We start from the raw sequence: 57,671 nt of genomic DNA on the forward strand, positions 1-57,671 counted from the left end.
GCCATCGCCTCGGTCATTCCGCACAACGAGAAGACCGAGCGAAACCTTCTCTTCACGGTCGTCTCGGTCACCACGCTCTCGACGATCGCGATGATCCTCTACCCGATCCTCTTCACGCTTCTCGGTCTGACGGAAAACCAGAGCGGCTTCCTCGTCGGCGCGACGATCCACGACGTCGCCCAGGTGGTCGGCGCGGGCTATTCGATCTCGACCGAAGTCGGCGACGTGGCAACCATCATCAAGCTCTTGAGGGTCACGATGCTGCCGGTGGTCCTCGTCATCATCGTGCTGGCGCTGGCCGGCCAGAGGAGCGGCGATACGAAATCGGTTCGCCTGCCGGCCTTCGTGATCGGCTTCGCGGTACTGACCGGCATCAACAGCCTCGGTCTTCTCCCCACGGTCGTCGCAGGTGTCGCGGTGGATCTGTCCGGCTGGTTCCTCGTGATTGCCATTTCCGCGCTGGGTGTGCGCACGAACATGAAGGATATGCTGCAGCTCGGCTGGCGGCATGTGGCGATGGTGGTGACGGAAACGCTCGTCCTCCTGACGCTCGCGATCGCGGCGGTCGAGATCGGCCTTGCCGGCTGATCACGATCGACAAAGGTCGCTGAGAGCTGGGCGTCTCGCAATGTGTCCATCCGCGCCGGACGAGGCGAAATGCATCTGGCCGGAGATTCTCGTCCGGCGTTGACCTGGCACGGACGTGCCTCGGGAACGTGATCAGCCTATTCGACCTGAATGGCCACCAAAGATGTTCGAATGGAAGGCCTGCGATCGCGACAAAGCCGCATGCCGATCACCAACCGGTTCGTTGCTAGCCTGATGCCAAGCGGAAGTTTTTTTGACCAAGTCGTACTCGCCAACCCGATCGAAAAGTTCATTCCCACTCCAGCTCGGCATAGGCTGCAGTTGCGTTCCGGACATTGAATTCGTCAAAGAGCTGCCATTCATCTTTCTCGGACTGCCCGGCGGCTGTGCTGGCCTCGGCGAGCGGCACGCCATCCTCGATCATCTGACGAATATCGCTGGTCAAGACGTCGAGATAGCGAATTTGCGGCTCAGCGCCCGAAGGCCAGGCGATGTCGCTCGGACCGTGTCCGGGTACGGCGCGATCGGCCCCTGTGGCCGTTAGATTCGTCAAGATATCCCTCCAGCCGAGAATGCTGCCGTCGAGCGATGGGCAATGGTCTTGGAATACCAGATCTCCTGTGAAAAGCGTTCTGGTCTTCTCGTCGAACAGAGTGAGATCGTTGTTGGTGTGCGCAGTCGGCCAGGCGCGCAGCGACAGCTGCCGGTTTCCGAGATCGAGTGTCGCTTCATCGGCTACCGTCATCGTAGGGGCGATGATCGAAACCTCAGCCATGAACTCGGCCCCCATGAGTTCGAGGTTCGCGCGCAGATAGCTTTCTCTTCGAGCCGCAAGTGCATTGGGAAGATTGATGTGACCGACAAACGTAGCGGTGCCATCCACGTAGGCCGCATTGCCGAAGATATGATCGGGGTGCATGTGGGTGTTGACGACGAAACGAATTGGATTGTCGGTTCGCTGACGGATCGCCGCGATCATCTGGCGAGCTTCCGTGACGCTGCCGCCGCTATCGATCACCGCCACGGCATCGTCTCCGACGATGAAGCCGATATTGGCGATCCCGCCCTCGTTGGATGCACGCATCAGATCGACGACACCGTGATGAACGAAGACGCCTTCAGCGATCTCCGAGACATCGAGCGGGATCGCCGAAATTTCAGAAGCGGTCTCGGCTAGAGCCGTCCCCGGAAACCAAGGCAGCGCAACGAAGGGGCCTGCGACGCAGAGAAAGCGGCGCCTTGTCAACGAACGATCCGCCTTCATCAGACCGTTCATCTGGTCTTCCGTCAGGCAACACATCGAACCCTCCCACCACTGTTTCCGTCTGCGCCCTGCTCATGGGGGCCGTCTCCCGACCGTCGTTCAGGGGCACCGAATCGCTATCCTCTGAATGAAACCATCGCGCGGATGAAAACGCCAGGTTTCGGCAGATGCCTGAAGCGTCGGAGCCGAGCGCTTTCTAAGATCTGGACTGACCCCGAGGCGCGGCCTTTTTCGTTCGATCGCTCGGATTCCCCGTCTCACCCATCCGAAGGACCGACCGCACAAGAATGCGCTTCGCGCACGACCGCGAATGCGTAAACAACTTGGCTTGCCAGGAAGGCCTTGCGGCTACAGCGGTGCCCTTAAGCCGGGTCCTGCTATTCGAAACGTCGATCCAGACTGTCGTGATCGACATGCCGGGATGTATGACACCGATGAGGCTTCTTTTGACCGGGAGCGAACCGCCGAGCCAGCAGCCAGGTTCGAGCCGGACCACCGATATATACAACTACGAAGACTAAGTGGCGGTGCTGGCAGTCAGCCGCGAACTGGTCTCTCAGCAGCTTCCCTGTTTGCAAAGGAATAACAGGGAAATGGGTGCGCTTTCATAGATTCGAGCGTAGATTGGGACGAACGCAAGCCCTTCATCGCAGGGCTGGTCACCAAAATTCCCCTATCCGGTAACAGGGAAAATTCATCGCCCGATCAAAGAGCCGCAGTTGCGCTGCAGGGAAACCAAAAATCTCGAACGATGTTGGACGGTTCTCGCGGCCGGACTTCGCAACTTTACCCCAGATTCTTGAAAAACCACGTCGCTCGTGGACGGCAGGCAAAACTGTAGCTACGCAAGCAATGAAGCGCCCCGAGACGGAGAACCTCCGTCTGGCATGGTCGACACAGGCCCGGCGGCGGACGGGGCTCATTATTTAACTGAGGCAGCCTCCCGCTGGATCGGCTTCTCAAGTGTCACGGCCAACATGGCTTCCCGAAGCCGCCCGTTTTCTTACTCAAGCTCTCTTGACCGCTTCACCTGGTCGGTTTTGAGCCTGACATACTCTTTGCGTCAGCCGATCGCATGGACGGCACTCCCTTCTGGGCCACAAACTACGGCTCTGCCAACTGGAAGGAGACATGGCATGCCCCTCGATGTACTCGGCAACCTCGCGGAGACCATTTTTCAAACTTCATGGCGTCAATGCAGTCGGCCGTGTCGTCCTGAAGCGGTGCGTGGTGCGCAATCAGATCATCGAAGTGGTGGTGCAGACCCAAGCCTGCACAATCGTCGCCGAAGCCTGCACCGGCGCTTGCAAGTTCGAAGCAAACGGACATCGGGTGGAGATCATCAGTCCGCAGTGCAGATGCCCTCGGTCCGGCGAAAGCAGAACGACAGCCACGTTGCCGAGGCGACCTGCACCGCCGCCCGGCAACTTCATATCCCGCGGGTGCCAGAGAAAACCGTCGAGCGGCAGACCGTTCAAGCCCTTCACCGCGCCCGCCAGCGAATGGTCAACCATCGCACTGCCCTGGTCAGCCAAACCCGCAACATTCTACTCGATCGCAGTCCAGCCATGCCCAAGAGCATTACCCGCGCCAGACGGCTCAATAACTATCGAGTTTGGTCGTGTGCGGGCCGCACCGTGCGGCGGCTATCGAGGGCGTCACACGGTGCGGGATCTAAATGTCAGTTGAACGTATGTAGTTTGAGCTTCAAGCTTCCATCGTCCTGTCTTTCGAATACGTGGGTCGCGATTCCGCCAATATCTGAACCATCTCCGCCCTTTGCGCTCCATCGGGAAGCTGCCACGATCTCGTCGCCGTCTTCCATGACGTTGATGACTTCCAGTTGGTGGTCCGTCACGCCATTCTGAAACAAGCCGTCGAAGAAGGATTGGACGCCCTCGGGCCCTTCTACGACGTCGTGGGTCGGAGGAAGGAAGATCGCGTCATCCGTATACGAAGCGGCCACCGCGGCTGCATCCCCGCTGTTGAACGCTTCGTTCCACTGCTGATAGGCAGCTTCAACGTCGTCGGCGCCGGCCGCGTGGGCCGTGGCACTCACCCCGATCGCGAGAGTAGCTGCGAGCATCGTTTTCGTGATGTTTTTCATTGATTCCTCCATTCCTCAATTTTTCATTCAACGATGAAGAATTATCTATAGACAGCAGGAAAAGCACCGCTTTTTCGAATAGATACGCCGAATCATACTATCCGTTCATCATTTTTCTAAAAGAGTTACCTATAGTAAGCAAACGAATTTCGAGAAGAAAGCGTCGAATCCAGTCTATGGTAGATGGCCGCTCTTCGCCGGCAATCGACGCGATAGCGTCTGCGAAACGCCACCTATTTGAATTCCCAGTCTGGTCCAAGCCACTGGTCGAGCTCGTCAGACCCGATACAGATCATTCGCCGTAACACGCCGGACGACAGGCGCGATGGCGTGCGGCCTCCTATCGCGCCGAAGTCCGCGAACGCACGGTTCGGATGGTTTTGGATCTTTGCAGAGAGCATGCCTTGGCAGTGGGAGGCGATCTAGTGGATTGCGTCGACGATCGGTTTCTCGGGCGAGACAAATCGCAACTGGGTTCGCCACGCCAAACGCGATGATCGCCTCTGTGGTGGGCCGACGAGTGAAGAGAAGTAGGAACTGGCGAAGACCCGACGGGAGAAACAAAAGCTAAACCAAACCAATGAAATTCGTCGTGAAGCGAGCGCATATTTTGTCCAGGCGCAGCTCTACCGCCGACGAAAGACATCAAGGCCTTGATCGAAAACCATCGAGGCGTCTGAAAGGTCGCGCCGATCTGCCGGGTTCTATCGATCGGCCGGTAGGCCTATCGCGAGCATTCGGTGAGAAAGGCCGACGCAGTGCGCCGATTGGATCGTGAGAAGCAAAACGAGAAACTCGGCACGGAGAGTCTGCGTGTCTTAACCGGGAAACTTGGAGTCTTGTGGCTTTTGGCCAGCTCGTTTCAGTTTCCCTTCAGGGCTTCTACGAAGAGATCCGGGCCACCTAGTTGCCCGCCCTTTAGGACCACTTGGAGCCCGTCAAAAGCCGGATCGTAGCCATGGCAACGGCAGATCGGGGCACCCTTGCCGAGCGGGTGGGCCACCTCAAGGGCCGTCACAGGAATGGTTTCCAGAACCCGGCCCGCGGTGTCTCCACCGGCGACGACGATACGACGCAGCTCCAGTCGGGGAACGAGGTCTGCGGCGAGATGCCCAAGTGCCAATCCGATGTCGTCCTGCGCCTTAGTAAAGGTAGCCCGATCGGCACCGTATTCTTTCTGCAAGTCCGCAAAGGCCGGATCATCGACAGTGCGGGCCGCGTAGACGAGGACACCTTCATGGTCTTCGAACGCGGTTCTCACCGCCGCCGCGACTCGGTCAATCTCGCCGGGAGCGTGAGCCGCATTTGCGACCGCCATGACGTCGAGCCGGATCGAGGCGAACCCTGCCTCTTCCGCTTTTTCGATCTGCTGAGCGGTCACGACCGAGCAGCTTCCCGAAAGAACAAGCAGCTTCTTGACCGACGCAACGGGCGGGAACGCCGGCGCAGACCTTGGAAGAAGACCGTCGGCGCGCCAGTGGGCGACGAGCGCGTATTGCAAGCCGGAAGACGAGGCGCTGAAGATTTTACCGTTCGCGCGCTGCCAGACGAGCCGGCCAGCTTCCTCCTGCGAGGCGTCGTGGAGAACATCAAGGAAGGCGACCGCTCCTGCGGACAAGGCCTTGTCGGCTGCCGCATCCGCGTTTCCGGACGCCATCGTTGCAACGTCGATCGAGACGATGGGCCGTTCGGTCTGTTCGGCGAGGTGCCGCGTGAGGTCGCCCTCCTTCATCGGGGTGACCGGATGACGCGACATCGTCGGATGGCGATCGATCCGGAAATGCTCGCCGCCGGTCGCGGCGAACAGATTGCCGAAGACCTGCCAGCGCCCAAGGTGAGGTGCGCCGACGATCGAGGGAGCCCAGGTCGCATCGCACACCTTGCAGCCAATATCGATCGCCTTGCCGATCGAGCCTGTTTGGGGCGAGGAATCGAAGGTCGAGCAGACCTTGTATTGGATGAGGCGGGGCTGGAGAGCCGTCAGACGCTCGAACACCGCCGGCAGATGTGTCTCCATCCAGTCGGGACTCTTGGAGCGAGCCGTCCCAGCGATGCCGACGACCGGATAGTCCTTGAACCGTTCCAAGGCCGCATCATCCGGCGTCGCGGTGAAGAGGACGGTCTTCAGTCCGGCGAGAGCCGTTACCTCCATTGCGTCTGTCGAACCGGTGAAGTCGTCACCATAGAAGGCGAGAAGAACGCCCTTCGGAAGAGCACGGGTCATGAATTCGGGTCCGATTGCCGTTGTATCTTGAGAGGCTCAGGCGGCCATGGCCGGGCTTGTCTACCGCTGTTTATTGATCCAGTCGGCATAGTCGCGCAGGCCTTCCTCGATTTCCGTGAAGCGCGGCGTGAAATTCAGGAGCTGCTTGGCCTTCGAGATGTCGAGCGGTGCGCCTCGCAAGAAATAGGAGCCGGGGCCAATCGACATGCCGTGATCACCTCCAGCGATCCGCTCCGCGGCCTGCATGATGTTACGGTGGTTGACCGCGACGCCGGAAGAAATGTTGAACGCTTCGCCGGAGACGTTTCGCGCATCGAGGAGGGCGACGATTCCCTTGGCCGTATCCCGCACATGCGTCCAGTCGAGAGCCTGGTCGCCGCCGGACGGAGAGGCGACATCCCTCAGGCCCTCCAGGGCACCGAACATCGCCCTGTAGAGTGGGTGCATGCGCGAGGGCATGCGACCGGGACCGTAGACGAAGTAGAGACGCGCATTACGCACATCGATCCCGTAGGTCTCGCCGTATTGTAGCGCGAGCGCCTCGTTGGCGACCTTGGTCGCGCCGTATAGGTCGGTCGCCTTCGCTGGCAGATCCTCGGTCTGGCCGCCGGGCAGATCGCCGTAGACCGCTCCGGAACTCAGATTCACGAATGTCCCGATTTCAAAGATACGCGCGGCCTCGAGCGCGTTGAGCATGCCGACGGTGTTGATCTGAATGTTGCGGAACGGGCGCTGGGCGAATGTCGGTCCGGCGATCACGGCGACGCCCCAGACGATCGCTTCGATTCGGCCGTGGTGCGCCCTTATCCTCTCGAACAGCGTGTGGACGTCGAGCACGTCGACCGGCTCGAATGCGAGCCTGTCGGAAACCGCCACCAGATGGTCGAGACCGAGGGCGGCGTAGTCGCCAGACCCAGCATCGAATATGACGACATCCTCGCCGCGTGCTGCGAGATCGTGCGCGACCCAGGATCCGACGTGGCCGAGGCCGCCGAAGATTGCGATGGACATTCAATTTCCTTTGATCTTGGCCGTAAGGGGCGCCTAGCGCAGCAGCACACTCGGCACGAAAGTCACCAGCCAGGGGATGAAGGTGATCAGGATCAGCGTGCCGAATAGAGGGATGTAGAAAGGCAAGATTTCCCGGATGAGCATCCCGAACCTTACGTCCGCCACCTTCTGGACGGTGAACAGCACGGTTCCTACTGGCGGGGTGATGAGACCGATCATCAGGTTGAGGATCATCACGACGCCGAAATGGATCGGGTCAATTCCGTAGGTCTGGATGAGCGGCACGACGATCGGCGTCAGCAGAAAGAGCGCAGGAACGGAATCTATGAAGCAACCGATCAGCAGGATGAATAGGTTGAGGACTATCAGAAGAACGACGACGCTCTCGATGTTAGCCGAAAGAAAATCGATAATCTGCGAGGTCACCTGATAGCGGGCAAGCACCCAGGCATAGAGGGCGGAACCGGCGATGATGACCAGGAGCGCCGCGGTGTCGACTGCCGTCTCCCTGCAGATGCGCCAGAAGCTTGAAAGGGTCAGAGTGCGATAGACCAGAGCAGCGATGAACGCGCAGTAGACAACAGCAACGGCGGACGCCTCCGTCGGCGTGAAGATGCCGGAGAGGATACCAAAGATGATGATCATGGGTGTCAGAATGGGCAGGAAGCCGGCCACCATCGCTCGTGCGAAATCGGAGAACGAAGCGCGTGTGGCAACCGGATAGCCGCGGCGGTGCGAGATGAAGGCGACGAGCCCCATCATCATCAAACCCATAAGGATGCCTGGAATAATCGATCCAAGAAACACAGCCGCAATCGAAACATTGGCGAGCGCACCGTAGATGACGGCCGGGATCGAGGGCGGGATGATCGGACCGATCGTCGCCGAACTCGCCGTCACCGCGGCACTGAAGCCCCGGTCGTAACCGTCGCGTTCCATGGCGCGGATCTGGACCGGTCCAAGCCCACCGGCATCGGCAACGGCCGATCCCGACATGCCTGCGAAGATAAAACTGGAGAGGACGTTGACGTGGCCGAGGCCGCCGCGCAGGTGGCCCACCGCCGATCGCGCGATGTTGAAGACCCGATCGGAGATTCCGGACTCGTTCATCAGCCGACCGATCAGCAGGAAGGCGGGGATGGCGAGAAGGGTGAAACTGTTGACGCCGTAGAGCGTGCGCTGGGCGACCATCTCGTAGGGCACTACGTCGAAGCCCCGGTTGAGGGCGAGGACGCATATGGACGCGCCGATCATCGCAAAGCCGACGGGAACGCCGATGAAAAGGAGAAGTAGGAGGGCGCCGAAAAGCACGAGGAAGATCGTCATGACCGGGCCTCCGAGCCGCGCTTGCCAGCGATGCGCGCGCCAATGTCGCGCAGCACGAGGAGAACGAGCAGGACGAGGCCGGTCGCCTGCACGTAATAGAGATAGGAGAACGAGATCGGCAGTGTGCTTGCTGTGACGGAACTCGTGCGCTGCGCCATGCCTACGGCGCCGTATGCGACGAGAAGCGCAATGACCGCCATTAGGATATCGGCCAGAGTTTCCAGGGCTAGGCGCGCACGGTCCGGCAGAACGTCGAGAAGGACGGTAATCCGGATCTGCGCACCGTATCGCTGGGCGATCGCGGCGCCGAAGAAGATCTCGCCGATGAAGAGAAAGCGAGACGTTTCGTCCGTCCATGGCACGCCAATCCCAAGCGCATAGCGCGACGCGACCTGGACGAACATGACGACGAGCATGCCGATGAACATTGCGACGACGAGAACGTCGAGTGTTGACCAGAATACATGGACCGCGCGGAGGAGCCCGGACGGACCGTCATCGCGTCCCTCTTGCTTGCTAACCACGACGCTTCCTCCCTCGCCGCGATGGATTGAAAGGCAGTCGCGCCAGACGTCTTCCGACGGCGCGACTGCCCGGTGTGTTCTCAACCCCCGGTCGCGTTCTAGTCGAACTGAGACATCACGTAGTCGCGGATACTCGGCGCGAAGCCTTCGGCGATCTTCTTGACCGCCGGTTCGGCCTTCGCCCGGAAGGCTTCCACATTCGGCTCGACAATCTCCATACCCTCGGCCTGAAGCTCTCCGTAGAGCTTGGATTCGTTGCCGGTGACGAGTTCGTCACCGTATGCGACCGCTTCGTCGATGGCGGTCTGGACCAACTCGCGATCTTCTTCCGAAAGGCCTTGATAAAAGTCCTCATTCATCAACCAGTGAAAGAACGAGTGCACGTGTTCGGTCTTGTTAACGTAGCTCTGAACTTCGAAAAGCTTCCCCGAATGGATGTAGTCGACTGGGTTTTCCTGCATGTCGATGACGCCGGTCTGGAGCGAGGTATAGACCTCTGGCCAGGCGATCGGGGACGGCAAGGCACCGATCTCGGTCCAGATCTGCACCCATGGTGCAATTTCCGGAACGCGCATGCGAACGCCCTGGATGTCGTCGGGTGACTCGACCCGCTCCTTCGAGGTCAGATTTCTCGGATTGCGCACGGAGAGGCCGACGAGACGGAGATTGCCCGTCGCGATCACCGCCTGGCGCAGTTCCTCGCCCGTGTCGCCTTCGTAGACCTGACGGGCTTCGTCGCTCGAATCAAAGGTGAAGGGCAGGTCGGCAGCGGCATATTGCGGTGCATAGAGGCTCATCGGCATCGAGCCGCCGAGAGCGATCTGGTACTCGCCGAAGCTTGCCCCCTCAAGATGGTCGCGTTCACCGCCAACCTCGGTTCCGAGAAGCGTCACGGTATGCTCGCCGTTGGAGCGCTCTTCGATCAGCTGCTTCAGGCGCTCGCCAACCTGGAACATCTCGTGGGTCGGCTCAACGTGGAGCGCGATCGCGATGTCCTCGGCGGAAGCGGGAAATGCGATCACAGACGCTGTGAAAGCGAGCGCGGCAATTTTGCTGTGGTTCATCGTTTCGGGTCCTCCCATGGAATTACACGCCTCCTCCGGCATGCTATTCGAGCCTGCTTGTCAGATATCTGATAAGATGGCAAGTTGATTCTTGCAGTCTCAGAGCGACCCATGTCAAGACTGGGCGCATCGGTTAGGAACAGTCACTGGAGTGTCGATGTCAGAGATTACCGGTCGTTCGCGACGGCCGATCAAACGGCGGCGCATGCACGAGGAGATGGTCGAGCTAATTTCCAACGACATTCGCGAGGGCGTCTACGCGATCGGCGACGAACTTCCTTCCGAACGCGAACTGATGGAGGAATTCGGGATCTCTCGGTTGACGGTGCGCGAGGGCGTGGCCGCGTTGGAAAGCCGAGGGTTGATCCTCACACGGCAAGGGATGCGCGCACGGGTTGCTGGACCCAAGCCCGGTTTCGTCCTCGACCGCCTCTCCGACATGGCGAAACTGTATTTGGTGGATCCGAAAGGTCTCGACGCCTTCATGGACGTGCGCGAGATCGTCGAGGTGGGGACCGCCCGCAAGGCTGCCCAACTCGCCGACGAAAAGTCGATCCGAGCACTTCAGGATGTTCTAGAGCGCAACAGTGCGGCGCGGGGCGACGTTGCAGAGTTCGGCAGGACCGATATCGAGTTCCATCGCGTGATCGCCGACATCACCGGAAATCCGATCCTCGTGAGCTTCTATCAAGCAGCAGCCGAATGGCTAGAGGAGGTCCGGTCGACCAGTCTCAAGGTTCCCGGGCAGACCCAGCGTGCTTTCGAGGCCCACGAGAAGATCTTTGCCGCGATAAAGGCCCGAGATCCGGCCGCGGCCGGTCAGGAAATGTCCGAACACCTTCTTCAGCTGGCCAGCATATATCCACCGCGCGAGCCGAACGACCTGAACGAGCCGTTGCACTGAGAGCCGCTACGGCTCTTCGACCAAGCGATATCGCAGCGCCGATCCGAGCCAACCGAGCGGATTGTCACCGCCATCCGAGCCAGTTTCCTCGTCGGCTGCGCCGATCGCTGCCACTAAAGGACGATATTAGACAATGAGCACAGACGCTTCGCTGCGTGAATCGATCTGCATCTTTGCACACTCCCTCCATGCTAGGGGACTGACGCATGGATCGACCGGAAACATCTCGGCGCGCACGGGCACTGGCGGCCTGATCGTCACACCGACGGGCTCGTCATTTCGCGACCTCGATCCTGCGAACCTCGCGATCTTCGATGCGAACGGCAACCAGATCTCGGGCGACAAGCCGACCAAGGAACTTCCGCTTCATCGCGCATTCTACGACACCCGGCACGGCTCCGGCGCCGTGGTCCACCTTCATTCGAGCCACTCCGTCGCTCTTTCAATGATGCCGGACGCGGACGAGAACAACTTCCTTCCACCGCTTACGCCCTATCCGATCATGCTTCTCGGCAAGGTTAAGCTTCTGCCCTTCTTCGTTCCGGGCGATCCCTCTATCGGCGATGCGATCCGCGGACTGGCCGGCAAGCGATCGGCCGTGATGCTCGCCAATCACGGTCCGGTGGTCTCGGGCAAGGATCTGCGAGCTGCCGTCAATGCGATCGAGGAGTTGGAAGCCGGCGCAAAGCTCGCATTGCTGACGCGCGGGCTCAACCCACGAAGGCTAACTAGCAGCGACGTCCAAAAGATTGTGAAGACGTTTGACGTGGAATGGCCAGACTGATGACGAGGAAACGGAGAAGCGCCGATCAGCTGTAGGTCTCGATGGCCTTCGAGAGCGCCGCGCTGTTCTTGGCAGCCTCCTCGAGTGGGACCCCGGCGACGGCGGCTTCCCACGCCTCGCGCAGGGAGCGAACCCCGGCCGCGACCCCCTGCGGATGGGCGACGATGCCGCCGCCGGCGGTGAATATGAGGTCGTCCGCGCCCAGGCGCTCGAACGTCGGATGGGCGGTCATCACGGTCTGACCGGAGGAAAAGACCGGCATGACGCGGTCCGGCCGGTCGGCGAACAGCGGATCGAGACAGGCCTTGGCCGATTCGATGACGCTGTCGTCGGGCTCCCAGAACTTGTTGGCGATGCCGTTCACATGCATGTGGTCGGCCCCGGCCAGCCGCCAGATCTTGTGCCAAGCCCTGTAGGACCAGCCGTTGTCGGGCGAGCGGCCGAGATAGCCCCAGCCGTTGCGATGGGCGTGGATCGGCAAAGACGAGTGGCGCCGAAGCGCGGTCAACCCGGTCGGGCCGACCGAATTGAGGCTGACCATGACGCAAGTTCCGCCGGTCTCAGCGACGAGATCGTGCCGGCGCAGCATTTCGTCGATCTCGCCGGTGAGATTGATGGCATACATCACCTTGCGACCAAGCCTGTCGGCATGCCGATCGATCACGGCCATTACGGCGCGCAAACGTTCGTCGAAAGGACAGTGCGGGCCATCCGCCTGCAGTTCGTCGTCCTTGATGAAATCGATCCCACCCTCGCAGAGGGCCTCGACGAGGCTTGCGGTCTCATCGGGATCGAGCCCGACCGACGGCTTGATGATGGTTCCGACGATGGGACCGCGGGAAACGCCCGCCACTCGCCGTGTTCCTTCAATGCCGAAGCCGGGGCCCAGGTAAGCCGTCTTAAAGCTCTCGGGTAGATGAATGTCTTGGATCTTGAGGCCGGCGACCCCTTTCAGCTCGAACAGATTGCCAGCGATAGTCGCAAGGAGGTTGGGGATCGAGGGGCCGAAATTGGTCATCGGCCAGGAGAGCCTAAGGCCGAACGAGCGCGCCCTATCCCCACCAGATGAGCCAGGAAGCACCGGAGACCCTTCGTCCTCAAATTCCTCCAGTATTTCGACAGTCGCAGCAGCACGCTCTTTCAATGCCGCGTCTTCGCCAGGGGTCGCGATAAAAGTCCCGGAAGACTGTTCGCCGGCGATCGTTTCAGCCACCTTGCGCGGATCGTCCTGCGTGCGAAGGCTGTAATCGACAGTCAGCCGCTCAACCATATGAGTTTTCCTTCGCGTGGAGACGGAACTGCATGAGAGCCCTTCAAAGCCCTTGGCGCCTCTTATTTCGGGATGGCGTCAAGTTCAACACAACCGCGGTTAGAGATCGTGGCTCCCATCAGCGGACGCAAGCGAGTAAGCGGGTGCAGTCGGTGCCCGAGGAAACTGACCAAGTATCGACGGCCAGGTAGCAAACATTATTCTCTTCACGCTCCGGTGACCATGTTGACTGATTTTTGCGCTCTAAAAAGTCTATGTTCATCAGACGTCAGTCGATTCCATAATGGCGTATCCCAACCACGCAGAGGTATTAGAGAGACTCGATTGTCCCCAATCGGGTACGATCTCAAGAGGGCTGGAAAGACCAATATGGGCGTATCCCTGCAATCCGCCGCTCGGTAATGTTGGACCGTAAGCGGAGATGCAGCAATCGAGCCTTCACTCTGAGAAACCGAACTGTCCGTTTCGGTCGTCCAGCTTAGTGCAACAGCTGAAGGTTCTTTCGAAATTGCCGCTACTCACCTTCGGAGTTGACCGGACGAGATACCGCCTCGATTGACGTCTGCTCTTAAAATTTAGGCACCAAATCCGCGAGAGAGAGAGTCGCATCGAATCATTTCCAACAAGCTCTGAGAAAGTTGATAGCGAATTACTCAGAGTTTCCGCGCGAAAGAGTGATCGCGGCGAGCGGGCTGCCTCCCATTTGCTCCTGGCGATGAAATCTATTGCATTGCAAAGTCGATACCGCTCCGCACAATAGCGGCAATGGACGCCGAACTCTCCATACTGGTTTTCGACGAGAATACCGTCCGCGCCGCGATTATCGAGGCGGGTCTGCGCGAAGCCGGTCATACTAAGGTTGCGACGGTTACGGAGCTCGTCGGCCTCGTTCGCCGGATCGAGACGCTGCAGCCTGACGTCATCGTGGTCGATCTGGAAAATCCCAATCGCGATCAGCTGGAACACTTCTTCCAGGTCTCTCGCTCGGTGAAGAAACCGATCGCTATGTTTGTCGACCGCTCCGACTCTTCGGCAATCAGGGAAGCGGTCGAGGCCGGCGTTTCTGCCTATGTCGTCGACGGACTTAGAAAGGAGCGGGTGAAACCCATCCTTGATATGGCGGTGTCCCGCTTCAACGCCGTCCATCGGTTGAACTGTGAGTTGGAACAGGCGCGCTCCCAGCTCGCCGAACGCAAGCTCATCGACAAGGCGAAGGGAATCTTGATGCGAAGGCGCGGTCTTTCGGAACCGGAAGCCTACCGCCTTCTTCAGCGCAGTGCGATGAACGAGAACCGGCGGATCGCAGACGTTGCGCGGTCCCTGATCAGCGCCTCTAGCCTATTGGGAGATCTCTGAGGAATGCCGCTTGATGTCGTTCACGCCGGATATCTCCCGCTGCTCGACAGCGCGAGCCTAGTCGTCGCGGTCCGTCTGGGCTTTGCCGAACGCTATGGCCTAGACCTGAAGCTCCATCGGGAACGATCCTGGGCAACGGTCCGAGACCGGATGAGCGTCGGACATTTCGACTGTGCGCAGATGCCGGCCCCATTGCCGATTGCGATGAGCCTGTCGCTCGGGCCGCTCAACACGGAGACCTTCGCACCGATGGTCCTCAACACGGGCGGCAACGCTGTGACGGTTGGCAATGAGGTCGCCGCAGCGTTGAAAGATGAAGCACCCACCGATCAATCCCCCGCCGCGATCGGCGCTGCGCTTCGCTTTGCCGTTGCGCGGCTCAGCGAGAGGAAGGGACGCCAAATCCGCTTCGCAGTTGTGCATCGATTTTCCTGCCACAACTACGACCTGCGCTATTGGTTGGCGGCGTGCGGCATCCGTCCGGACACCGATGTCGAGATTACCGTGGTGCCGCCTTCCCTGATGCCGGAAGCGCTTTCGAGCGGGCAGATCGACGGTTTCTCGGCGGGTGAGCCGTGGAACACCATTGCCGTGCGGAATGGCGCCGGCGCGATAGTCGCGACCAAAGCTGAAATCGCACCGAACAGCCCCGAAAAAGTCCTGGGGACGTCGAGGGCCTTCGTGGACGATCGCCGCGATGTCTGCGAACGGCTGATCAAGTGCCTTCTGGAAGCCGGACAATGGTGCGACGCGCTTGAAAATCGTCCAGCTCTCGCGGAACTGATGGCGGAGGCACGCCATGTCGCGGTCGACGAAACGCATTTGATGCCAGGCCTCACCGGCGAGCTTGAGACTGCCCCGGGCGAGCGCCGGATCGTAGGCAGCTTCTTGAGCTTCTCCTGTCAGGGCAATCGACCGGACGCCGGCTATGCCCGCTGGCTCTATCGACAGATGATGCGATGGGGGCATGGTCGGGCCGATCCCACCGCCGCTTCGATCGTCGAAAAGGTCTATCAGCCGTCGGTCTTCGGAACAGCAACCTCAGCTGATCAAGCTCCGAGCGCTGGTCCCACCGCAACATTCGAACCACTTCGCTTCAGCCTCTTCGACGATGGACGGTCGAACTTGTTGAGCAAGTGAGCAACATTGCTGCACCGCAATAAGCCTCGATGCACAAATAAATTGCACTTGCGACGTTCGAACAGAAAATTCGCAGAAACCTGTTGCGCTGCAAAAACCAAGTGCGTATGAGGAAACTCAAGTGAAGTTGTGACCACACGATTTCATTCACGGGTCGGCCTGGAGGTCGATCGACACAGGCATCCAATGGCGGGTGTCCTTCGGCAAGGCTGCCGACCTTATCGAGTGTTCGCGGAATAACGATCGATATCGTTCGCGACCGGTTTGGTCGGGCAGCCTTTTTTGTTTCACGGATCCAGTCCACCGGGCGCATTTCGAACTGCGTTCCGGCAATAGGGAAGCTTTGTCCGCATGGCATCTTTCTCATCGACCACCCGCCGTACCGTGCTCGGCCTTCTGAGCGCTACAGTTCTCTCTACCGTATCCACCAAGGCGATCGCCGAAATGGTGTTCCCGGAGAAGGCTGAATTGAAATTCGGCTTTATCAAGCTCACCGACATGGCTCCTCTCGCCATTGCCCGCGAAAAGGGCTTCTTCGAGGATGAAGGCCTCTACGTCACGCTCGAGCCCCAGGCGAACTGGAAGGTTCTTCTCGACCGGGTTATCACCGGCGAACTCGACGGTGCGCACATGCTGGCCGGCCAGCCGCTCGCGGCGACCATCGGCTACGGTACGCAAGCGCACATCGTCACCCCTTTCTCCATGGACCTCAACGGCAACGGAATCACGGTGTCGAATGCGGTCTGGGACGAGATGAAGCAGAACGTTCCGACGAACGCGGAGGGCAAGCCGGAGCATCCGATCTCGGCTTCGGCGCTGAAGCCGGTCGTCGACGGCTATAAGTCTGAGGGCAAGCCCTTCAACATGGGCATGGTGTTCCCGGTCTCGACACACAATTACGAGCTGCGCTACTGGCTTGCAGCGGGCGGCCTCAACCCCGGCTTCTATTCACCGTCCGACACATCCGGTCAGATCCAGGCCGATGTCCTCCTCTCGGTCACCCCGCCGCCGCAGATGCCGGCGACCATGGAAGCCGGTACGATCCAGGGCTACTGCGTCGGCGAGCCGTGGAACCAGCAGGCTGTCTTCAAGGGGATCGGCGTCCCGGTCATTACCGACCACGACATCTGGAAGGACAATCCGGAAAAGGTCTTCGGCATGACGGCCGAGTTCGTCGAGGAGAACCCACAGACCGCGATCGCGGTCACGAAGGCGCTGATTCGCGCCGGCAAATGGCTCGACGCCGATGATGGCGCGAACCGTCAGGAAGCCGTCGAGATCCTCTCCCGTCCCGAATATGTCGGCGCCGACGCCGAAGTCATCGCTAATTCGATGACCGGTACGTTCGAATACGAGAAGGGCGACGTCCGCCCGGCGCCGGACTTCAACATCTTCTTCGCCAAGAACGCGACCTACCCGTTCTACTCCGACGCCGTCTGGTACCTCACCCAGATGCGTCGGTGGGGCCAGATCGCGGAAGAAAAGCCGGACAGCTGGTACGACGAGACGGCAAAGAGCGTCTACAAGCCGGACATCTACATGTCGGCGGCCCAGTCGCTGATCGACGACGGCCATCTCGATGCGTCCGAGATTCCGTCGGATACGGACGGGTACAAGCCGGCCACCGCCGAGTTCATCGACGGCGTCGAATATGACGGCAAGAAGCCCAACGAGTACCTCTCGAAATTCGAGATCGGCCTCAAGGGCGAAGAGACCACCGCCAGCCTCTCGAACTGATCCCTGTTCATGATCATCGGATGCGCTGCCCGACGTTGGATGGCGCATCCGCTCTTCTTCCATCAATCGACGTAGACAGGTCCCTAAGCGACATGACTGTTGCATCCGATTTCATGGGCCACGAGCTCAGCACAGAAGAAAAGCGCGTTCTGAAGCGCGAAAAGCGCATGATGCGGATCACCCGCGCGACCGGTCCGCTGACGGCGATCGGCCTTGGCTGGTCCGTTCCGCTGATGAAGATGGCGGCGGGCGACGACCGCCGCTCTAACATGAAGATCCTCTGGAAGGGCTTCGTCGTGCCGATCCTCGGCATTCTCGGCTTTCTCGCCGTCTGGGCCGCCCTCGCCCCGACGGTGCAGACCTCGCTCGGCACTGTGCCGGGTCCCGCCCAGGTCGCAGACCAGGTCGGCTCGCTCTATGCCGATTGGGAACGGACCCAGGAAGCGAAAGCTGCCTTCTATGAGCGCCAGGAAGCGCGCAATCAGCAGATGATCGAGGCCGGCTATGCCGACCGGGTCCAGATCCGGGCTTATACCGGGGCGCCGACCTATCAGCAGCAGATCATGACCTCGCTGCAGACGGTATTTTTGGGCTTCCTGCTTGCAACCATCATAGCCGTTCCGGTCGGGATCGCATGCGGCCTCTCCTCGACCATCAACGGCGCGCTCAACCCGTTGATCCAGATCTTCAAGCCGGTCTCGCCGCTCGCCTGGCTGCCGATCGTCACGATGATCGTCTCGGCGCTCTACGTGAACGCCTCCGACGCCCTGCCGAAATCCATGGTGGTCTCGGCGATCACGGTGACTCTCTGCTCGCTCTGGCCGACCCTGATCAACACCTCGCTCGGTGTCGCCTCGATCGACAAGGATCTCGTGAACGTCGGCAAGGTGCTGCAACTCTCGACCGCCAAGACAATCACCAAGCTCGTGCTGCCCTCGGCGATGCCGCTAATCTTCACCGGGCTGCGCCTCTCGCTGGGCGTCGGCTGGATGGTGCTGATCGCCGCCGAGATGCTCGCCCAGAACCCCGGCCTCGGCAAGTTCGTCTGGGACGAGTTCCAGAACGGATCCTCCGACTCGCTCGCCCGCATCATCGTGGCGGTCATCACCATCGGCATCGTCGGTTTCATCCTCGACCGGATCATGGCCGCCCTCCAGTCCGCCTTCACCTTCTCCGGAACGCGGTAAGGAACGGGTCTCATGAGCGATACGCCCATCATCGAACTCACGAACGTCTCGAAGACCTATGGCGAGAGCGAGACCCGCGCCGACATCCTGAAGGACGTCAATCTCAACGTGGAAGAAGGCGAGTTCGTCGCGATCGTTGGCTTCTCCGGTTCCGGCAAGACGACGCTCATGTCGCTGCTTGCAGGGCTGATCCAGCCGAACACCGGCGAAGTCCTCATGAAAGGCAAGCCGGTGGAAGGCCCGGGTCCCGAACGTGGCCTCGTCTTCCAGTCCTATTCGCTGATGCCGTGGCTCTCGGTGCGCGGGAACGTGGCGCTCGCGGTCGACTCGGTCTTTTCGAAAGAATCGAAGGAAAACCGCAAGGCGCGAACCGACAAGTATATCGAGATGGTCGGCCTCTCCCATGCCGTCGATCGCAAGCCGGCAGAGCTGTCGGGCGGCATGCGCCAGCGCGTCTCGGTGGCGCGGGCGCTTGCCATGCAGCCCGAGGTCCTTCTCCTCGACGAGCCGCTCTCGGCACTCGATGCCCTGACCCGCGCGAAACTCCAGGACGAGTTCGCGGCAATCAGCCAGGTCGAGAAGAAGACGATCATTCTCATCACTAACGATGTGGACGAGGCGATCCTCCTCGCCGACCGGATCATCCCGCTCGATCCCGGCCCGAATGCGACGCTCGGACCCTCTTTCGCCGTTGATCTCGCCCGCCCGCGCGATCGCACGGCCATGAATTCCGATGACACCTTCAAGCGCCTGCGGCGCGAGGTGACGAACTATCTGATGGAAAAGGGCAAGAGCGCTCAGGACGAAGCGGGCGACGCGGTTTCGCTCCCGAACGTCATTCCGGTCGATCTCGCGGGCAAGAAGAAGCGCCAGGCTCCGGACCTACCGGAGGCTTACAAGCGGGCGTCCCATTCGCCGATCGAGAAGCGCTTCGTCGAGTTTTTCGAGGTGCGCAAAGTCTATCCGACGCCGAAGGGTCCGTTGACGGTCGTCGACGGCTTCGATCTCCAGATGGAGAAGGGAGAGTTCATCACGCTCATCGGCCATTCGGGCTGCGGTAAGTCAACGGTCCTCTCCATGGCGGCGGGCCTCACCGACATAACGACGGGCGGCATCGTGCTCAATGGTCGCGAGGTCGACGCGGCGGGGCCGGATCGCGCCGTCGTCTTTCAGGCTCCCTCACTGATGCCTTGGCTGACCGCACGCGAGAACGTCGCCCTCGGTGTCGACCGCGTCTATCCGGGTGCGAGCCCTGCCGAGCGCAAGGATGTTGTCGAGCACTATCTTCACCGGGTGGGCCTCGGCGATGCGATGCACCGCAAGGCCGTCGACCTGTCGAACGGCATGAAGCAGCGGGTCGGTATCGCTCGCGCATTCGCGCTCTCGCCGAAGCTCCTCCTCCTCGACGAGCCCTTCGGCATGCTCGACTCTCTCACGCGCTGGGATCTTCAGGACGTCCTCATGGACGTCTGGAAGCGCACCCAGGTGACGGCGGTCTGCGTAACCCATGACGTCGACGAGGCGATCCTTCTCGGCGACCGGGTGGTGATGATGACCAACGGACCGAACGCCAAGATCGGCAAGATCATGAAGGTCGACCTGCCGCGTCCGCGCACCCGAAAGGACCTGCTCGAGCACCCCGACTACTACCTCTACCGTCAGCAGCTCCTGAGCTTCCTCGAAGAATACGAGGGCGGTGCCCATCCGGAGGAGAAGGCCGAAGCGGAACCGGCCGAGGCCACGGAAAACGAGAAGGAGGCGGCATGAGCCACGCTCTTTTCATTAACGACGTCGCTTCAACCGAGACCGCTGAGCGGACCTTCGTGGAGGTCGCGGAGGTCTGGGTGCCCGAAGGCGACCGGTTGGTCTGGTCGTCCGGTAACTACGGAGCCCTCGAAGCCTTCCAGTCTGCGTCGGAAAAGCAAAGCTTCGCCAAGGGCGAGGGCCTGCCGGGCAAGGCTTGGTCTGAAACCCGTCCTGTAGTTCTCAAGGGCTTCGACGGCTCGTATTTCCTGCGCACTGATGCCGCCAGGGCGGCCGGTCTCACCAGCGCCGTCGCCGTGCCGATCTTCGCCGGCGCCAAGCTGAAGGCCGTTCTCGTCGTCCTCTGTGCCGACGACGAGGTGCGCACCGGCGCGATCGAGGTCTGGAGCGAGGAAAACGGCCTCCTGATGCTCGACGACGGTTATTATGGGGCCGCCAAGCAGTTCGAATGGGTCTCCAAGCATACCCATTTCCCGCGCGGACAAGGTCTACCCGGCGGCGTCTGGGCGGCAAGCGCCCCGATGCTGATGCGCGATCTCGGCGCCGGATACCGCTTCATCCGCGCCGAAAGTGCCGGTCAGGCGGGCCTCACCACCGGCCTAGGCCTGCCGATCGCCGTTCCTGGCGGCAAGACCTTCGTGATGACGCTGCTTTCGGCGCGCGGCACGCCGATCGCACGGCGCTTCGAACTCTGGAAAGCGCGCGGAGCTGGTCCGGACGGCGCGAAGGATGCGCTGCTCACGGATGGAATTTGTCAGCGCGACGGACCGCTCTGGGACGATGAGAAGGAAAAGACGGTCGACGCTTGGCAGGGTCCGATCGGCCAGGTGCTCGGTTCGGGAATTCCGCTTGTCAAACACGACACCGCCGCGCCGAGCGCCGGCTACCCCGCCATGGTGGCGCTGCCGCTCTACCGCGACACGGCGGTCAGCCATGTCGTCGCTTGGTACTATTGAGGAATTTTGATGCAGAAACTGGTCGTCATCGGTGCCGGCATGGCATCGGGCCGGGTCCTCGAAACCCTATTCGAGACCGACCCGAGCGCCTACGAGGTCACGCTGTTCAACGCAGAGCCCCGCGGCAACTATAACCGCATCATGCTCTCGCCGGTGCTCTCTGGCGAAAAGAGTTTTGAGGAAATCGTCACCCATGACGATGCCTGGTACGCGGGCAATCATGTAACTTGCCGGTTCGGTGAGAAGGTCGTTTCGATCGATCGCGAGAGGAAGATCGTGACCGGCAAAAACGGCGAACTAGCCTACGACAAGCTAATCATCGCCACTGGATCTTCGCCCTTCATCGTGCCAGTCGAGGGCCGTGATTTGCCTGGCGTCATCGCCTATCGCGATCTCGACGATACGAACACGATGATCGAGGTGTCCGGCGATCGCGAGGCTCGTGCGATCGTCATCGGCGGCGGGCTGCTCGGGCTGGAGGCGGCAGCTGGTCTCAGGCTGCGTGGGATGGAGGTCACAGTCCTCCATCTCTCCGGGCACCTGATGGAGCGCCAGCTCGACGAGGCGGCGGGCTTCCTCCTGCGCAAGGATCTTGAAAAGCGGGGCATCGAGGTGATGACGAAGGCCTCGACCCAGAAGATCCTCGGTACCGACAAGGTCGAGGGCGTCGAACTCGCCGACGGCACCGTGCTGAAAGCCGATCTCGTCGTCATGGCCGTCGGCATCCGCCCGTCGGTCGAGATCGCGAAGCAAGCCGGTCTCGCGGTGAACCGCGCGATCGCCGTCAACGCACAGATGCAGACGTCGGACCCCGATATCTACGCCGTCGGCGAGTGCGTCGAATACAACGGCACGCTGTTCGGCCTCGTCGCGCCGCTCTACGAGCAGGCGAAGGTGCTGGCGAAGAGCCTGCTCGGCGAGAACGACGCCTTCGTCGTCAAGGAGCTGTCGACCAAGCTCAAGGTCACCGGGTGCGATCTCTTCTCCGCAGGCGATTTCGCGGAAGGCGAGATCCGCGAGGACGTCGTCCTGCGCGATCCGGCGCTCGGCATCTACAAGCGTCTCGTCATCGAGAACGACCGGCTGATCGGCGCGGTCATGTATGGCGACACGTCGGATTCCAACTGGTTCTTCGATCTCATCCGCGACAAGACGCCGATCGCGGAGATGCGTGACACGCTGATTTTCGGGCCCGCCTATCAGGGAGGGTCCCCCCTGGACCCTATGGCGGCCGTTGCAGCCTTGCCGGATGATGCGGAAATCTGCGGCTGCAACGGCGTTTGCAAGGTAAAGATTACGGGCGCGATCACGGCCAAGGGCCTCACCTCGCTCGACGAGGTGCGCGCCCACACCAAGGCGTCGTCCTCCTGCGGCACCTGCACCGGTCTCGTCGAACAGCTGATGAGCCTGACGCTGGGCGATGCGTTCGATCCGAACGCGGTCAAGCCCATGTGCGGCTGCACGGCGCTCAGCCACGACGACGTCCGCCGCCTGATCAAGGCGAAGGAGCTGAAGTCGATCCCGGAGGTCCAGCAGGAGCTTCAGTGGTCGACGCCGAACGGCTGCGCGAAATGCCGCCCGGCGCTGAACTACTATCTCGTCGCCGACTGGCCGGACGAATATGCCGACGACTACCAGTCCCGCTTCATCAACGAGCGTGTCCACGCCAACATCCAGAAGGACGGCACCTATTCGGTGGTCCCGCGCATGTGGGGCGGCGTCACGTCGTCGAAGGAACTGCGCGCGATCGCCGACGTGGTCGACAAGTTCGAGATCCCGACGGTGAAGGTCACGGGTGGCCAGCGGATCGACATGCTCGGCATCAGGAAGGAAGACCTGCCCGCCGTCTGGGCCGATCTCGGCCAGGCGGGCTTCGTCTCCGGCCAGGCCTACGCCAAGGGTCTCAGAACGGTGAAGACCTGCGTTGGCACCGACTGGTGCCGCTTCGGCACGCAGGATTCGACCGGCCTCGGCATCCGCATCGAGAAGTTCATGTGGGGCTCATGGACGCCGGCAAAGCTGAAGATGGCGGTCTCGGGCTGCCCGCGCAATTGCGCCGAGGCGACTTGCAAGGATATCGGAATCATCTGCGTCGATTCCGGCTTCGACATTCATTTCGCCGGTGCCGCCGGTCTCGACATCAAGGGCACCGAGATCCTCGGCCACGTGGATACCGACGACGAGGTTCTCGAGCATGTCGTGGCCTTGGCGCAAATGTATCGCGAGCAGGGTCATTACCTCGAGCGCATCTACAAATGGGCCAAGCGCATCGGCCTCGACGAGATCCGCCGCCAGATCATGAAGGATCACGCGGCGCGGCGAGCCTATTACGAGCGCTTCGTGTTCTCCCAGAAATTCGCCCAGATCGATCCATGGTCGGAGCGCGTCTCCGGCAAGGACAAGCACGAGTTCCAGCCGATGGCGGAACTCGAATTCGCCCAAGCCGCCGAGTAAGGATTCTCCGAGATGACCATGATCGACAGACCCTGGATCGGCATCGGGCGCATCGAGGATATCCCGCAGCTTGGTGCGCGCCGGATTGAGGCCGGGTACATGACGATCGGCCTCTTCCGTACTGCCGGCGACGAGGTCTTCGCAATTGAGGACAAATGCCCGCATAAGGGCGGGCCGCTCAGCCAGGGCATCGTCCACGATGGCTGCGTGACCTGCCCGCTCCACAACATGGTGATCTCGCTGACGACCGGCGAAACCCAAGGGCCCGACGAGGGCACGGTCCGCACGTTCCGAACCCGGATTCAAGACGGCGAGATCCAGCTGAGCGGCGAGGATCTCGCGGCGGCTGCGAACGCAGTGCGGGCAGCGTAAGTCGGTGGCGTCCCGATGAGGCGATAACAGCGTTCCGAAGGACGACCCGATGAAGCACGCCAACGAGATCGGCCGGACGGTCAGAACCACGTGCGCCTATTGCGGCGTTGGCTGCGGCGTGCTTGCGACCCCAGAGGGGAACGGACTGGTCAAGATCTCAGGCGATCCGAACCATCCAGCGAACTATGGTCGGCTCTGCTCCAAGGGGTCGGCGCTCGGTGAGACGCTCGGCCTCGAAGAGCGTGTACTTCATCCGATGATTGGCGGAGCGCGTGCCGATTGGGAGAACGCGCTCGATCTGGTCGCATCCAGGTTCACGGCGGCAATCGAAGAGCACGGCCCAGACTCGGTCGCGTTTTACCTTTCCGGCCAGCTTCTGACGGAAGACTATTACGTCGCGAACAAGCTGATGAAGGGCTTCATCGGCTCGGCCAATATCGACACCAATTCGCGGCTCTGCATGGCCTCGTCGGTCGCCGGCCACAAGCGCGCCTTCGGTTCCGATACGGTGCCGGGTACCTACGAGGATCTCGAAAAAGCCGATCTCGTTGTCCTCACCGGGTCGAACCTCGCCTGGTGCCATCCGGTGATCTTCCAACGCATCGCCGCCGCCAAGGCAGAACGACCCGAGATGTCGATCGTCGTGATCGATCCGAGGCGGACCGCCACCTGCGAGATCGCTGACATGCACCTTGCGATCCGCGCCGATGGGGATGTCGCGCTGTTCTCTGGCCTCCTCAATGCGCTCGCCGAAAATGGTGCAATCGACTGCGATTATATCGGCCAGCACACGGAAGGCTTCGTGGATGCTATGCGCGAGTCGCGCTCGATGCGACTCCGCCATGTGAGCGAGCGCACGGGGCTGGGTCCGGAGGAAATTCGCGCTTTCTACGAACTCTTCAAGCGCAACAAGAAGGTCGTCACGGTCTACAGTCAGGGCGTGAATCAGTCCGCGAGCGGTACCGACAAGGTGAACGCGATCATCAACTGCCATCTGGCAACCGGTCGCATCGGTCGTCCCGGCATGGGGCCGTTCTCGGTGACCGGCCAGCCCAATGCCATGGGCGGGCGGGAGGTCGGCGGGCTCTCCAACATGCTCGCCGCGCATATGGAACTTGGAAACGCCGAGGATCGGGCGCGGGTCAAGTCGTTCTGGAACGCGCCGCGGATTGCCGAAAAGTCCGGCTTCAAGGCTGTCGAGCTCTTCGAGGCGGCGGCGGACGGCAAGATCAAGGCGCTTTGGATTGCCGGCACCAATCCTGTCGTCTCGATGCCGGACGCAGATGCAGTGAAGCGCGCGCTCGAAGCCTGCCCGTTCGTCGTCGTCTCCGACGTCATCGCCGAGACCGACACGACGCCCTTCGCAGACGTGCTGTTGCCTGCCGCCGCCTGGGGCGAGAAGAACGGCACGGTGACGAATTCCGAGCGCCGCATCTCGCGGCAGCGTCCTTTCCTGCCGTTGCCCGGCGAGGCGCGGCCCGATTGGACGATCTTTGCCGACGTCGCGAGGCGCATGGGCTTTGCCGGATTCGACTATCGCTCGGCGTCGGAGGTCTTCGACGAGCACGCCCGGCTCTCAGGTGTCGAGAACGATGGCGCGCGAGACTTCGACATCGGTGGTCTGGCCGGGCTTTCGGAAGCCGAATACGACTTGATGGCGCCGGTGCAGTGGCCACTGCCGGCCGGACGCGTCGCAAGGGAGACCCGCTTCTTCGCCAAAGGCGGCTTCTATCACGGGGATAGACGCGCGCGCTTCGTCGCCGTCAAACCGCCGAAGCCGGAGGAGACCGCTGACTTCACTCTCAACACCGGTAGAGTGCGCGATCACTGGCACACCATGACGCGAACGGGGCTCTCGGCGCGGCTTTCGGCGCACATCGCCGAGCCCTTCGCCGAGATCCATCCCGCGGACGCCGAACGGCTGGGGATTGCCGCGGCGGACCTCGTGGAGGTCGCCTCGCCCCAGGGCAGTGCCGTGGTGCGGGCGCTCATCACCGATCGCCAGCGACCGGGCAACGTCTTCGTGGCGATGCATTGGACATCCCGCTATGCGCCCTCCGCGCGCATTGGAGCGGTGGCCCATAGCGCGACCGATCGGGCGTCGGGCCAGCCCGCACTGAAATCGACTGCCGCCACCGTCAAGCGTTTCGAGGCGGCCTGGCATGGATTTGCAATTTTGACCTCTCGCCCTGATCTCGATGCGATCGGGCGGCACGCGGCTTATACGGCCACTGCTCGGACCGAGGGCGGCTGGCGGCTCGAACTCGCGGGGGCCAATCCGTTGGGCGATGCGAAAGCCTTCGCGCTCGCGCTCTTCGGAGAACCGGAGGCCGATATCGTCGGCTACCGCGATGCACGCGCCGGTACCGAGCGTTTCGCAGTGTTCTTCGCGGAAAAGTTGCTGGGTGCGCTCTATCTCTCGCCACAGCCGGTCGCCGTTTCGCGCAACTGGGCGGTCGCGCAGCTCGGTCTGACTGATGGCGCAGTCGGGAGCCGAGCCGAGCTTCTCGCAGGCCGCGGTCCGGCGGACCGGCCGGACCCCGGACCGATCGTCTGCTCCTGCTTCGCGGTCGGCGTAAACCAGATTTCGGCTCTCGTCGTGTCGGGGGAAGCGGTGAGCGTCGAGGCGGTCGGCAAGGCGCTCAATGCCGGCTCCAATTGCGGCTCGTGCCGAAGCGAGATCAAGGGGATCATCGAGAATGTCCGTGTCAAAGTTCCCGGTTGAAGTTGGTGCCGAGCAGGGCCTCGAAACGCCGAAGCGGTCTCGGCGCATGGGTGCGCTCGCGACGCTCCCGGTGTTCTTCGATCTCAAGGGCAAGCGGGTCGTCATCACCGGCGGCGGAGCGGGGGCAGCCTGGAAGGCCGAATTGCTGGCTGCAGCCTGAGCCTCGGTCGATCTGTACGTTCCAGCGGAAGACCTCGATCCGGAAATGAGCGCGCTTCTGGCAAGTCCGCCAGCGTCCGGTTCGATCACGCGTCACGACCGGCCTTGGTCGATGGACATCTTCGAAGGCATGAAGCCGGCGATCGCGTGGGCGATTTCGAGACCATGGCCGAGCCACGGGCGTTCCAACGGTCGGGGTTGGGACACTAATGCTGACGATGGATAAGACTAAATTTGTCATCATCGATAAGAACGGCGGTAGCGCTGTCGTCACTCAGGCTGACATTATGCAGTCGAACGGCGTAGTGCATATCTTAGGATTAACGCGATCGCGGCGACATCGTCTAAATGTTCCCCCTGCGACGTATGGAGTAGTTTAAAAGAAGCAAGAATTTTGGACTGGTAAACGTCGTCCCATTTGGCGAAATTCGGGGGAGATTATAGCGGTTTCACTGCAAGACTTTGCGTCTCAGGGGACAAGGCCGGCCATCGTCGCCATATCGAGCTCGCTTCCGTACCCGGATCGGAGGCCGCTCGTATTAAGCTTGCGGGCTATCGTCTTGATGGCGGCAACGTCGCTGCGGCTACAAAGCTGTTGGCACCGCTTGCGACCGCGGGAAACACCAGCGCACGTCGGATCGCGGCTGGATCTCGACTCGTTACCTCGCTGTGTCGCCCCTCGCCGGCAATCCGGCGGAGGACCGGGCGCACCACACTGAGCCGCATCTTGCGCTGGCGGACCGACCTTTAACTCGTGCGGACATTGCGCTCGTTCAAGACCGGCTCAACGCGCTGGGGTATGACGTCGGATCATTTGACGGCATCGCTGGGTCCCGAACGCTGGCCGGCGTTTCGCGCTATCAAACCGAGAATGGGCTTGCGAACACGGGCCAACTCGATCGTGTGCTTCTTTCTCACATCACGGAGAAAACCCAAGCAGCCACGTCCGGTGAGAGTGCGGAATCTGCTACGAGCGAAGCCTCGACCGGTGAGTATGATCCTGTACAGCCGTTAGTGCTGTCTGGTCCGTTCTGGAGAGGCCAACAGATAATCTCCGGAGGCGGAAGGTTTCGCGACGATCGCAATCAGCCGGTTCCGACGCAGGATCAAATGCGTCAGCTGACGGAGCATGTGCTTCGCTACGTCGTCGCCAAAAGGCCGGAACTGCTTTCAGACGATGAGTTCGCTCTGGCTGCCCTCGCGCTGGTGCCATCGCGAGCCCGCAGCAGCCTGCTGCGCGAACGGGGGTTCGATGCCGAACCTCTGAAGAGTTGGAAAGACCAGCAAACCTGGCAAGACGTGCGTTGGAGCGAAAGCATTGACGAGTTCGATCGCCGCGACTTGCAGGAGGCCATGAGGGACCGCGGCGTCCAGGAGTTGGCGGCAGCTTCTTTAAAGCTGCCCTTGTCAGCGCTGGTGATTTGCCCGCTGCAGTTGGACAAGTACGACTTCGACCGATCCGGGTTCTCGATAGAGCAGTCGCGACGTGGGTGCGAGAACATCTACCTCAGCGTGGGCGGGTACGGCGCGGTGGAATGGAGCGCCGGCCAAACCCGCATCATCGCCGAAGCAAAGCTACCGATCGACCGGCTTCCCTCTTTCATCAGGGTGCCTGAGTCCGAAGCCCGTTTTTTCCGCAAGGCGCTTACGTCAGGCGGCACAGTAGGAATGTCCGGAGCCGTTTTAGCGGTTGAGGTCGACCTGACGGCTTTGCGCGAGACCGAAGCATCGCGCGGGACGCACAGGCTCTCGTTCGACGTGGATGTTAGGAACGTGCACCTGATGAACGATGGCTCGACCGAGCCGGTGCGAACGCTGGGCGCAAAACCCTTGCCGTCAGCCGCCACGGTCGCAGCTTCGCCCACGCGGCCGCCAATCCTCCACCCCGACACCCTGAATGTCTTGGCTGCGGCGTTCGATCTGATCTCGATCGACGCATCGACGATACCGCAGCTAGCCCGCGCACGTGCTAATGTCGAAGCTTACCCGTTGCGGTTCGGTGATGACTTTGCAGACGCATGGCCCCCCTTCTTCGATCCTGCAGCGGTGGCGGACATAGCCCGCGGTAGCGCTCTTGATGAAAGCCGTCAGGCAGGGTTCGCCTCCTGGATGTGCGCACGCGCCGAGGCCCCGCCCGATACGATCGTTGTTCCAATCCGAACGGCCTCGGTCGAGCACATGCGAGCGACCGCGACCACCGTTGGCGCGAGCATTTTCCAGCAAATGTCATCCAGTAACACCCAGTTGTTCGAGCGCGCGGCGCAGCAGCTCGACGTTCCCCCCGAGCGCCTGTTTCGGTCGAGCCAGTTCTCGCGTGGTCAGATCCCCGGCATAGGGGACTTCGAGATGTTCTTCTTGCTGCCCGAAGTGCGCGACGCTTTTCGGCTCTCATTGCCTGCCGACGCCAACCTCGACGGCCGCGGTGTCACGACCATTCTTGAGGCACGCGCCGTCGACATGTGGAGGGCCGATGATGGGGACGGCACTACAGCTGTTCTTGCGGTCGAGCCCGTCGCGGCTAGCCTAACTCTCGCTGATGGCGACCGCGACATCGTGGCGGAAGCGCCTTACGGTGCTAAGTTCGACGAGGGTATGGCGCCGCGCTTGCAAGCGGCTGCTGCCCTTCGGCGTCAAGAGGACGCCGCACGACAGGTTGAGTTGGAAAAGAAGGTGGAGGCGAGCCGCAAGGTGGCGCGCTTGCTGGCAGACGAGGCTGCGGCGCGCCTCGCAGCGGCGCGCGAGCGCGCCGCCGCCGCAGACGATCTCGACCAGAGGGCCGATCTTGCCGGCATACGGCTGGGCATGCCTTTTGCGGACGCCGACCGCCTCGTGCGCGAGGTCGTAGACGTGGGCTGGGCAAGCGAGATCCATCTAGAGCGCTCCCGCGGATACAACTACGACCCAAGCGCCCCGTTCGCATTCTTTCGAGCATACACGGACCGCGAGGGCGACGATCACCTTCTCCTACACACCTCCGAGCCGGGCGGCGGCCATGTCGTTGCCGTTTCGAGAGCGCTCAAGGTGCAAGGAGCAGTTTCAAAAAAGGAGGTCTTTGCACAGCTGAAGGAGAAATACGGCAATCCGGCCGTTCAAGATGCAAACCTTGAAACTATCTTGTGGACCGCGCACCTCGGTTCTGACCCGGCGGACGCGCAGGGTTCAGCGGTCCAAGCGCCTTGGGAAGCAGGTTCGGCGTTTCGGACCGGCGGGTGCAACGCGAACGTTCGCTGGCACGGCTATGCGCCCCGGGCGATGGAGGTTGTGGAGGGTCAGGGTGAACGGGACGGTCGCTTGCCGGGAGACTTCTGCCTTCCCGAGATCAACATTCTAGGCGGTGCAACTCGCGGCGCCAACGCTGGCGGTAGGGTTTATGATCCTCACGCCTGGGAGAGCTGCGGCCCAACGGTCATCGCTGAGATCGCTGGCAGCTCGCGCGGGCTGGTGCTGGCGTATGCACTCTTCGATCTCGCCGCCTACGCCGAAAACTATGGCCGAAAGCTGTCTATATCGGCGCCCGCAGAGCAGCCAAGGCTTTGAAGACTGAACTTGGTTTCGGTTTTGGGTTCCATTGGCGGTTGATCAAGTCCACTGCATCAGCCAGTTGCGAGGTTCTTGCGAAGTAGTCAGCGGATAGCGGCGAGCCCGACGATGTGCAATCTCTATGCGATCACCAAGGGCCAGGCGGCGATCCGGCAGTTCACCAGGGCGATGACTGATCGCACGGGCAACCTGCCGAGCCTGCCCGGCGTCTTTCCGGACATGGAAGCGCCGGTGATGCGAAACGGCGAGTACGGCGATCGCGAGCTGACGATGATGCGCTGGGGCATGCCGTCGCCGAAGTTCGTCACGAAAGACCGCAAGACGGATCCCGGCGTCACGAACATCCGCAACACCAAGAGTCCGCACTGGCGGCGCTAGCTGTCGCCGGAGCATCGCTGCGTCGTGCCGTTCACCTCGTTCAGCGAGTATGAAAGCGTTGACGGGAAGAAAGTGCCGGTCTGGTTCTCGCTCTCCGAGGAGCGGCCGCTTGCCGTCTTCGCGGGCATCTGGACGAACTGGACGAGCGTACGGAAGGCGAAGGAGGGTGAAGTGAACGCCGACCTCTACGGCTTCCTCACCTGCGATGCGAACGCCGAAGTCGGAGCGATCCACCCGAAGGCGATGCCGGTGATCCTGACCGAGCCGGACGAGATCGACACCTGGCTGCGGGCGGAATGGGATGAGGCGTCCTCACTACAGCGACCCTTGCCGGACGGGACCCTGCGCATAGTGGCGAAAGGCGAGCGCAGCGATAAAGAGATAACACTGTAGTAGCACTTTGATGTTCGGCTGGAGCGAAGACTTTCGTGTTCTATCCACCTCAATCCCCACGTACCGTTTCACTATGTGATGCAAAAGGCCCGGCGTCTTCGACACCGGGCCCATTCATGACTTGAGATTTGGTCGGCCGTCAGAATCGGAAGGTCAGGTCCGCCCGCGCACTGTTTGACGTCGTGTCGCTGCCGTACTGGCCTTCGTAAGCCGCCCCGACCGTCGCCCATTCGTTGAGGCGGTAGTCCGCTCCGACCTCGATGAAGCCTACGTCTTCGTCGATCGCAACGCCCTTCACCAGATAGGCCGGGCTCGTGGCGAAGCGGAAGGCTTCCAGCGTCGTCGTATCCTCGAAGGCATGGCGCCAGCCGGCCTCGCCCCGCAGCGAAAGATCGGTGCCGATCAGCATCGAGCCTCTTACGCCGATCTCCGAGAACCAGGTGTCGAGATCGATGCCGCTGGCAGTCAGAGCCGCAGCCCCGCCGGTCTCCGTGAACCGATCCGTGCGATGATGAACATAGGCCAGCCCGGCGAACGGAGAGATCGTCGCCGTCGAAAGTGCGAAGTCGTAGGAGACCTCGCCGAAGACCTGGCCGGTCCCGGCGTCGTATTCGCTGACCAGCGTGTCGGAGAAGCCAGGGAAAGACACTGAGCGGACCATGTCGATCTCGTGCCAGGCATAGGCCGCCCCGCCCTTCACGATCAGGCCGTAGAGCTCCGTCCCGGCATAGAGGCCGAGATGCCAGGAGTCGGTGCTGCCATTGGCGTTGCGCGCATCGACATCGAGATCGGTCGAGGAATAGCCGCCGAGCACGCCGAGCTTGACCGTGTCGGAGACCATGCCGTCGACGCCGACGAAGAAGCCGGAGGTGTCGGTGTCGGCCGCCGCGGCATTGCCGTCGCCGTCTACGTCGGACCAGGCGCCATAGAACCGCGTCCACGCTTCGACATCGGCCCCGCCACTGCCGGCGATCACCGGAACGCCTGGGCCGAAGCCGAGCGGCTGGACCATGTCGCCGCCCCCATTCATGCCGAAGGCTCCGTTGATCCGATCCTGCGCTGCATCGCGCACGAAGCGCGAGTCCTGGATCAGCGCCGTCTTCATCGACGCATGCGGCTCGCCCGAAAGCTGGTCGAAGGCATCGCGAGCGGTCGGTGCATCGAGCAATAGAAGAGCGTTGTAGAGCCCGTTGCTGGCCGAGCCGGGCGTCTGGTCGAGCTGCATCAGAGCGTTCGCCGTCTGCCGCTGATTGAAGGTTCTCGCCACGTCCGGGAACTGCAGAGCCCGAATGAGTTCGAGGATGACGTCGTTCGACGTGTAGAGCAGGTTGTAGTCGAGGAAGGCCGAGTCGTCCTGAAGGCTGTCGAAAGTCCCGGTCCGTCCGTTGGCGGTCGAAACGATCGTGTATCGCTGACCATCCGTGTAGGCCGTATAGGGATCGAGCGTCACGACATCGACCGTCCCGCCGTTGATCGTGGCAGTATCGGCTCTGACCTGGTCGCCAGTTCCATCAGCCGCGATCTCGACCTCGTAGACCGAGCCGGACTGGAAGGTCGCGTTGCCCGCAACATTCAAGGTGCCGATCGAATTGCCGGGCGCAATCGTGCCGCCCGAATTGGCGACGAACGAACCGACCGTGCCGTCGCCGCCAAGGACACCGCCGTTCACCGCGAAAGCAGTGTTCGGCATCGAGCCATTCACATTCAGTAGGCCACCGTTGACTGCAAAATCGGTGATCTCGGTGTTGGTGCCGGTCAGGTTCGTCGTCGCAGCGCCAACCTTCTCGAAGTTCTCAAATAGCAGATACTGTTCACCGTCATTCGTGTTGTTTCCGTCGACGCTCGAGATATCGAAGTTGAAGACGCCGCTATTGCCGCCGAAGGCCAGGGTATCTTCATCGGTCGAGCGTGCGATGACCTCTCCGTTGATCGCTGAGCCGGGCTGAAGCTCCAAGCGGGAGGGAGTGGGAGTAGGGCCAAACGCATTGTCGAATTCGATTGCGACCGGATCCGGGCTCATTCCGCCCGTGAAATTCCCGGAGATCGTGCCGGCATTGATGACCTCTCCGCCACCTTCGAAGAAATAGATTGCGTGGTTCGACGCCGAAGTAATTTGTCCGCCGGGCGCGACAGTGACCGTCCCGCCACCTCGCGAAAACACTGTGACAGCCTGACCACCGTTGGCGCGAATGATGCCACCAGACTGCACTAGGACGGAGCTCGATACGTCGCCACTACCGTCGAATTCGACCGCATTGCTCCCGGAAGAGGCAGCTGTATCCTCTACGAGCCCGCCGACAGTCACGTTCCCGAAATTGACGTCGATGGCTTCAGCTCCGGTGGTTGAAATGGTGCCGCCCGGCCGTACAAAGATCGTAGCGTTATCTTGCAAGAAGATCGTATCGACGCTTCTGTTGACGACCGCCCCGTCGCGCACAATGACCGTGACATCATTTCCCCCATCGATGCCGGCATTCGTGGGGTTCGGAGGGGCCGTGTCGCAGATGACCGTTTCGCCATCGGCCGGATTGAAATTCGAGCAATTGGCGAGCGCCTGAGGTGTCCAGAGCATCGACAGAACCGTGCCGCCGAGTAGCGTGGCCGTGAGGGTGGAAAGCGTTACACGTGGCGACATTGCGATATCCCGTTATGTCATCGGCCAACTCGTCAAGCGAACTGCCGATAACTGACTCTACTGGTTGAGAAAATGCCTCGAAATTCCGCAAATTGAATAGTCCTCAGCCGTAGGAAAAGGCGCAATGTCACCCTGGGGCAACAATGTTGCTGCCATCGATCGCCTTGCGTAGACGAAGCTGCGTTCCACAGGCATTGAGGGCGGCTTGTGTAAAACTCTGCCTGATGGCTTCTGCCGTTCCGTCGGCCTTGATAAGACAGCAACCATGACGATTATCCGACTGCTCGCTTCAGTATTGATTGGCTTTTGCTGCGTTGCATCATTCGCATCCGCTGAGGAGCTGGATGCACGGCAGTATTACGACAGCCGGACAATTAACCTCGTCGTCGGCTATCGGGCGGGCGGCGGCTACGACCGGTTCGCGCGCCTCGTTTCGGAAGAACTCGAAAAACAGACGGGCGCTCGTGTTCAGGTGCAGAACCGGCCCGGCGCCGGTGGTCTCAGCGTGTTGAATGATATGGCAGCATCCGAAAGCGAGGACGGCCTCGATCTCGTCGTCCTCAACGTGTCTGCAGCGGTCACAGCACAGCTGACGCGGTCGGAAATCGTGCGATACGATCTTGAGAAGATCGCTTGGATCGGCGGGATCGCCTCCGACGAGCGCGCGCTCGTTCTTGCCGAGGGCCTCTCGATGGAAGCGCTGCGCGGGGGCGAGACCACGCCATCCCCTGTCCGCTGGGCGGCGGGTGGCAAGACGGACAATCTGGCCGTTTCGGCAGCGCTCATCTCCGAGGCCTATGGGCTCGATAGCCGGATCATCACCGGCTACAAGGGTACAGGAGAGGCCATGGCAGCGCTGATCCGCGGCGAAGCCGACGCGGCGGTCGTCTCAGTGGAAAGCGCGGTCCGTGTCGCAAACAAGGCCGGCCTGAACATCGCAGCAATTCTCGCCCGGAAGCGCGCAGACGCGGCGCCCGACGTGCCGACGATCGACGAAATCGGATATCCTGAAACCGGGAAGTCATGGATCGACGCCCTGATCGAGCTGACAGGATTAGGGCGGGCTATCGTCGTGCCCACTAACACGCCCGCCGATCATATCGAATTTCTCCGGGAAGCATTGCGCGAGAGCCTGAAGAGCGAAGACCTCTTGAACGCCGCGGAAGCACAGGGCACAGCCATCGATCCACTTGATGCTTCAGCGCTGGCTGCATCGGTCGCTTTCTTCCTTGCCGAGGAGAGCCCAATAGCGAACGCCGACCTGCGCTCGATCTTGCGGGACAAGTATTTTTAGAACGAGGCCGAGATCATCTGGACGCTTCTCGTCGATCCTTGGATGATGGCAGCGCTCCTTGCCGGCACGCTCTGGGGTCTTGCTCTGGGCGCGCTTCCCGGCGTGACCGGTCTAACGGCGCTAATTCTGGCACTTCCCTTCGCCACGATGCTCGACCCCATCCCGGGCCTCATACTGTTGATCGCGATCCACGCCGTCGCCGACACGGGCGGTGCGATCTCCGCCATCACTCTTGCGATCCCTGGAACGCCCTCCAACGCTGCGACGGTGGAGGACGGCAACTGGCTCGCCCGTCACGGCCAGGCAAGGCGCGCGATCGCAGCTTCGGCATTCGCCTCCGCGCTAGGGGGCATTCTCGGTTTTCTTCTCCTCGTTGCGGCCCTGCCGTTCTCCCTGTGGCTGATCCGTCAGGCGGGTGCGCCCGAAATCCTCACAGTATCAATACTTGGCCTATTCTCGGCCGCGCGGTTCGGAGGCGGCAGACTCCACAAAGGGTTTTTCGCCGTAGCGATGGGCATATTTGCCGGACTGATCGGAACCCGCGAAACAACCGGCGAGCCTCGTCTCTGGTTCGGAATCGAAGGGCTGTACGATGGGTTGGCGCTCATGGCCGTCGCCACAGGTCTTTTCGCTGGCCCTGAAATGATCAGGCTCATCGGCGCCCGGACCGGCACGCCGGTTCTCGCAGAGGAAAAGCCTGGCTGGCGGTCTGCGGGCTTCTCGGACGTGCTGTCCCGCCCGGTGCTCCTCCTGAAGGCGTCGGTCGTCGGATGGCTCGTCGGCCTCATGCCCGGCGTGGGTGGTTCGGTCTCCGGCTTCCTGTCCTATGCCTGGGCGGGTGTGCAGACCGCCGAGCCACGTGATGCCGCAAGTCGCCGTAGTGGTGTAATTGCAGCGGAGGCCGGCAACAACGCTAAGGAAGGCGGCGACCTGATCCCGACCCTGACCCTCGGGCTTCCGGGCGGGGCCGGCATGGCGATCCTTCTCGGTGCGTTCGCGAGTTTCGGCCTGTCGCCGAGCCCGACCTTCGCCGTGGACTATCCGGAGGTTATCTCTGCGATCGCGATGACGCTTCTTGTCGCCAATATTCTTGGCGGTCTGCTTGTGGTCTTCGGCTCGGCCGCCTTTCTGGCGCTGCTGCGCATACCGACGAACCTCTTCGCGCCGATCGTTGCGGTGCTTGGGCTTGCCGCGATCGCGACCTTGCGAAACGAGGTCATGGATATCTGGACGACTGCGTTCTTCGCCGCGATCGGCGTCGCGATGATCGCAAAGGGCTATAGCAGACCTGCCTTCCTCATCGGTTTCATCCTTGCACCGGTCATCGAAACCTATGGCGCGATCTCATTCGCTGCCTACGGTTGGTCCTTCCTCCTGAGGCCATTTGTTCTCGGAGCTTTTGTCCTCTGCCTCATTCTGGCATTTGCTGGCTTCCGTCGCCGGGCGAGCGGAACATGAGAATGGGAGAACGTCTTGGGGCCCTGGTTCTCGTCGGTCTGCTGTGCTGCCTCGTCCTGATCGACATCCTTCTGAACGGGCGACCGCTCGAACTGATGGCAGCGCCCGCGGCAGCGCTCCTGCTCGCCAGCGGTGCTGTGGCGTTCTACTCACGCGGCACGAGCGAGGGGCGCGGGGCACCCTATGCGGTGGGGCCAGTGCGCCGACCCGAAAACGGCTGGAACCGCCTTCTGATCGTCTCGGTCGCTATAGCACTAATCTCTCCGCGCATTGGAGTTCCGTTTCTGGCATACGCCATCGCGCGGCAAGGCGGGGCAGGCACAGGAGCCAGTATCTCAGTCGTATTAATAGCTGTTTTGACCACGGAGGGACTTTTCGCCATGGTCGTTGGAGCGCCTCTTCCGCTCTTTCCCTGATGAGCGAGAGGGATGCCGCAAGACCTGTCGCCGCCGATAATACGGAAGCCTGCTCGAACGAGATACCTTCGAAATCATGAGTAGAGATGAGACCGCTCGCGACCTAAAGGTTCTTGAGCGTTACACCGACCAGGCATTCGCGACGCAGGAAGCCAAGCGTATGATCGCGCTGCAGAGGCAGATACTTTCAGAACAGCGGCTACCGAGGGCCGAAATCGCGGCCCGAGTACGGGCGCAGGCTCTTGGGCTGCTGTCTGTGGCTACCCAAACGACGCCCTTTTATCAGGATGAGAAATATTCTGAACTTCCGGCGCGCATTTCCGCGAATTTCGATCATTGGGCCGAACTGCCAATCATCGACAGGAACATGCTACAGGCATCGGCCGACCGGTTTCATGCCCATGCGCTGCCACAAGGCCATGTTGTGACGGCGTCGGCACGAAGTTCAGGTTCTACGGGAACGCCTGTGGAAGTAGCGACGACCAATGTCGTTGGCAGATGGCAGCAGGCGTTCACGCTCCGCTCCGCGGTCTGGACCCGGCGCGATCTCGATGCGACGATCGCCATCATCCGCAAATTCAAGGATCCATCGACACGCCCGCCGGTCGGCGCTTGGAGCGATCACTGGTCGAGCACGACGGCGTTTCCGTTTCGAACGGGTCCCGTCGCACGCCTCGATGCCCCAAGTGCGACAGTGCGCGAGCACCTTGACTGGCTGAAGAGGGTGAAACCAGCTTACCTACTGACCTATCCATCCCTGTTGCGCGAACTTCTGTACCTGTTGGAGGGCGACGCTGACGACTGGCGACCGAGAGGGATATCGACCCTGGGCGAAGCCGTCGATGAAGATTTGCGCAAGTCCGCGAAGCGCCTCTGCGGTTTGCGCGTCGATGATGTGTATTCGGCCGAGGAGTGCGGCGTGATCGCCATGCAGTGCCCAAGCCATGGCCGTTATCACATTCAGTCTGAGAGTTTGATGGTTGAGGTCCTGGACGACGAAGGAACGCCTTGCAAACCCGGCGAGGAGGGGCGCGTCGTGGTGACAACGCTCGCCAATTTCGCCTCTCCTCTCATCCGCTATGCCGTCGGCGATCGGGCGGTCGCGGGTGTTTCATGCGGATGCGGGCGAAATCTTCCTGTCCTGACCTCCGTTCTCGGACGGGAGCGCAATTTGATGGTAACGAGCGGGGGCAAATTCTGGCCGAGCTTCGGGACACGCAGGTTCGCCGAGATCGCGCCGATCGAAACCCAGCAGTTCCGCCAGACCGCGCTGGACGAGATCACATTTCGATATGTATGCGGCGCTGCATTGTCCGGTGAGCAGAAAGAAGCCCTTCGTGCACGCGTTCAAGCTTCACTGCCCCATCCGATGAACATCGTGCTCGAACGGGTTCCGGAGCTTACGAAATCTCCGAGTGGAAAGTTTGAGGTCTTCGCGCGCGAGTTTTGACGTAGAATGCCAACGTTCAACATCGCGCGGTCATTCTCTCCGTGTCGGACGAGACTACATGTTTGGGATGGTATCTAGGTCCTTTCGGCTACCACAGCATGCCTATGTTTTCCGCGCAACAAGCTGGATGTACTCAGCGCTGCTCCCCACGGCCGGACCCACAATCAGAGCCCCCGGTTTCTTTAAGACGCACGCTTCGAGTGACTCGACCACCAAGCCAGCGGTCTTGCAATATTCAGCAACATCATTGGCCGACCGCAACGGGACTGTTTCGCGCTGCAGAGCATATTCAAGGACCGCCTGCCGGCATTCGTTAGGCGATATCGTGTGAAGCTGCGGACAGTTCCGAAGCCGTTCGGTGGCAAGCGCTGCCAAGCGCTCGGCATTTGACGCCGTGAATCTTACGTCTTCAGCTTTTTGTCTCAGCCGATTTACCGTGATCAGGGCGCCGCCCGGCACCAATAGATCGGCCCATTTTTGGAACATTCGCGGTCGTTCAATCTCGGCGATCTGGCCAAGGAAAGAGTGGGTTAAGATCAGATCGAATGTTTTTCTCGTTTCCCAAGTCAGTATGTCAGCCTGATACACCTTCAGCGCTGAGGACACGTTGGAACGTAAGGCGAGATGACCGGGCGTACGACAGATATCAACGAAGGTTATTTCGGTACGTCGATTGCTGGCGTATGCGACATCGTAAATAAGTTCGGCGAGAGCCGTATCGCTCGCTCCGCTGACGAGCACACGCGTTGTTGGACTATAAAGATTTCGTGCTATTGCTTTATGGAAGAACTCGGCCTGATCAGCAGGTTCTGCCCCAAGTCGCAATGCTCGCAGCAATGGGCGAACCTGATGGTACCGGGTGCAATTTTTTTTGCAATTTCGGGGGGCGAGAGCCCAAGCCATTTTAGCTAATTCAAAAGCGTTCAAGTATCTCGATCGGCTTCACTATGCTGCGGAGAGAGACGTCAGGCCATAAGCGTTGGTAATGGCCGTCAACCTGTTTCTGAGTGTAGACAAAGTTCCGACGATTATCCAGTTTCGCTGACACATCGTGGACGAAGGGTAGCCATAGTTTGACTGCGGCGATGGAGACGAAGCCGAGATAGGGTTCTCTGGTTTCGTCGTGTCGTGTGGCGACCCGCCGCCAGTTCTTGAGTTTGTAAAACAGGCGCGCGACGAGATTGCGCCATTTGTACTTCTCAGCGTCATGCGACGACGGATCGATCCGGTTCCGCTTGGCGGGAATAACCGCCTCGATGTTCGCCACTCGCAATTCCTTACGCACCCCGGCTGCGTCCTACGTCGTATCCCTTCCCTTATCGGCTAAAAGCGCTTCGATCCGATCGTCGATCATGCGCATCAACGGGCCGAAGCCGATGACGTCGTGTGTCTGGCCCGGTGGCAGGAGAAAGCCGAGCGGGCGCCCTTTGCCGTCGCACCACGCGTGGAGCTTCGAGGTGAAGTCGACCTGCGATCGGCCGAGCGCTTAGGTTTTCTAAGTCCCTTTCATGGATGGTCCGCCCCTCAGGCTCCCGTGTAGGGTTGCCGATGTCTGGATAGGAAGGAGCGAACTGTGAACATCATGATTCTGGGCATTGATCTCGGCAAGAACAGCTGCAACCTCGTTGGCTTCGACGAAGGTGGAACCATGGTCCTGAGGCGTCGGGTGTGGCGTGAGAACTTGATTGCCTTCACCGCCAAGCTTCCTCCTGCGTAATTGCGATGGAAGCCTGCTATGGCGCTCATCACGCTGGCCGGGCGATGCAGGCGCAAGGCCGTGACATCCGCATGATGTTGCCGGAATACGTTCGGCCTTACGTGGAGGCCTAGAAAATGACGACCGCGATGCCGAGGCGATCGCGGAAGCTGCGACACGACCGACCATGCGGTTCGTCGCTCTCAAGAGCGAAGAGCAACTAGACGTTCAAACCCTGCACCGGGTGCGCGACAGGCTCGTCGGCGACCGCACACCACTGACGAACCAGATCCGAAGCCTGCTTCTGGAGCGCGGTAATGTCGTCGCTCAAAGGCATGTAAAGTTGCGTTTGCGGTTGGAAGTATTGCTCGAGGGCGAGACCGATAGGCTCGGTGTCCGCATGAGCTTCCTGCTGGCGGACATGAGAAAGCGCTGGGACGAATTGGACGGGCGGATCGCCGCCTTCGACGCGGAATTCGTCTCAATGTCCAAAAGCGATGAACGCGCCAAACGGCTGACGACGATTCCGGGCATTGGTCCTCTCAACGCCACGGCGCTTGTGGCCGCCATGGGAGCCGCCGCGACTTTTGTGAAGGGACGCGACCTAGCGGCCTGGCTCGGCCTCGTTCCGCGACAGGTGACGACCGGCGGACGGCCCAAGCTTCTGGGGATCACTAAGCGCGGTTCCAAATACCTGCGCAAGATGCTGATCCAGGGTGCCCAAGCGGCAATGCCGGTCTTGCGGGCGTCGGACACGGCCGTCGGATCGTGGCTGCGCGGACTTCTGGCGAGGACGCATCCCAACACCGCCGTGGTCGCGCTTGCGGCGAGATGGCGCGGACCGTCTGGGCGCTACTTCGTCACGCTTGTTCTTACGAGGAGCGACCGCAAACGATCTGATGAAATTGGCCTCGATTTCCGTGCCGGAGCCAACGAGCTGCGAGCGGTGAAAGGAAGATGGCCTGACAGTCGATCGGCGCTCTCAAAACCTCCGGTGCAAGATGGCTCTCCGAAGCCGGCCCTTTTATGAGGATCAGAACGCGCGGATCTCCATCTTGGCGGCGGCACGACCGACATGCCGGATACGTTTTTGCAGACTGCTCACGCCTTCAATCGGAAACCACTTGCAACAGGGGCGGGCCATACGTTTACGCCCACCGCGCAGTGATGAGCGCGCACGACAGTGGAATCGACCATGTCGGCCGATCGCTCTCGATCCGCCATCTCCGCCAGCGTTTCGAGCATCGCATCGAACAGGCCGGTTTCGAGCCAAAGGCGATAACGCCGGAAGACGCTGTTCCATTTGCCGTATTCATCGGGCAGATGCCGCCATTGCGGCCCGGTCCGGGCAAGCCACCTCATGCCTTCGAAGAAACGGCGGTTATCGTGTGAGGGTCGGCATCCGCGCCCGCGCTCCGCAGGCAGGAGAGGCTCGATGATCGCACAGTCTTATTAGATATTTCGATGCGCTCGCCCAAAACTGCCTCCAAATGGCAGTCTCTATCGACCAAGCGAAAGCGCGTCGACCTTTGTTCACGTAGCCTAAGGACCCTGGGTCCCTGCGGCGGCCAAGGGCAGCTTTCCGCCTCAAGTGTCCGAAAGCTGCAGGTCTGCTTACGGGCCATTTTAAACAACACAGGGTCGACGATCTAGGGTCCTGATGATCCTAAGACACCAACCGAGTTATCGGATCGCGAGCACGTTGCCGTCAAATCGGTGGATCTTGTCCTGCTGGGGCGTCATGTAGACCGTATCCGCAGCATGCACGGGGAATTCGCCACCTGCCCGGACCGTCAGCGGTTCGGAACGATCGGAGGTCTGGACGTGCAGGAAGGTGTCGGAGCCGAGATGCTCGGAGACCTTCACTTCGCCCTTCCACTGGCCTTCCGACTGGGAGAGATCAATATGCTCGGGGCGCACGCCAATCATGTCGGCGTTGTGGCTTTTGGCGTCCGAGCCGCCCATCAGATTCATCTTCGGCGAACCGATGAAGCCTGCGACGAAGGTGTTTCTCGGCTTGGTGTAGAGTTCCAGCGGAGAGCCCACCTGCTCGATATTGCCGGCTCTCAGCACGACGATCTTGTCGGCCATGGTCATTGCTTCGACCTGGTCGTGAGTCACGTAGATCATCGTCGTCTTGAGGCGCTGATGAAGCTCGGAGAAAGCAGGTCGAGGGACCGATTATAGTTGAAGGTTCTGATGTTTAAATCGGAAAGAATATTTGGATCGCAACGAGCGATGTCAGCCCCGCGATGATGTTCATCGGGATACCGATCTTCAGGAAGTCGACGAACGTGTAGTTGCCAGCGCCGTAAACCAGCGTGTTGGTCTGGTAGCCGATTGGTGTCGCGAAGCTAGCACTTGCAGAAAACATGACCGCGACGACGAAGGGGCGGGGGTCGACCCCGAGTTGGGTCGCCAGCGCAATGACAATTGGCGTGAAGATCACGGCAACGGCGTTGTTGGTTACAACCTCGGTCAAAATAGAGCCGAGCAAATAAACGGCTGCCAGCATCAAAATTGGATGCAGTCCTTCCAGCCAAGGAGTTAGCGCGTTGACGACCATCTCGACGGCACCGGTATTTTCCAGCCCGGCCCCGACGATCAACATGGCGAAAATCAGGATCAGAATGGATCCGTCGATCGATTGCCATGCCTCGTCATTGTCAATGCACCGCAGGATCAGGATCGCGGCGACCGCGACAAGAGCAAGAATGCCAATCGGCATGACGTCGAAGGCGGAAAGCGCGACGACTGCGACAAGCGCCATCACAGCGATTGGCGCCTGTCGGCGGCGATAGGCACGCCCGCCAGGGGCAGTGACAGACACGACGTCACCAGACCGGGCCAACTCCTCAAATCCTGCCGCACTACCTTCCAGAAGGAGCTTGTCGGCAGGCCGCAACATGACACTGGAGAGATCGGCGCCAGCGATGTGCCGGGGTCGGAACGCGCCGAGGACGCGCATCCCGGCGCGCCGTCCAAGAGCGAGGTCCGCGATCCGGACGCCGGAACTGCGGCGTGAAGGAGTAACGATGGCTTCGGCGATGCGGATCTGAGCATCAGGGTCGAGTTCGACGGAGCGACGCAAACCGACACGAAGGCCTGGCTTCTCCGTGAAAGTCAGAAGCTCCGATGTCCTAGCGAGAAGGATGATCGCATCGCCCCGCTCAATAATGGTGTCTGACAGACCCGCGCGTAGTATCTCCTTGCCCCGCCTTATGCCGGTCACGCGCACGCCGGACCTCTGGAAGTCAGCGATATCCTTGAGATGTAACCCGATGCGGCGACTGTCAGCGAGTATCGTCACCTCCGAGAGGAAGAGTGTTTCGTCGCCTTCTGCCGTACCTTCCTTATTGCTGCGAGACGGGAGCAGGAACGGCCCGAGCAGAATCATCGTCAGACCGCCGACCAGAGCTACGACGATGCCAACTGGTGCAATTTCGAAGATCGAGAACGGATCAAGGCCGTTTTCTCGTGCTACACCGTCCACGAGGATGTTGGTCGAGGTTCCGATCAGTGTGCATGTGCCACCGAGGATCGCCGCGTAGGACAGCGGAATAAGAAGCCGCGACGGCGCGAGATCGAGGCTGACCGCAAGCCTGATCACGACAGGGATCAGGACAAGGACAACCGGCGTATTGTTCATGAAGGCCGACGCCGCGATCGTTGCGAATATGAACAGGCCGACGGCCAGAACGGGATGACGCTTTGCGCGCTCGATCACGAGGTCTGCAAGGGCATCCAACACTCCGGTCCGCACCAGTGCGCCGGAGACCACAAACATCGCGGCGATCGTGATAGGCGCGGAATTGGAGAAGACGTTCATGACGTCGTGCTGAGGGACAAGCCCGAAGACAACAAAAAGCGCAGCGGCCCCAGCGGCGGTAACCTCAGGCGGATATTTTTCGATCGCGAATGCGATGAAAAGACAAAGCAGGATGATGAGGGCGATGACCGGTTCGCTGATACCGATGAGTTCGCTCAAACGTCGGCCACCTCCGTCCCTCGACCCGGATACAGAGGGTCAGCCGGGGCTGTAAACACCAATGAAAGCGGAGATGTTCCCGGAGTGTCGAGACATTCTCCTGCCTGCCAAGCGCCACCAAGCAATCGTGTCTGAGCGGCAGAAGTGGGAGTTGAGACGCGCGATTTCAGCGTCGCCAGTCACGAACTTTCTCATTCACATCTAGGAAACGCCACGATTATTCGTTCAGTTCGCCGATGTTTCGGTAGCGGGACAGGTCTCTGCATCTCAACTTATATTAGAACTCTGCATTTCCGCCGCACGAACTGACCGTACCTGTTTCCACTTGGCCATAGACAGGCGTAGACTTGCAAAATGGCCAGTAGCTATGCCCCTTTTTTGGTGCTAGATCAGTCTAGCTGGTGTCCCGCCAGTTTCGGCTCAAGGTCGTCCGCCAATGATCAGGCGTTCTATTATATGGGGCGTTGACTCGACGCTTACGCCCCTTGCAAGTTGGATTTTTATTCTTTCGACTTGCCTGGTTGCTTTCGCACTTGGTTCGCTTTGGATGCAGTGGATGACCTGAGCAACGGCTGCTCTAGTGTGCTGAATCAAGCTGATATTTGTAGCAGAATCGATATTCTGTCGTTAAATATTTAGCGATATTCTCAGTTCGCTGCGCTGCAGGCTTCTTAGTTCTTGATAGGCCAGTTCGTTGCTTTCTCAAGGCGAGAGATTTTCCTGAAGAAATTCACGTAAGCTATACGGCGGACGGAACGCTGCATCTTCTGTTAGAAGCCGCTGAAAATTGCGGTTTCTGAACGTCTCTAAAACATCGGACGTTTAGTCGGAAGCTGACCCTGTTGCGCTGACCTAGTTCCAGCATTCACTTAGCGTGAAGATCATAGATAGCCCAAATGCCGGGGCTGCTTCCTCTTCGCAACGGCGAGGGTCTCTAGAATACCGATCGTCACACGTAACGCCACAATATTGGAGATGAGCGATCAGGGTTTCGTTCATGCGGTCGAGAGCTGACCTTTTTGTTTAGCAAGTACTGGCTTTGCAAGGGTGGCGACCGGTCGTTCACAAGACCGCTGGCGGATATCAGCCTTACAGGTTAAAGCTCTTCGAAAGATCGCCAAGTGAAGATTGCTTCAGCTACGGCATGTGCTGACATTTGGCGAGGCGCAGTCCGATACACTCGCAAGTTGCTCAAGAAATACCGATCAAGCCGCGATGCGCAGCACGAAGACGATCCATGTTGTGTCCTGCCACGCTGAGGGCGAGGTGGAAACGCCCTATGGCGGTTATAGTTTTATGTTGGTCGATGCGGCAGCGATGGGCGTTGAGTTCAGGCCTGAGGAGGCGCGCAAGCTTGCCGAACGCGGTGTTAGAATTACCAATGTCCTCAATGCCGGCCACCAATTCTACCACCCTGATAACCCGGAATGGACGCATGTATCCTTCTGCCTCTTCGCCGGGCCGGTAGTAGGCGAAGAAGCGTTGGAGCAGGCAGTAGATTGAACCCAACTCGACGGGCCGGCAAGCGAACCGTTCGGTCCCAAGAGGTTATAAGCGAAGGCCGCCAGCCTGCGAATGGTCGATCGGGACCGACGCCTCGAAATAATCCGGCATCTTCAAGCAGTGAAGAGTGCTTTCTTGTCGGTTTCATTCGGCGCAAGCAATTTGGCAGGGGCCCGGATCTCGCTGCGGATTACGACCTCGAAATCATGCATTTGGTCGAGAAACTCTAAGATCTTCGTCGCCATAGCCGACTTATCTTCCGCGCCGGGCTTCGCCAGCTCGAGATGGGCCATCTGGTAGTCCTCTATGAGGCGTCCGATGTCGTCAGACCAAATGTCGAAGCTCGCGCGAATTCGCATGATCGATCAGAAACGCGCCCGAGACCGCGGGGCTTTCCATCGCGCTTAGGAAAAGCACACCGAAATCGTTGCCGTCGCCGGCTATCGCGCGCTGGCCTCGCTTCTTTGCTCAGTGGGTTGCCAGAGACGCGAGTGGGCTCAGTGTTGCCTAAAGCGGCCGCATTCGCCGCCTCATTGACGGATCGCGGCGACCCTTTTCGCTAATCACTGGAACAGGTCCAGCTTCTGTGCAGAAGCGCAACAGTTCGAGAACTACCCGTATTCCGGGCTTGATAGAATCTGATAATTTTAGTCATGTTTTTTGAGCTGCGATCCAGACCGAAGAGCGATGGCGCGGCCCCTGTTTCGAGTTGAGAGAGAAAACCGATGATCGATCCCAAAGCGACGGCGCGTTTGCGTCGCGCGCTCCTTCTGACCGTCACGCCACTGTTCGGGTTGCTCGCCGGGCCGGCATACGGCCAATCCGCGACCGGCGATCCCGGCGCTATCCTTCTGGATACCGTCGTCGTCGAGGCCGGCGGGGAAGGAACCGACGAGACGGGCGAGATCGCCGACGTCTCCGAGGGCAACACCATCGCGGTGATCGACTATACCGAGATCCAGGAATTGCGTCCGGGTTCGGTCCAGGAACTCTTCCGCCGCGAGTCGGCGGTCGCTGTCGGCGGAACCAGCACGTTCAACCAGAAGGTCTACGTCCACGGCATTGAGGAAACCAATTTGGCTGTGACAATCGACGGGTCGCGGCAGAACAACAAGATCTTCCATCACAACGCAACGAACGTGATCGATCCGCGCCTCCTGAAGGTCGCAAGGGTCGATGCCGGGGTCGCGGCTGCCGATGCCGGACCGGGCGCGATCGCAGGTTCTATCGCCTACGAAACGGTCGATACCGGTGACCTGCTTGAGGAGGGACGCAACATCGGCGGCTACGTCGAAGGCCGCTACGACACCAACAGCGAGACGGTGAACACCTATGGCAGCCTTTACGGGCGTGCGAACGGCTTCGAAGCGCTCGGTTTCCTCAACTGGGCGGAAGGCGACGACTACGAGGACGGCAATGGCGACATCGTCGACTATACCGGCGTCGACCTGATCAGCGGGCTTGGCAAGGTCGCCTATGAGAGCCTGTCTGGCGATCGTGTCGAACTCAGCTACGAGCGCGTCAAGGACGACGGTGTCCGGCCATACCGCGCCAATATCGGCGCAGTCATCGGCGGCCGTCCGGTCCCGGAGTCGCGGACCTACGACATCGACCGGCAGAACGTCGTTCTATCCTACGAGAATACCCTGGCGACCGGCTATTGGGATCCGGAGATCACGCTCGCCTATTCCAAGACCGATCTGGAGACGACCGAGCAAGATCCTTTCACCGGCCGGGATATCGTCTACGAGGCGAGCACCGACAGCCTGAACGGCACGATCGCCAACGAATTTCACGTGTCACTCGGCACGATCAAGGTCGGCGTCGACGCCTATAGCGACACCGCGGACTTCGCGAGCGAGACCGATCGCTACCGGACCGAAGAATCGGCCGACAATTTCGGCGGCTTCGTACAGGCCCGGCTCCGTCCGATCGATCCGCTTCTCGTCTCGTTCGGCGGACGCGTCGATCACCAGATCTTCACCGGCGTCGACGGCATGGATCAGGAAAACACGGGCGCGAGCGGCAATATCTCGCTCGAATACGACCTGACCGAGTTCTTCCGTCTGAAGGGCGGCTATTCGAACACATTCGGCGGGATCGCGCTTGCAGAGAACTTCATCCAGAACCCGGACTGGATCTACACCGACATCGAAACCGTACGCGGAGAGAACGTCTTCGCCGGCTTCGGCGTGAACCATCTCGGCTTCACCTTCGACGCCCAGATTTTCCGCACGGAGATCGACAACGGCCGGACGCCGAGTTTCGCCGATCCGAACGCCACCGCCGACTTCCTCAGCACCGGCTACGATGTCGCGCTCGGCTACGACTGGGTGACGGGCAATGTCCGCGGTACCTTCACCAGCATCGATACGGAAGTCGACGGAGCGCCGGCCGATTCGTTTCTCGGCACCTACTTCACCGTGCCCGTCGGCGAACTCTTCACGGTCGCGGCCGTGCAGCGGTTCGATACTTACGGCCTGACGCTCGGCGCGGATGCGCAGATCGCGCTCAGCGAAGACGCACCGACCAACGACCCGACGAATCCGGATCTGGCGGACAGTTCGCTGGACGGCTACACGGTCGTCAACGCCTTCCTGGAATACACCCCGCCGAGCTTCAAGAATGTCAGCTTCCGGGCCGAAGTCGACAACATCTTCGACGAAGCCTATGCGGAACGCGGCACCTACGGCCAGGAGTTCACGACCGTCGAGCCACTCCTGAGCCCCGGGCGTTCGTTCGGTTTCTCGACCCGGGTCACGTTCTGACGAGAAGGCGACCCGGCTGACACTCCAGTCGGCCCGGCCCGGTCCATCCGACATTCGGATGGGCCGGGCTTGTTGCATCTGGGCGATGCGTGCCGCCGTCGAGAGGAGAAAAAAGGACGTAGAAGTGCGTTTCGCTCACTTCGTCCGGACGGGACATCCCGGCGCCCCTTCCCATTACGTTGGAGGCATTCTAAATTGGACTTCGAAGCTCTTGTTCAGACGGGACGGTCCATGCGCCTCACGCGACAGACGAACTATGCGATCCGGATCCTCATGTATCTGGCGGTCAACAAGGATCGTCTGAGCCGACTAGGCGAGATCGCGAAGGCCTATTCCGCGCCCGAACCTTTCATGTTCAAGATCCTCAATCCTCTCGTCTCCGCCGGCTTGGTGGAAACGGTGAGAGGCCGCAACGGCGGCATCCGGCTGGCGCGGGAGGCCACGCGCATCAACCTGCGCGAAGTGGTGGAGCTGACGGAAGAAAGCTTCCAGATGGCCGAATGCTTTGAAACCGGAGCGGATTGCCCACTGATCTTCAGTTGCGAACTCAACGCCGCCCTCCGCCAGGCGCTGGAAGCGTTCCTCTCGACGCTAGGCCGCTATTCGTTGGAGGACCTGACGAAGAACAAGGGCTATCTCCACCGGACCCTTGGCATCGAGAAGGCCGATGCGGCGGCCTGACGCTTGAGTTGATTGGTGCAGCGTCTTGCAATCGCCGAATGCGATCTCGACTTTCACTTCGGACTGAAACCGACCAGGTCGATGAGAAATCGTGACGTCAACGCCCGTGAATGCCAAATCCACCGAGCTGAGTTCTGAAGAAACCGATCTTTGGGCGCGAGCGCCGAGCCCTTGTATCGACGTTTGCAAATACAAACGTAGGGGCCGTTGCATCGGCTGCTCGATGACCAAGCTCGAAAAGCAGGCGTTTCCTGAAAACGGCGGTCCTCAGCAGAAAAAGGCCTTCATCGAGACGCTGATCGCCAATCTCGAGGAGATCGGACGGAACCCGGCGTTCTGGGCTTACACTTATCGCCATAAATGCGAGCGCGAGGGCGTGCCATGTCCGATCACGATCGAGAAATAACGGGTTCCTGCAGATCGTAGAGGCCGCTGCCCTCTGAGTTTCTTCTACGCCAGAAACAAGAAGTTGCCGGTCGGCAGCCGTCCCGGACACCGCATCAACTGCGCGGTTGATCTCTGACCATCCTGCAGGGCGACAGGAAGACCGGTGATTTCAGCTGGGGTATGAAAGGCGGGCAGGATACCATCCAGCGCGGTACGTACCGTCTTCAAAGCATTGGCCTCTAAACGCTCAAGGCGATATCCCACGAGAATGGAGCTAATTTCGTAGAATGTTCGATACCTCCAGCCCTTGGTTGAGACCGCTCTGGCGGCGGCTCCTGATAACCTGCCTCACCTTGGCGTGGGGCGTTTTCGAGGCGGTAAACGGCAACACATTCTGGGCACTCCTGTTTTTGGGATCTGGCGCCTGGCTCGCCTGGGCTCTGCACATCACGTACGATCCGAACGCCGGTCCGCCAAATCAGAAAACAACGGAAAAAGACGAAATCTGAGCCGTCTTCAGCTGAAGACTGCTATCACTCGTCCGATCGTCCAGACGCCGTGCGCCCAACCGATTCGGGCTCGGCTATCTTACGTTAGGTTCGATGTTTCGGTATGCTCTTCCTTGTTCTTCGATCGGGAGGCGATGGCGATGCGCTCGGGTAGCTTTCTCTTCGCTTTGGTCATGCTGGCGGCGATCCTTACCAGCGGCCCACCCGCTTCCGCTCAGGAGACGCCGGATCGCCGGGTGATCGTGACGGAGGGGGCCGATTATTTCGGCGCCGACTACGATATCCTCCAGGATGTCGATCTCGACCTCTGCACCGCCGCCTGCGTGGGCGATCAGCAGTGCAAGGCCTTTACCCTCAACACGCGCTCGAACTGGTGCTTCCTGAAATCCGAAGCCGGCGAATTGCGTACGGTCGAAGGCGCCGTCTCGGGCAAGCTGGTCGAGGCCGCCGCCGTCAGCGAAGCGGACGTTTCGGCGCGCGAGGCCGATCTCGCCTTCGTCGAGCGCTCCGAGATCGACGCGGCCCGGCGTCTGCGTCTCTCGCTGGCCGGCTCCGATCCGCATATGGATGCCGTCGGCCTTTCGGCGGCCGAGCTGATCGACCGGGCGCGCAATGCGGTCGACCGCCCGAAGGCGATCGCCGACTATCGCGAGGCCCTGAAGCGTGCGCCTCTCGACGCGAGCGCCTGGGCTTCGCTGGCAGGCGAAGCCATCCGTCACGAGCCGCAGGACTGGCAGGAGCGTCAGGAAAACCAAGAGCTGAGGCGCGATGCGGCGATCAACGCCTATCTGACGGCGCCAGACCCCGAAAGAAGCGCGAAGGCCCTCGATCTTCTGGCGCAGGCCTATGAGGGCGCGCAGAACTGGCGCGCGGCGATCAGGACTTATCGCGAGAGTCTCGCGCTGGCATCGAGCGCATCGACCCGCAACCGCCTCGACGCCGTTCTCGCCGAGCACGGTTTCCGCATCACCGGCAACAGCGTCGACAACAATGCCGCAAGCCCGCGCATCTGCCTCGAATTTTCCGATCCGCTCTCGGCGAAGCTGACGCGATCGGAAAATGTCGGCGACTATCTGATGATCGAGGGTGGAGACACGCTGCCCGTCACCGCCAGCGGCGCGCAGATCTGCGTCGACGGCGTAAAGCACGGCGAGCGCTACCGGATCGTCGCGCGTCCGGCGATCGAATCCGAGGACGGCGAAACCCTCCGCAAGTCGGTCGAGACAAGCGTCTACGTGCGCGACCGCGATCCTTTCGCCCGGTTCGAGACGCGGGCCTATGTGCTGCCGCGCGGCGGGGAGGCGCAGATTCCGGTGGTCACCGTCAACACCGACGAGATCGAAGCGCGGCTCCAGCGGATCGGCGAGCGGGCGCTGACCCGGGTGACCGCCGACGCGCAGTTCCTGCGCCAACTCGCCAACTACCAGATCGACACCATCGCCGACGAAACCGGCGAGGACGTCTGGTCGGGCACGGTGGCAGTCCAGTCGCAGACCAACGAGGAGGTGACGACCGCCATCCCGGTTTCGGCCATGGTCGATGACCTCAAGCCTGGCGTCTATGTGCTGTCGGCATTGCCGAAGAACGTGAAAAGCGAGCCGGATGCCCGTGCGACGCAGTGGTTCGTGGTGAGCGATCTCGGCCTCACGACCATTGCCGCCGAAACGGGCTTCCACGTCGTCGCACGGTCCCTCGGAACGGCCGAACCGGCAGCAGGGATCGCTCTTAAGCTCGTCGCGCAGAACAATCAGATCCTCGGTGAGGCCGTGACGGACGGGGCCGGCCATGCGCGCTTCGCCAAGGGTCTGATCGCCGGAACCGGAGGTGATCGCCCGGCGCTTCTGACGGCGGCAAGGCCTGCTTCCGGCGATGAAAGGGAGGATTTCGTCTTCCTCGACATGACGCAGTCGGCCTTCGATCTCACGGACCGCGGCGTCGACGGGCGCGCGCCGGCCGGACCGGTGGACGTCTTCGTCACGCCCGATCGCGGCATCTACCGGACAGGGGAGATCGCCCATTTCACCGGCTTGATGCGCGACTCGAAGGGCGCCGCGCTGGAACGACTATCCTTGACCGCCATCGCCACTCGCCCCGACGGTGTCGAGCACGAGCGTATGCAGGTGCGCGATCAGGGCGCGGGCGGCTTCGTCTACGATCTCGCCGTACCGGACGGCGCCATGCGCGGGCTTTGGAAGGTCGGGCTCTACACCGATCCCAAGACGACCGCGCTTGCCGAGACCAGCGTTCTCGTCGAGGATTTCCTGCCCGAGAAGATCGACTTCGAACTGGCAAGCGAAGCGTTAGCCTTCGATCCGATGAGCCCCGCTCCGGTCTTGATCGATGCCCGCTACCTGTTCGGCGCGCCGGCGAGCGATCTGAGCGTCGGCGGCGAGGCGGTGCTGACTTCGTCGAACGCGCTCTCCGCCTATCCAGGCTACGTCTTCGGCCTTGCGGGCGACGAGCCCACCGTGCTGCGCCTTCCCTTTGAGGAAGCGACCACCGATGCCGACGGGAAGGCAGAGCTGAATCTCGCGAGCTTCGATCCGCCCTCCACCACCAAACCGCTTTCGGCGAGCCTCGTCGCGCGGGTGATCAATACCGACGGCCGTCCGGTCGAGCGCGACATGGACCTGCCCGTCGCCGGCGCGTCGGCGCGGCTCGGGATCAAGCCGCGCTTCGACGAGACCGTTCCCAACGATGCCGAGGCCGGCTTCGATGTGATCGCGGTCGATGCGGAGAACCGGCGGACGGAAGCCTCGTCCGTTCGATGGACGCTCAACCGGGTCGAGACCGATTTCCAGTGGTACATGTCGGACGGCCGCTGGAACTACGAGCCCATCGAGCGGTCGTTCCGCGTGGCGGACGGCGAGGCCGAGATTTCAGCCGACGACCCGCTTTCCCTAAACCTTCCGGTCGCCTGGGGGCAGTATGAACTAACGGTGACCGACGCTTCGGGTACGGCACTCCCGGCGAGCGTCAACTTCGACGCGGGCTGGGCGATCGCTTCGACCTCGCTCGACACGCCCGAAGCCGCGCGGGTTCTTCTCGACAAGCCGTCCTACGAGGTCGGCGATACGGCGAAAGTCCATATCGAGCCGCGCTTTGCCGGTAAGGCCGAAATCCTCGTCATGGACGAGCGCGTGATCGCCCGCACCACCGCCGAGATCGCTGCCGACGGCGGCGACGTGACGCTCGACGTCACCGAGGACTGGGGCGCCGGCGCCTATGTGATGGCGATCGTCTACCGGCCGATGGACCTTGCGGCCAAGCGCATGCCGGGCCGCGCGATCGGCCTCGCGCACGCCAAGGTCGAGCCCGGCAAACGGGCGCTCGACGTTACCCTCGGCGCGCCAGACGAGATCGAACCCCGCCGCACGGTGGCCATCGACGTGGCGGTGGACGGCATCGCCGAGGGCGAGACCGCCTATCTCACGGTCGCGGCCGTCGATACCGGCATCCTCAACATCACCGGTTTCGAGCCGCCGTCGCTGTCCGACTACTATTTCGGCAAGCGCCGCCTCGGTGCGGAGGTGCGCGATCTCTATTCCAAGCTGATCGACCGCATGCAGGGCGCGCCGGGTGCGGTTCGCTCCGGCGGCGATGCCAGCGGCGGCTATGAAACGCCCCCGCCGATGGACGAGCTCGTCTCGCTGTTTTCCGGCCTCGTCGAGGTCGCCCCCGACGGGAAGGCGAAGGTTGATTTCGACGTGCCGGACTTCGACGGCGAACTGACCGTGATGGCGCTCGCCTGGACGAAGTCCGGCGTCGGCGAGGCGAACATGACGATCACCGTCCGCGATCCGGTCGTGATGACGGTGAGCCGACCGCTCTTCCTCGCGCCGGGCGATCTCTCGCGGATCGCGGTGGACGTGACCCATGGAGAGGGACCGACCGGCGTGGTGAAGCTCGGTCTCGAAGGCGGCGGTGATATCGTCCGCCTCGGCATGTCCGATGGCAAGGCGATCTCGAAACAGGAGGTCGAACTGGCCGAGGGTGAGCGCAAGCGCATCTCGGTGCCGATTCGTGCCGGCGAGATCGGCACGGCGGAATTCATGCTGACCGCCGAATTGCCCGGCGGCGATCGGCTGGAGAAGCGCTTCGCCCTCGATGTCCGCTCGAACGCGCCCGAAGAGGTCGACAAGAGCCGCGTCACGCTCGCCGCCAATGGCGGCGGTCTCTCGCTCGACCGCAACCTCTTCGCCGATTTCGCGCCCGGCACGGCTTCGGCGACGGTCAGCATCACGGGCGCGGCGGAGTTCGACGTTGCCGGCGTCGTCCGCGCGCTCGATCTCTATCCCTATGACTGCACCGAGCAGATCACCAGCCGGGCGATGCCGCTCGTCTACCTCGATGCGACAATTCTCGCGGCCGGTCTCGGCCGGACGGAGGACGTGAAGGAACGCGTCGATGCGGCGATTTCCGGCGTCCTCGCCAATCAGGCTTCGAACGGCGGCTTCGGCCTCTGGAGCCCCGGCAGCGGCGACCTCTGGCTCGATTCCTACGTCACCGACTTCCTGACCCGCGCCAGGGAGGCGGGCTATACGGTGCCGGACGAGGCGTTCACGCTTGCCCTCGACAACCTTCGCAACAACCTCGCCTATCTGCCGGACAAGCCGGACTTCGGGCCAGTCGCCTATGCCTATTACGTGCTCGCACGAAACGGCCGGGCGGCGGTCGGCGATCTGCGCTATTTCGCCGACAACGAGCTGACGAACTTCCCGGCCCTCGCCAAGGGCCAGATGGCCGCCGCGCTCGCCTTCTACGGCGACCGGACGCGGGCCGAGACCGTCTTCCGCGCCGCAATCGAGGACGCGACCGACGCCGCGCCAAATACGGCCCGCTATTCGACCTATGGCTCCACCCTGCGCGACGGCGCGGCCGTGCTGACGCTCGGCCTCGAATCCGGCGTCGATGGGTTCGACGTCTCGCCGCTGGTGCGGCAGGTGAACGCCGGACGGCTCACCCAGCACTATACGAGCACGCAGGAAGACGCCTGGTCGCTCCTTGCCGCGCACGCGCTTCTCGATCGCGAGCCGCCGCGCCTGACGGTGGCGGGCCGCAATGTCGACGGCCCCTTCGCCGAGACCTACCAAGCTCGCGATCTGATGCGCGGTCTCGACGTTGCCAATCGCGGCGCCCAACCGATCACGGCTGAAGTCACTCTTCGCGGCACGCCGATCGTCGCACCGGGTGCATCGGTCGACGGCTACGAGATCAGGCGCACCGCCTATACGCTGGAGGGGGAACCGGCCAATCCCGCGGAGATCGGCCAGGGCGAGCGGCTCGTCTTCGTCGTCGAGGTGACGCCGATCGATCAGGGGCCCGCGCGCCTGATGATCGACGACCCGCTTCCCGCCGGCTTCGAGATCGACAATCCGTCCATCCTGCGCGGCGGCGATGTCGCGGCGCTCGATTGGCTGGATGTCACGGACAGGGCGGAGCACACAGAGTTCCGCGCCGACCGCTTCCTCGCCGCGGTCGACCAGGGCGAGGACGACACTGCGGTTCGCCGCTTCGCATACATTGTCCGCGCCGTCTCGCCAGGCGAATTCGTTCATCCGGCGGCGCTAGTCCAGAACATGTACGATCCCAGCCGGCGCGGAGGGACGGACGAAACCCGCATCTCCGTCGTCGGACCGCTTCGGTGACGAGCGCGAAAAAGCGCCCAAAACGCCTGAAGTGGAACGGGCTCGCAGCCCTCGTCACAACCTTGGTCGTTCTTGGGCTCAGCACCTGGGGCTGGCTCGCCTTCGAACGCGCGGTCGAGACGCGGATCGCGGCGATCGAGGAGCCGGACACCGGCGTCGAGGTCGTCGACCGGGACGGAGAGCTCTTGCGGGCCTTCGCGACCGACGACGGCACGTGGCGCCTCGCCGCGGACGTCTCCGATGTCGATCCGCGGTTCCTGCGCATGCTGGTTGCCTGGGAGGACAAGCGCTTCGCCGAGCATGCCGGCGTCGATCCCCTCGCGTTCGTCCGCGCCGCTTGGCAGTCGCTCACCCATGGGCGGATCGTCTCCGGCGGATCGACGCTGACGATGCAGGTCGCGCGCATGCTGTCCGGCCTGCCGACCGGGAGCATCGAAGCGAAGTTCGAGCAGATCCTTGTCGCAACGGCGCTCGAACGGGTGCGAACCAAGGACGAGATCCTCACCCTCTACCTTCGCCTCGCGCCCTATGGCGGCAATCTGGAGGGCGTGCGGGCCGCATCGCTCGCCTATTTCGGCCGTGAGCCGAAGCAGATGACGGCAGCCGAGGCCGCGCTCCTCGTCGCCATGCCGCAATCGCCGGAGCGTTTCCGGCCGGACCGCTTCCCCGAGCGTGCGAAAAAAGCGCGGGACCGGGTTCTCGCCCGCATGGAAGAGCTCGGCGTGATCGACGAAGACACCGCGGCGCGTGGGCTTCGCGAAGCGACGTCGGAAGGGCGTGGCGCCCTGCCCATGCTCGCAGCCCATGCCGCCGGGCGCCTGCACGCGGCCTCCCCGGAACGCGACCGCATCCGGCTGACGGTGAATCGCTCGATCCAAGAGCGGCTGGAGACCTACGCGCGCACCAAGGCGAAGACGCTGCGAAAGCCGGTGAGCCTCGCCATTCTCGTCGCCGACGCCGAGACCGGCGAAATCCTCGGCGATGTCGGCTCGCCGGACATGTTCGACCGGGAACGGCAGGGCTTCGTCGACCTGACCCGCGCCAAGCGCTCGCCTGGCTCGACCCTGAAACCGCTGATCTACGGCCTCGCCTTCGAGCGCGGGATCGCCCATCCCGAAAGCTTGGTCGACGACTCTCCGGCGGGATTCGCTGGATACAACCCGCAGAATTTCGACAAGACCTTCGAAGGCGTCATCACCGCCCGCAAGGCGCTGCAGATGTCGCGCAACCTTCCGGCGGTCGAACTCCTGAGTGCCGTCGGCCCGGCCCGGCTCGTCTATCGCATGAGGCGCTCCGGTGCAGAGCCGGAACTGGGCGACCGCTCCCTGCCGGGGCTCGCGATTGGGCTCGGCGGCATCGGCCTCAGCCTTGAAGACCTCGTCCAGATCTATTGCGGGCTCGCCAATGGCGGCGTCGCGATGCCGCTTCACATCGAGGCGAAGGATGGGATTTCCTTCAGAACCGGCGGTCGCCGCATCCTGTCGGCGCAGGCTGCGTGGTACGTCGCTTCGGTTCTCGCCGGCGCGCCGACAACAGCGAAGGGATCGCCCGGCGAGATCGCCCATAAGACCGGCACGTCCTATGGATATCGCGACGCCTGGACCATCGGCTACGACGGAAAGCATGTCGTCGGCATCTGGATGGGACGGCCGGATGGCGCGCCGGTGAGTGGCCTCGTCGGCGAAACTTTGGCGCTGCCGGTCCTACGCGACGTCTTCGCCCGGCTCGGCCCCGTCGAGCGCCTAGCCGGCCCGCCACCCGGCATTCTGGCGTCCAGCGGAGGTGGCCTGCCCCCGCCGCTTCGCCGCGTGGGGCGTGCCGCGGCGCTCCTCACCTCCGGCCTCGAGCCGGAAATCGTCTATCCGCCGATAGACGCGCGCATCGAACTTGGCCTCGTGCGGGCGGCTACCGGCGGAGACGGCGCACCGGCCGAGAAGGCCCCGACGCGCGGCGGCGGCGCCCAACTTTTTCTCAAGGTGCGCAACGGCAAGCCGCCCTTCACCTGGTTCGT

General features: G+C 61.5%; 38 protein-coding genes, 5 pseudogenes and 1 other annotated feature (2 of these 44 only partly in view). Of the genes and pseudogenes, 26 read left to right on the plus strand and 17 right to left on the minus strand.

Translation table 11 applies throughout. From position 1 onward, the window contains the following. A protein-coding gene (locus FP2506_RS13090; protein WP_007067994.1) for a YeiH family protein crosses the window boundary here: on the plus strand, positions 1-588 show its 3' portion. 423 nt of this gene lie to the left of the window's left edge; 588 of the gene's 1,011 nt are visible here — the last part of the coding sequence; its start codon lies beyond the left edge, outside the window; its stop codon occupies positions 586-588. A 289-nt stretch (positions 589-877) separates the two neighbouring features. Here FP2506_RS13090 and FP2506_RS13095 read toward each other — a convergent pair whose 3' ends face one another. The 8 genes from FP2506_RS13095 to FP2506_RS13135 form a co-directional block, all read right to left on the minus strand. Next, positions 878-1,864: a quinoprotein relay system zinc metallohydrolase 2 gene (locus FP2506_RS13095; protein WP_007067995.1), complete on the minus strand. Its 987-nt coding sequence runs from the start codon at positions 1,862-1,864 to the stop codon at positions 878-880. Between the two features lie 1,226 nt (positions 1,865-3,090). Continuing rightward, positions 3,091-3,387: a hypothetical protein gene (locus FP2506_RS13105; protein ID WP_058371608.1), complete on the minus strand. Its 297-nt coding sequence runs from the start codon at positions 3,385-3,387 to the stop codon at positions 3,091-3,093. A 146-nt stretch (positions 3,388-3,533) separates the two neighbouring features. Beyond that, positions 3,534-3,959 (minus strand): YybH family protein, encoded by a 426-nt coding sequence (locus tag FP2506_RS13110; RefSeq protein WP_148227567.1) that lies wholly within the window; start codon positions 3,957-3,959, stop codon positions 3,534-3,536. Between the two features lie 602 nt (positions 3,960-4,561). Further along, positions 4,562-4,676 (plus strand) — a sequence feature (AL1L pseudoknot). A 145-nt stretch (positions 4,677-4,821) separates the two neighbouring features. Then, entirely contained in the window at positions 4,822-6,183 is a 1,362-nt protein-coding gene (locus tag FP2506_RS13115) for a four-carbon acid sugar kinase family protein (protein WP_007068000.1), read from the minus strand. Between the two features lie 60 nt (positions 6,184-6,243). Further along, positions 6,244-7,194, minus strand: a complete 951-nt coding sequence (locus FP2506_RS13120; protein ID WP_007068001.1) for an NAD-dependent epimerase/dehydratase family protein — start codon at positions 7,192-7,194, stop codon at positions 6,244-6,246. Positions 7,195-7,227: 33 nt separating this feature from the next. Further along, positions 7,228-8,520 carry a TRAP transporter large permease gene (locus FP2506_RS13125; RefSeq protein ID WP_007068002.1) on the minus strand — a complete coding sequence of 431 codons (1,293 nt, stop codon included), beginning with the start codon at positions 8,518-8,520 and terminating at the stop codon, positions 7,228-7,230. Then, a complete protein-coding gene (locus FP2506_RS13130; RefSeq protein WP_244404192.1) occupies positions 8,517-9,044 on the minus strand; it encodes a TRAP transporter small permease in 528 nt (175 codons plus the stop codon). The genes FP2506_RS13125 and FP2506_RS13130 overlap by 4 nt, the downstream gene beginning before the upstream one ends. Before the next feature lie 98 nt (positions 9,045-9,142). Beyond that, positions 9,143-10,108 (minus strand): TRAP transporter substrate-binding protein, encoded by a 966-nt coding sequence (locus FP2506_RS13135; protein ID WP_148227568.1) that lies wholly within the window; start codon positions 10,106-10,108, stop codon positions 9,143-9,145. 157 nt (positions 10,109-10,265) lie between these two features. Here FP2506_RS13135 and FP2506_RS13140 point away from each other — a divergent pair, with 157 nt between their 5' ends. Then, positions 10,266-11,012, plus strand: coding sequence for an FCD domain-containing protein (locus FP2506_RS13140; RefSeq protein ID WP_007068005.1), 747 nt, complete (start codon positions 10,266-10,268; stop codon positions 11,010-11,012). A 133-nt stretch (positions 11,013-11,145) separates the two neighbouring features. Beyond that, positions 11,146-11,796: a 3-oxo-tetronate 4-phosphate decarboxylase gene (otnC, locus tag FP2506_RS13145; protein ID WP_007068007.1), complete on the plus strand. Its 651-nt coding sequence runs from the start codon at positions 11,146-11,148 to the stop codon at positions 11,794-11,796. Positions 11,797-11,821: 25 nt separating this feature from the next. Here the strand turns inward: otnC and FP2506_RS13150 are convergent, their stop codons facing one another. Then, positions 11,822-13,066, minus strand: a complete 1,245-nt coding sequence (locus tag FP2506_RS13150) for a ribulose-bisphosphate carboxylase large subunit family protein (protein WP_007068008.1) — start codon at positions 13,064-13,066, stop codon at positions 11,822-11,824. Positions 13,067-13,831: 765 nt separating this feature from the next. On the opposite strand from FP2506_RS13150, the gene FP2506_RS13155 reads away from it, so the two are divergent. The 12 genes and pseudogenes from FP2506_RS13155 to FP2506_RS13210 all read left to right on the plus strand — a co-directional run bounded on the left by FP2506_RS13155 (position 13,832) and on the right by FP2506_RS13210 (position 31,227). Continuing rightward, a complete protein-coding gene (locus FP2506_RS13155; RefSeq protein ID WP_007068009.1) occupies positions 13,832-14,422 on the plus strand; it encodes an ANTAR domain-containing response regulator in 591 nt (196 codons plus the stop codon). 3 nt (positions 14,423-14,425) lie between these two features. Then, positions 14,426-15,562 (plus strand): CmpA/NrtA family ABC transporter substrate-binding protein, encoded by a 1,137-nt coding sequence (locus tag FP2506_RS13160; RefSeq protein WP_007068010.1) that lies wholly within the window; start codon positions 14,426-14,428, stop codon positions 15,560-15,562. A 351-nt stretch (positions 15,563-15,913) separates the two neighbouring features. Further along, positions 15,914-17,299 carry a CmpA/NrtA family ABC transporter substrate-binding protein gene (locus tag FP2506_RS13165; protein WP_007068011.1) on the plus strand — a complete coding sequence of 462 codons (1,386 nt, stop codon included), beginning with the start codon at positions 15,914-15,916 and terminating at the stop codon, positions 17,297-17,299. 92 nt (positions 17,300-17,391) lie between these two features. Next, entirely contained in the window at positions 17,392-18,486 is a 1,095-nt protein-coding gene (locus FP2506_RS13170) for an ABC transporter permease (RefSeq protein WP_007068012.1), read from the plus strand. 12 nt (positions 18,487-18,498) lie between these two features. Then, positions 18,499-20,253 carry an ABC transporter ATP-binding protein gene (locus FP2506_RS13175; RefSeq protein ID WP_007068013.1) on the plus strand — a complete coding sequence of 585 codons (1,755 nt, stop codon included), beginning with the start codon at positions 18,499-18,501 and terminating at the stop codon, positions 20,251-20,253. Continuing rightward, entirely contained in the window at positions 20,250-21,206 is a 957-nt protein-coding gene (locus tag FP2506_RS13180) for a GAF domain-containing protein (protein ID WP_007068014.1), read from the plus strand. Before FP2506_RS13175 ends, FP2506_RS13180 begins: the two co-directional genes overlap by 4 nt. A gap of 9 nt (positions 21,207-21,215) precedes the next feature. Beyond that, a complete protein-coding gene (gene nirB, locus FP2506_RS13185; protein ID WP_007068015.1) occupies positions 21,216-23,660 on the plus strand; it encodes a nitrite reductase large subunit NirB in 2,445 nt (814 codons plus the stop codon). Between the two features lie 12 nt (positions 23,661-23,672). Next, positions 23,673-24,032, plus strand: a complete 360-nt coding sequence (gene nirD, locus FP2506_RS13190; RefSeq protein ID WP_007068016.1) for a nitrite reductase small subunit NirD — start codon at positions 23,673-23,675, stop codon at positions 24,030-24,032. 49 nt (positions 24,033-24,081) lie between these two features. Continuing rightward, positions 24,082-26,757: a nitrate reductase gene (locus FP2506_RS13195; RefSeq protein WP_007068017.1), complete on the plus strand. Its 2,676-nt coding sequence runs from the start codon at positions 24,082-24,084 to the stop codon at positions 26,755-26,757. After that, complete coding sequence (locus tag FP2506_RS18980) at positions 26,732-26,917, plus strand: hypothetical protein (protein WP_007068018.1); 186 nt, start codon at positions 26,732-26,734, stop codon at positions 26,915-26,917. Before FP2506_RS13195 ends, FP2506_RS18980 begins: the two co-directional genes overlap by 26 nt. Positions 26,918-27,585: 668 nt before the next feature. Beyond that, positions 27,586-30,453 (plus strand): peptidoglycan-binding protein, encoded by a 2,868-nt coding sequence (locus tag FP2506_RS13205; protein WP_007068020.1) that lies wholly within the window; start codon positions 27,586-27,588, stop codon positions 30,451-30,453. A 111-nt stretch (positions 30,454-30,564) separates the two neighbouring features. Then, a pseudogene (locus tag FP2506_RS13210) lies at positions 30,565-31,227 on the plus strand (SOS response-associated peptidase). Between the two features lie 139 nt (positions 31,228-31,366). On the opposite strand, the gene FP2506_RS18090 reads toward FP2506_RS13210, so the two are convergent. Further along, on the minus strand, positions 31,367-33,862 hold the full coding sequence (locus FP2506_RS18090; protein WP_007068023.1) for an autotransporter outer membrane beta-barrel domain-containing protein: 2,496 nt from the start codon (positions 33,860-33,862) through the stop codon (positions 31,367-31,369). Between the two features lie 265 nt (positions 33,863-34,127). On the opposite strand from FP2506_RS18090, the gene FP2506_RS13220 reads away from it, so the two are divergent. The 4 genes from FP2506_RS13220 to FP2506_RS13235 all read left to right on the plus strand — a co-directional run bounded on the left by FP2506_RS13220 (position 34,128) and on the right by FP2506_RS13235 (position 38,480). Further along, complete coding sequence (locus FP2506_RS13220; protein ID WP_007068024.1) at positions 34,128-35,156, plus strand: Bug family tripartite tricarboxylate transporter substrate binding protein; 1,029 nt, start codon at positions 34,128-34,130, stop codon at positions 35,154-35,156. A gap of 42 nt (positions 35,157-35,198) precedes the next feature. Next, a complete protein-coding gene (locus FP2506_RS13225) occupies positions 35,199-36,614 on the plus strand; it encodes a tripartite tricarboxylate transporter permease (protein WP_007068025.1) in 1,416 nt (471 codons plus the stop codon). Between the two features lie 2 nt (positions 36,615-36,616). Continuing rightward, positions 36,617-37,030 carry a hypothetical protein gene (locus tag FP2506_RS13230; protein WP_040489145.1) on the plus strand — a complete coding sequence of 138 codons (414 nt, stop codon included), beginning with the start codon at positions 36,617-36,619 and terminating at the stop codon, positions 37,028-37,030. A gap of 76 nt (positions 37,031-37,106) precedes the next feature. After that, the gene (locus FP2506_RS13235) at positions 37,107-38,480 is read left to right on the plus strand and encodes a phenylacetate--CoA ligase family protein (protein WP_007068027.1); all 1,374 of its coding nucleotides are present in this window, start codon (positions 37,107-37,109) and stop codon (positions 38,478-38,480) included. A gap of 102 nt (positions 38,481-38,582) precedes the next feature. On the opposite strand, the gene FP2506_RS13240 is transcribed toward FP2506_RS13235, so the two are convergent. From FP2506_RS13240 to FP2506_RS19525, 3 genes and pseudogenes are all read right to left on the minus strand, one after another. Next, positions 38,583-39,407, minus strand: coding sequence for a class I SAM-dependent methyltransferase (locus tag FP2506_RS13240; RefSeq protein ID WP_148227569.1), 825 nt, complete (start codon positions 39,405-39,407; stop codon positions 38,583-38,585). Next, positions 39,394-39,747, minus strand: a complete 354-nt coding sequence (locus tag FP2506_RS18785; protein ID WP_007068030.1) for a transposase — start codon at positions 39,745-39,747, stop codon at positions 39,394-39,396. The genes FP2506_RS13240 and FP2506_RS18785 overlap by 14 nt, the downstream gene beginning before the upstream one ends. Before the next feature lie 30 nt (positions 39,748-39,777). Next, a pseudogene (locus FP2506_RS19525) lies at positions 39,778-39,927 on the minus strand (IS5 family transposase); the annotation flags it as partial. Positions 39,928-40,053: 126 nt separating this feature from the next. Here FP2506_RS19525 and FP2506_RS13250 point away from each other — a divergent pair. Beyond that, a pseudogene (locus tag FP2506_RS13250) lies at positions 40,054-41,076 on the plus strand (IS110 family RNA-guided transposase). A gap of 374 nt (positions 41,077-41,450) precedes the next feature. On the opposite strand, the pseudogene FP2506_RS19530 reads toward FP2506_RS13250, so the two are convergent. The 3 genes and pseudogenes from FP2506_RS19530 to FP2506_RS13265 form a co-directional block, all read right to left on the minus strand. After that, positions 41,451-41,565: pseudogene (locus FP2506_RS19530) on the minus strand (transposase); the annotation flags it as partial. Between the two features lie 294 nt (positions 41,566-41,859). Continuing rightward, a pseudogene (locus tag FP2506_RS13260) lies at positions 41,860-42,348 on the minus strand (TOBE domain-containing protein); the annotation flags it as partial. A gap of 31 nt (positions 42,349-42,379) precedes the next feature. Continuing rightward, entirely contained in the window at positions 42,380-44,164 is a 1,785-nt protein-coding gene (locus tag FP2506_RS13265; protein WP_007068033.1) for an SLC13 family permease, read from the minus strand. 1,215 nt (positions 44,165-45,379) lie between these two features. Between FP2506_RS13265 and FP2506_RS13270 the strand changes: the two genes are divergently transcribed. Then, positions 45,380-45,667 carry a proline racemase family protein gene (locus tag FP2506_RS13270; protein WP_040489147.1) on the plus strand — a complete coding sequence of 96 codons (288 nt, stop codon included), beginning with the start codon at positions 45,380-45,382 and terminating at the stop codon, positions 45,665-45,667. Between the two features lie 113 nt (positions 45,668-45,780). Here FP2506_RS13270 and FP2506_RS13275 read toward each other — a convergent pair whose 3' ends face one another. Beyond that, on the minus strand, positions 45,781-46,026 hold the full coding sequence (locus tag FP2506_RS13275) for a DUF6005 family protein (RefSeq protein WP_007068036.1): 246 nt from the start codon (positions 46,024-46,026) through the stop codon (positions 45,781-45,783). A gap of 366 nt (positions 46,027-46,392) precedes the next feature. Here FP2506_RS13275 and FP2506_RS13280 point away from each other — a divergent pair, with 366 nt between their 5' ends. From FP2506_RS13280 to pbpC, 5 genes are all read left to right on the plus strand, one after another. After that, entirely contained in the window at positions 46,393-48,435 is a 2,043-nt protein-coding gene (locus tag FP2506_RS13280) for a TonB-dependent receptor domain-containing protein (protein WP_007068037.1), read from the plus strand. A 231-nt stretch (positions 48,436-48,666) separates the two neighbouring features. Then, entirely contained in the window at positions 48,667-49,116 is a 450-nt protein-coding gene (rirA, locus tag FP2506_RS13285) for an iron-responsive transcriptional regulator RirA (RefSeq protein WP_007068039.1), read from the plus strand. 106 nt (positions 49,117-49,222) lie between these two features. After that, on the plus strand, positions 49,223-49,522 hold the full coding sequence (locus FP2506_RS19365; protein ID WP_274533409.1) for a DUF1289 domain-containing protein: 300 nt from the start codon (positions 49,223-49,225) through the stop codon (positions 49,520-49,522). A 630-nt stretch (positions 49,523-50,152) separates the two neighbouring features. Next, the gene (locus FP2506_RS13300; protein ID WP_040489919.1) at positions 50,153-55,660 is read left to right on the plus strand and encodes an alpha-2-macroglobulin family protein; all 5,508 of its coding nucleotides are present in this window, start codon (positions 50,153-50,155) and stop codon (positions 55,658-55,660) included. Then, on the plus strand, positions 55,657-57,671 hold the 5' portion of the coding sequence (gene pbpC / locus FP2506_RS13305) for a penicillin-binding protein 1C (RefSeq protein ID WP_007068043.1). Its footprint extends 133 nt past the window's final position; only the first 2,015 of its 2,148 coding nucleotides appear in the window; its start codon is at positions 55,657-55,659; the stop codon falls past the right edge of the window. The genes FP2506_RS13300 and pbpC overlap by 4 nt, the downstream gene beginning before the upstream one ends.

It is taken from the genome of Fulvimarina pelagi HTCC2506 (assembly GCF_000153705.1).
Taxonomy (GTDB): Bacteria; Pseudomonadota; Alphaproteobacteria; order Rhizobiales; family Rhizobiaceae; genus Fulvimarina; species Fulvimarina pelagi.

Bases quoted from the DNA above. Each gene is read 5' to 3' on its own strand.
- FP2506_RS13160 (WP_007068010.1), top strand. From the start codon at position 14,426: ATGCCGCTTGATGTCGTTCACGCCGGATATCTCCCGCTGCTCGACAGC.
- FP2506_RS13280 (WP_007068037.1), top strand. From the start codon at position 46,393: ATGATCGATCCCAAAGCGACGGCGCGTTTGCGTCGCGCGCTCCTTCTG.
- FP2506_RS13225 (WP_007068025.1), top strand. From the start codon at position 35,199: ATGATGGCAGCGCTCCTTGCCGGCACGCTCTGGGGTCTTGCTCTGGGC.
- nirD (WP_007068016.1), top strand. From the start codon at position 23,673: ATGACCATGATCGACAGACCCTGGATCGGCATCGGGCGCATCGAGGAT.
- FP2506_RS13115 (WP_007068000.1), bottom strand. From the start codon at position 6,183: ATGACCCGTGCTCTTCCGAAGGGCGTTCTTCTCGCCTTCTATGGTGAC.
- FP2506_RS13120 (WP_007068001.1), bottom strand. From the start codon at position 7,194: ATGTCCATCGCAATCTTCGGCGGCCTCGGCCACGTCGGATCCTGGGTC.
- FP2506_RS13275 (WP_007068036.1), bottom strand. From the start codon at position 46,026: ATGCGAATTCGCGCGAGCTTCGACATTTGGTCTGACGACATCGGACGC.
- FP2506_RS18980 (WP_007068018.1), top strand. From the start codon at position 26,732: ATGTCCGTGTCAAAGTTCCCGGTTGAAGTTGGTGCCGAGCAGGGCCTC.
- FP2506_RS18090 (WP_007068023.1), bottom strand. From the start codon at position 33,862: ATGTCGCCACGTGTAACGCTTTCCACCCTCACGGCCACGCTACTCGGC.
- FP2506_RS13270 (WP_040489147.1), top strand. From the start codon at position 45,380: ATGCGCAGCACGAAGACGATCCATGTTGTGTCCTGCCACGCTGAGGGC.
- FP2506_RS13140 (WP_007068005.1), top strand. From the start codon at position 10,266: ATGTCAGAGATTACCGGTCGTTCGCGACGGCCGATCAAACGGCGGCGC.
- FP2506_RS13135 (WP_148227568.1), bottom strand. From the start codon at position 10,108: ATGAACCACAGCAAAATTGCCGCGCTCGCTTTCACAGCGTCTGTGATC.
- FP2506_RS13165 (WP_007068011.1), top strand. From the start codon at position 15,914: ATGGCATCTTTCTCATCGACCACCCGCCGTACCGTGCTCGGCCTTCTG.
- FP2506_RS13235 (WP_007068027.1), top strand. From the start codon at position 37,107: ATGAGTAGAGATGAGACCGCTCGCGACCTAAAGGTTCTTGAGCGTTAC.
- otnC (WP_007068007.1), top strand. From the start codon at position 11,146: ATGAGCACAGACGCTTCGCTGCGTGAATCGATCTGCATCTTTGCACAC.
- FP2506_RS13095 (WP_007067995.1), bottom strand. From the start codon at position 1,864: ATGAACGGTCTGATGAAGGCGGATCGTTCGTTGACAAGGCGCCGCTTT.
- FP2506_RS13110 (WP_148227567.1), bottom strand. From the start codon at position 3,959: ATGAAAAACATCACGAAAACGATGCTCGCAGCTACTCTCGCGATCGGG.
- FP2506_RS13220 (WP_007068024.1), top strand. From the start codon at position 34,128: ATGACGATTATCCGACTGCTCGCTTCAGTATTGATTGGCTTTTGCTGC.
- FP2506_RS13125 (WP_007068002.1), bottom strand. From the start codon at position 8,520: ATGACGATCTTCCTCGTGCTTTTCGGCGCCCTCCTACTTCTCCTTTTC.
- FP2506_RS13175 (WP_007068013.1), top strand. From the start codon at position 18,499: ATGAGCGATACGCCCATCATCGAACTCACGAACGTCTCGAAGACCTAT.
- FP2506_RS13150 (WP_007068008.1), bottom strand. From the start codon at position 13,066: ATGGTTGAGCGGCTGACTGTCGATTACAGCCTTCGCACGCAGGACGAT.
- FP2506_RS13180 (WP_007068014.1), top strand. From the start codon at position 20,250: ATGAGCCACGCTCTTTTCATTAACGACGTCGCTTCAACCGAGACCGCT.
- FP2506_RS13155 (WP_007068009.1), top strand. From the start codon at position 13,832: ATGGACGCCGAACTCTCCATACTGGTTTTCGACGAGAATACCGTCCGC.
- FP2506_RS13170 (WP_007068012.1), top strand. From the start codon at position 17,392: ATGACTGTTGCATCCGATTTCATGGGCCACGAGCTCAGCACAGAAGAA.
- FP2506_RS13195 (WP_007068017.1), top strand. From the start codon at position 24,082: ATGAAGCACGCCAACGAGATCGGCCGGACGGTCAGAACCACGTGCGCC.
- rirA (WP_007068039.1), top strand. From the start codon at position 48,667: ATGCGCCTCACGCGACAGACGAACTATGCGATCCGGATCCTCATGTAT.
- FP2506_RS13230 (WP_040489145.1), top strand. From the start codon at position 36,617: ATGGGAGAACGTCTTGGGGCCCTGGTTCTCGTCGGTCTGCTGTGCTGC.
- nirB (WP_007068015.1), top strand. From the start codon at position 21,216: ATGCAGAAACTGGTCGTCATCGGTGCCGGCATGGCATCGGGCCGGGTC.
- FP2506_RS13300 (WP_040489919.1), top strand. From the start codon at position 50,153: ATGCGCTCGGGTAGCTTTCTCTTCGCTTTGGTCATGCTGGCGGCGATC.